Genomic DNA, 57,671 nt, shown 5'->3' on the forward strand with positions numbered 1-57,671 from the left:
CGTGACCGCCTGTTTCGGAACAGGCTGGAAATCGGTCACGTTGATAGCGAAATGAGCGGTCACGCGTTAGCGAAATGGCCGGTCACGATCTACCGAAACGACCGGTCACGGTGGGCCGAAATACGCACGCATCGGCCTGGAGCAGTGGAAGCTGGATTTTATCGAGCGCAAAAAGCTCAAGGACGCGCAATCGCAGTAATGCGCTGAGCTAACAAAAGCCGCTCCAATTGAGCGGTTTTTTCTGCGCGTAACAAGAGCGAATAGGCGCAATAAAAAAGGGGATGGCATCGTTGCCATCCCCTTTTTTATTGCGGGTTGCCGCCTACCCGGCGATCCGCATCAAGCACATGGGCTTAGAAGTGATACTTCACCAGCGCTTGTACTGCGGTCTGATCGAAGCCATCGGTGGAACCGTCGATTGGCTTGATACCGTACTTGTTGTGCCACATGTTCAGTTCTGTGCCGACATACAGTTTGCGACCTTCACCGAACAGCGCCTTGCCCGCATCCCATTTGATCTGGATTGAGGAGCCGACTGATGTCTGGGTGCCGGCATCCTTGGATGGCGCGCGCCAGTCGATGTAGCCGTCGACCACAAAGTCCTGCTCGCCAATGGCAAACGGATAAGCGCCGTTCACAGTCAGCTGGTAGGTGTGGCCGTTGCCCTTGTCCGATGCCTTGAAGTCATGATCGAAGAAGATGTGATTATTGACCTTCACCGCATACAGGTTGGCGTTCAGGTAGGCGAAGCCTGGAGCGTTCCAGGCGGTACCGATGCCGTACAGGTAGTTCTCGGTGCCAGGGCCGCCGTTGCCTTTTTCATAGGTAAAGGCTGCGTATACATCCTTCAGCGGGCCTGCGGACAGGTCCTGGCCGGTCAGCCAGCTGAGGCTGACGCGTGGCGAGAATTCCATGTAATAGAAGCTGTTCTTCTCATCGACATCCAGGTTGCCGAAGGTGCTGCCACGGGCCTGCTTGTTGTCGGCGTCGATGTAGTCGAGGAAGAAGAAGGTATCGCCCCAGGTCCAGCCACTGGCGTTTTCCAGGGTGAAGGTGGTCTGCGAGCGCTGTTCTTCGCCGTTGTTGTTCAGTCGCTGGAAGTTGCTGCCATAGAGGTAGGAGAGGCTGGTGTCTTGCCAGAGGAAGGCACCCTCGGCGAAGGCGTGCTGGCCGGTAAACAGACCGGCTGAGAGGGCGATGCAATGGGGCAGGTGCTTCAGTTTCATCACGTTTTCCTTGTTGTGGACTTACAGGGTTTCTCAGCCCCGTGGCGAACCGCAGGGTCGAACAGGCAAATAGGGTGACGTCTCAACTGGGCCGCTGGGGCGTGTTGAACTCATGCAGGGCGGCGTACAGCGAATTGGGCAGATCGGCCTGGGTTGGCTTTGGCAGCGTGGCTTTCGGGATAAGTTTGATTGTGGCCAGGGGGATAGCGCTGAGCCGTATCCGTGCGCGAACTACCAATGGGACGATCCGCTCGTGGCTGACCGCAGACGGAGCTGGGGTGCGTGGAGTGTGAGGGGTTGTCATGTCTGAGCCTGCCAGTTGTTCTTATATGGTCATGGGCTTACATGAGGCTTCACGGGCCTCTGTCCTGAATGCGACATAAAGTTGTCCGCATAGTCAGGTTGATTGACTATAGCAATTTGTTTACATCGTTAAAAACAATTTATTTAAATATTGTGCACAAAAATGCACCGCCAGTCAGGTTGCTGAGCGTTACGGCAAAACGTGCGTAGGACGTGTGGCTGGGCGTATTGGCGCGGGGAGGGGCGTGCGACAGTTGGCCGAAAGACAAATGCCGCACCCTGAGCGGGTGCGGCATGCGGGTGGATCAGTTGAGCTGTGCGCCCTGGTCGATCCATGAGCCGATCAAGTCGCGCTCTTCCTGGGTCATCTGGGTGATGTTGCCCAGCGGCATGATCTGTGAAGCCACGCTTTGCGCATGAATCTTTGCGGCTTGCGCTTTGATCTGCTCAGGGGTGTCGAGCATGAAGCCGGCCGGTGGCGCGCTGAACATTGGGCTGCTCGGCGTGGCTGAGTGACAGACGCTGCAGCGTTCCTGAATCACGCTGCTGACCTTGGCAAACTCGACAGCTGCTACAGCCGGTGCGGTGGCTGTCGGCTCAGCGGGTGTGCTGGCAGGTTCAGCTGCCTTGGCTACATCCGGATTACCGCTCACGGTAGTGGCCGGAATTTTTGCGTAGGTAATAGCGGCTGCTTTAGGCGCTTCGGTGCTGGCGGCTTTCATACTCGGCCCCGTGACGAACGCCAGGCAGATCATGCCCAGTGCGGCGGCAGGCAGGGTCCAGATGTACTTGCTGCTGTCATGGCGAGTGTTGAAGTAGTGGCGCACCAGTACCGCCAGCATCGCGATGCCCGCCAGGATCAGCCAGTTGTATTGGCTGCCGTAGGTGCTCGGGAAGTGGTTGCTGATCATGATGAACAGCACCGGCAGGGTGAAGTAGTTGTTGTGGCGCGAACGCAGCAGACCTTTGGCCGGCAGAGTCGGGTCCGGCGTGGTGTTGTCTTCGATGGCCTTAACCAGCGCGCGCTGGGCCGGCATGATGGTGAAGAACACGTTGCCGACCATGATGGTGCCGATAATCGCGCCGACATGGATATAGGCCGCACGGCCACTGAAGATCTGGCTGAAGCCATAGGCTGCAGCGATGATCAGCACGAACAGCACGGCGCCAAGCAGGGCCGGGCGCTTGCCCAGCGGCGAATCGCAGAGGAAGTGATACGCCACATAGCCCGCCACCATCGAACCGAAGCCGATGGCAATGGCCATTTCCGGGGCCAGATCAACGCCGGGTTTGACCAGGTACAGGCTTGGGTTTAGGTAGTACACCACCAGCATCAGGGCCACGCCCGACAGCCAGGTGAAATAGGCCTCCCATTTGAACCAGTGCAGGTTATCCGGCATTTTCGGCGGGGCCAGCTTGTATTTTTCCAGGTGGTAGATACCGCCACCGTGAATCGCCCAGAGGTCACCAGACAGGCCTTCGCGGGGATTGCTGCGGTTGAGGTTGTTTTCCAGCCAGACGAAATAGAAGGATGCGCCGATCCAGGCGATGCCGGTGATCATATGGATCCAGCGGATACCCAGGTTCAGCCACTCAGTCAAATGCGCTTCCACAATCAGTACCTCTTTCCCGCAGGCCGACACGCCGGCTGCAGGCTTCTCTTATTGGTGGGGGGCGAGGAGCAGTTGCTCGTCGTCGGTAAAGAAATGCTCATCGCAGTTGTTGCCAGAACCACTGCGATCAACCACCAGGAAGTCATCCCGCTTTTCGATCGTCAGCACCGGGTGGTGCCAAACGCCGCGATGGTAATTAATGCCCTGCCTGCCGTTGCTGCGGAAGGCGCGGACCAACTCTGATTCAGGTGCATCGCCAAGTGGCGCGACCACGATCAGAAAGGGGTTGCCGAGCAGTGGGATAAACGCCTGACTGCCCTGCGGATGACGCTCCAGCATGCGAATGGTCAGCGGCATATCCAGGGCCTCGGCACTGAAAATGCTGATGATCGCCTTATCCTCTGGCTGTGCGGTCTCGACCGTGGCCAGTTTGTGATAACGGCGAGTGGAGCCATTGTTGATCATGAAGAATTCGCTGCCTTCGGTTTCGATAACGTCACCAAAGGGAGCGAAGGCTTCTTTGCTTAGCGGCTCGATGATCAATGTGCGCATGTGGGTCTTCTTGTTCGTTCGTTTATGCCCCTCTCCCAATGGGAGAGGGGTTTATTGGCTTACTTGGCGACTTTGCCGAACAGGCGCAGGCGGCTGATACCACCGTCCGGGAACACGTTCACCCGTACGTGGGTGATCGGGCCCAGCGCTTTGATCTGCTCGCTGAACTCGTGTTCGGCGTGCATCTGCAGTTTCTGGCTCGGCAGCAGGTCGCGCCAGAACAGGCTCTGGGTTTCGATCTGGCTGTCGGTGCCGCCTTTGACGAAGGCGCCCTGGATTGAGCAGCTGTCCGGGTAGTTGCCTTTGAAGTGCAGGGTGTCGACGACGATGTGTTCGATCTCGCCCGGATGGCCGAGGGCGACGATTACCCAGTCGTTACCTGGCGTGCGACGACGTGCGGTTTCCCAGCCGTCGCCCATGTTGATACCACGGCCCGGGTTGAGGATGTTGCTCATGCGGCCGAAGTGTTCGTCCGAGCAGGCCAGGGCGCGACCGCCATTCAGTGCGGCTGCCAGGTCGATCTGCTCGTTGTCGCCAACGTTGCTCCAGTCACGGAACGGTACGCCGTAAACGCGCAGACGAGCGACGCCGCCGTCTGGGTAGATGTTGAAGCGCAGGTGGGTGAAGGCCTGGGCGTTATTGATTTCGTGATAGTGGTGGCTGTTGCCCTGCAACTCGACAGCGCCCAGCACCTCAGTCCACTGGGTGGCGTCGGTTGGGTCACCTTCGGCGACGAAGCAGCCTTCCAGGGATGCCGACGGCGGGAAGTTACCGGTGAAGAAACTGGTGTCGATGTCCACGCCCTTGATCGAGCCCGGCACGCCCAGGCGGATTACCGCGCTGTCGTAACCCTCGAAGCGCTTGCGGCGCGATTCCCAGCCATCCATCCACTTGCCGTTGTCATCGAACACGCCTTCCTTCCATACGGCCGGGGTCGGCTGGAACAGACGGTTGACGTCAGCAAACCAGTCGTCGGTGACCGAGATGGCCTTGGTTCCCAGGCGTGCGTCGGCGAGGTTGACGTATTTCTCAAAGGGTACGGCGTAAGCTTTCATGAAATGTCTGCCTTAGATGATGGCGTTGGGGAGGGCGGTGGGCTTGCGCCTTACAGCTGCTGCAAGCGGAACAGCGCGATCTTGTTGATCTCGGCCAGGGCGCAGGCGAATTCCTGCTCCGGGGAGTTGTGAATCCGCTCCTCGAAGGCCGCCAGGATCTGGTGCCGATTGCTGCCTTTCACCGCCATGATGAAGGGGAAGCCGAACTTGGCTTTGTAGGCATCGTTCAGTTCGGTAAAGCGGGCGAACTCTTCTGCGGTGCATTCATGAATGCCCGCACCAGCCTGCTCCGACGTCGAAGAGGCGGTTAACTCACCACGAACGGCTGCCTTGCCGGCCAGGTCCGGGTGAGCATTGATCAGCGCCAGCTGTGCAGCATGGCTGGCACTGAGCAACAGGTCGGCCATGCGCTGATGCAGGCCGTTGATTTCATTGATGCTGTCGTCCTGGCCCAGGTCAAAAGCCTTTTCGGCGACCCAGGGCGAGTGCTCGTAGATATCAGCGAAGACGTTGACGAAGTCTTCACGGCTCAAACGGGACGGGGTCAGGGTTTGAAAACGGCTCATTTCAAGCTCTCCTTGGATGGCTCTTGCAGCGGATGGGTCGCGTGCCAGTGTTTGGCGATGTCGACGCGGCGGGCGCACCAGACTTTTTCGTGGCTCTGCACGTATTCAAGGAAGCGCGCGAGTGATGCCAGACGCGCCGGACGGCCGAGCAGGCGGCAATGCATGCCAATCGAAAGCATCTTCGGCGCGCCGGCCACGCCTTCGGCGTAAAGCACATCGAAAGCGTCTTTCAGGTATTCGAAGAAATCGTCGCCCTTGTTGAAGCCCTGCACCTGGGTGAAGCGCATGTCGTTGGTGTCCAGCGTGTAAGGGATCACCAGGTGCGGTTTGGCTACGGTGCTGGCCGGGTCCCAGTAGGGCAGGTCGTCGTCGTAGGTGTCGCTGTCATACAGAAAGCCACCTTCTTCACGTACCAGGCGGCGAGTGTTCGGGCCGAGGCGGCCGGTGTACCAGCCCACCGGGCGTTCGCCGGTCAGTTCAGTCAGGATGCGGATGGCTTCAAGCATATGCTCGCGCTCTTCGGCTTCGCTCATGTTCTGGTAGTCGATCCAGCGGTAACCGTGGCTGCAGATCTCGTGGCCTGCGGCGACCATCGCCTTGATCGCATCTGGATGACGCTGCGCAGCCATGGCCACGGCAAAGATGGTCAGCGGGATGTTGTGCTTTTGGAACAGGTTCAGCAAACGCCAGACGCCGGCACGGCTGCCATACTCGTAGAGCGATTCCATGCATAGGTTGCGCTGGCCTTGCAGCGGCTGCGCGGAAACCATCTCGGAGAGAAACGCCTCGGATTCCTTGTCGCCGTGCAGGATGTTGCGCTCGCCACCTTCCTCGTAATTGAGAACAAACGACAGGGCGATGCGCGCATCATTCGGCCAATGCGGGTGGGGCGGGTTGTTGGCGTAACCGATCAGGTCGCGTGGGTAGTCAGCGCTCACTGCAGTCTTCCTTCTTGCTGTTTGTGGCGGTCATTGGGCAAGCATAAATGCGATGCACGACCGTGATGGGCTAATTGTATACAAAGTGCTTTGCATCTTGTAAATCTAAAATTCACTTATTTTGTGAAATTTTGCCTTAACGCTGAATCTGTCCAATGCGTCAGCTGTTGTTGTGCAAAAGCAGTGCTCGCAAGCACTTATGGCCGATTTGCTGCCCGTTTACGGTGCGCATAGCAGGCGTAATGATCGATTTATTGTGTACAGTTTTTTATAAAAGTGTCTTATTTTTTAATTTCAGCATGCTATGCTTCAGCTCAGTCGAGGCTGCTTAGCCTGATAAATCTGCCGAATTCAATAAAAGTAGAGGAGGTGCGGCGTCTACGTAGGCTTATCTGCGCAGGTGCCCATAAGCGATGGGACGATTGACCACACACGTACTGGATGCCGCCCATGGTTGCCCAGGCAGCGAACTGAAAATTGAGTTGTATCGCGTTGAAGGGGCTCAGATGGAGCTGCTCAATAGCGTTGTCACCAACCACGACGGGCGCTGTGATGCGCCGGTGCTGCAGGGTGACGATTACCGTAGCGGGGTTTATCAGCTGCATTTCCATGCTGGCGATTACTACCGCGCTCGCGGCGTCAAATTGCCTGAACAGGCCTTTCTCGATGTTGTGGTGCTGCGCTTCGGCATCGATGCCGGGCAGGAGCATTACCACGTGCCGCTGCTGATTTCCCCTTACAGCTACTCCACCTACCGCGGTAGCTGAACCGAATGCTTGTCACCCTCTGACTCAATTTAAGAGTCCCTAGCCCGTACACACTGCGGGCTTTTTTTGCCTGCGATTTGAGGTGCTGATCGGGGCCGGGTGTTTGGGCTGCGCGAAACCCAAACAATGGGCTTCGCACGCTCAGCAATAACCTAGCGGCTAAGCAGTGAGGCCGCGCCAGCCCCGCCAAACAAGGCCGCGCTGATGCGGTTGAACCACACCTGGCCCTTGCCCGAACGCAGGTAGCGCGCCGCGCCCTGGGCACTGAGGCCGTAGAACAGCTTGCAGGCCAAGTCCAGCAACGCCCAGGTGGCGATCATCACCAGCAGCTGGCCAAGCATGGGCCGCTCGGCGCTGATGAACTGCGGCAAGAAGGCTGCAAAGAACAGGATGTCTTTGGGGTTACTGGCGCCCAGGCCGAAGGCCTTCCAGAACATGGCACGAAAGCTCGGGTTGGCCGGCTGCTCTTCGGCCGTCATAGGCTTGGCGGCTTTGCGCGATTCCTGCCAGCTTTGCCAGGCGAGGTAAAACAGGTACAGCGCGCCGACAATCTTCAGCAAGCTGAACAGCTGTTCCGAGGCCAGCAGCAGTGCGCCAAGGCCAAGGGCTGAAGCGCTCAACAGGCAGATCGAGGCTGACACCCCACCAATAAAGGCCGGGGCCGAACGGCGCAGGCCATAGTTCAGGCTGTTGCTGACCATCAACAGTGATAGCGGCCCGGGGATCAGAATCACCACCAGTGCAGCACTTGCGAATAACAGCCAGGTTTCCAGATTCATTAGTGATTCTCCAGATGCGCAAAAGCCCCGACGCGCGCGCCGGGGCTTGGTTACCAGCCGGCCAACCTTACAGGAAGGCGAACTTGGCGATAAAAATGATGCACAGAACGTACAAGCTCAGCGATACCTTGTCGCGCTGACCGGTCAGCAGTTTCAGTGTCGCGTAGGTCAGGAAGCCCAGGGCAATACCGTTGGCGATAGAGAAGGTCAGCGGCATCATGACCACGGTGACGATCGCCGGGATGGTGTCGGTGTGATCTTTCCAGTCGATATGCGCCATGCCGCTCATCATCAGCATCGCTACATAAATCAGCGCGCCAGCGGTGGCGTAGGCGGGGATCATCCCAGCCAGCGGGGCAAAGAACATCGCGCCGAGAAACAGCACACCAACGGTAATAGCTGTCAGACCGGTACGGCCACCGGCAGCTACACCAGCAGCACTTTCCACATAGCTGGTTACCGGCGGGCAACCGACCATGGCACCAACCACGCTGGAGGTACTGTCAGCCTTGAGGGCCTTGGCTAGGTTCTGGATCTTGCCGTCTTCATCCACCAGGTTGGCACGGTGGGCAACGCCCATCAGGGTACCGGCCGTGTCGAACATGTTGACGAAGAGGAAGGCCAGAATCACGCTGACCATGGCAATGTTGAAGGCCCCGGCAATGTCCATCGCCATAAAGGTCGGCGCCAGGCTTGGCGGCATGGAAACCAGGCCGTTGTATTCAACCAGGCCCACAGCCCAGCCGATGGCAGTCACGCCGAGCATGCTGAACAGGATGGCGCCGAACACATTGCGATGGCTCAGTACGGCAATCAGCAGGAAGCACACGGCCGCCAGGATTGCACTCGGTTCACCGAACGAGCCCATGGTCAGCAACGTGGCTGGGCTGTCGACGACGATGCCTGCGGTTTTCAAACCGATCAGCCCGAGGAACAAGCCCACTCCCGCACCCATTGCAAAGCGTAGGCTCATGGGGATGCTGTTAAGCAGCCACTCGCGGATCTTCGACAGGCTCATGATCATAAAGAGCACGCCGGAGATAAACACCGCGCCCAGGGCAATCTGCCAGCTGTAGCCCATTTCGCCGACCACGGTGTAGGTGAAGAAGGCGTTCAAGCCCATGCCGGGTGCCAAGCCAACAGGCCAGTTGGCATACAGTCCCATCAGGAAGCAGCCCAGGGCTGCACCGATGCACGTGGCAACAAAGGCTGCGCCATGGTCGACGCCGGCCGAAGCCATGATGTTGGGGTTAACGAAGATGATGTAAGCCATGGTGACGAAAGTCGTCAGGCCCGCCAGCAGCTCGGTTTTGATTGTGGTGCGGTGTTCGGTCAGTTTGAAGAAGCGGTCAAGCAGACCGGGTTTGATCAGCTCTTGCATCTGCGTCGCCTGTTGTTCTTGTTTAGCGCTTTCCACAGGGGTACTCCTCATCTCTTGTTGTGTGCCACCCAGAGCCTGTGCTGCGCACTGCTCGACTCTTGAGGTAGGTGGTGTTTTTTTGCCTTGCTGGCGTGCTTAGCTGACCTTTCGGTCAAGAAATAACGCTGAGGCCGATTATGATGTTGTATACAAAAAAAGCAAATAATGTTTCTGGTTAAAAGCTGCTATGTACTCGGCTTTTTTACCTATGCAGTACCTGTCCTGTTTCTGATGTGTTCCGCAGCATTTGTTTCGCCGATCTAACGAGGCCTTTACACCCCTCATGATCAGTGGGGCTTCGGCAATAATCGTGGGCTTCGCGGTGTTGCCGCCGTAATTCACCAGGGCGGTTGCTAAGCAGATTCGCGAACAAGAAAAATGCTGCATATAAGAAATGAATCTGCCGACTGCGCGTTCTTCGGCAGAGAGGTGCGAACAGAAAGCGTGTGCAAATGCACCTTTGCACAAGGGTTATGCCTTGGTAGCGGTGTACGTGCTGGTTACATTGTGTACAATGCAAAGGCTTTTTATTTGTGACTTTTCACTGATTTGCCGCTTGCCAGAGGGTAGGTAGCACACAGTAGAGTTGCATCAGCAACCGCCGAACCTTGATCACGCGAGCCACAATGAACGAACAATTGCAGCCCCTTAAGAAGCAGACGCGCGAAGGCAAAAGCACTCGCAGCGGGACTCAGGACGATGTCGTTTACGCCCATATCTTCGATGCCATTCTTGAGCAGCGTCTGGCTCCTGGCACCAAGCTCAGTGAAGAGGCGCTCGGTGAAATCTTCGGCGTCAGCCGCACCATCATCCGTCGCGCCTTGTCGCGCCTGGCCCATGAAGGCGTAGTGCTGTTGCGGCCTAACCGTGGCGCGGTAGTAGCCAGTCCGGGGGCGGAAGAAGCGCGGCAGATCTTTTATGTGCGCCGCATGATCGAGCGGGCGATTACCGAACTGGCCTGCAAGAACGCCAAGCCGGAACAGATTGCCGCGCTGCGCCAGATGGTGATCGATGAGCGCGACTGTTTCGCCCGTGGTGATCGCGGCATGGGCATTCGCCTGTCGGGTGAGTTCCACCTGAAACTCGCCGAAGCCGCCGGCAACCTGACTTTGCTGGGCTTTCTGCGCAGCCTGATTTCCCAGACCTCGCTGATCATCGCCCTCTACGAAAGCAACAGCCGCACGCATTGCTCGGATGCCGAACACGACCAGGTGATTGATGCCATCGAAGCCGGCAATGTGGAAGTGGCCGTGGACCTGATGATGCGCCACATGGACAGCGTCGACGCCAAGCTCAACCTGGATGGCGAAACCGCTTCCGATGACCTGCATGCGGTGTTCTCGCACCTGCTGCCAGGCAGCAAGAAGAAAGCCGCGAGCCGCTGATTGGGGCAACCGGCCTAAACGAAAAAGCCCGCTCAATGAGCGGGCTTTTTCTTGGTTGGGGTTTTACCGACCTCAATCGCGGCGGTGCACTGACTGGCCGGCAGCGAAGGTTTCCTTCACCGCGCGGTCGTCGCCGAGCATGGTCAGGGCAAAGAGTTTTTCTTCCAGGGTCTTGGCCTGTTGCATGCGGTAGCTGATCAGCGGCGTCGCGTTGTAGTCGAGGACCAGGAAGTCGGCGTCTTTGCCGCTTTCGAAGTTGCCGATCTTGTCGTCCAGGTACAGCGCGTTGGCGCCGCCGAGGGTGGCCAGGTACAGCGACTTGAACGGGTCGAGCTTCTTGCCCTGCAGCTGCATGACCTTGTAGGCCTCATTCAGCGATTGCAGCTGACTAAAGCTCGTGCCGGCACCCACATCGGTGCCCAGGCCGACGCGCACGCCGTGCTGTTCTAGCTTATTCAGATCGAACAGACCGCTGCCGAGGAACAGGTTGGAGGTCGGGCAGAAGGCCACGGCCGAGCCGGTTTCGGCCAGGCGTTTGCATTCGTCGTCGCACAGGTGCACGCCGTGGGCGAATACAGAGCGGGCGCCGATCAGCTTGTAGTGGTCGTACACATCCAGGTAGCCCTTGCGCTCGGGGAACAGCGCCTTGACCCACTCGATTTCCTTGCGGTTCTCGGACAGGTGGGTGTGCATATACAGGTCCGGGTACTCGCCCAGCAGCTTGCCCGCCAGGGTCAGTTGTTCCGGGGTGCTGGTGGGGGCAAAACGTGGGGTCACGGCGTAATGCAGGCGGCCCTTGCCGTGCCAGCGTTCGATCAGCTCCTTGCTGTCGGTATAACCGGATTCCGGGGTGTCGGTCAGGTAATCCGGAGCGTTGCGGTCCATCAGCACCTTACCGGCGATCATGCGCAGGTTCAGCGCTTCGGCAGCTTCGAAGAAGGCGTCTACCGACTGCTTGTGCACTGTGCCGAACACCAGGGCGGTGGTGGTGCCGTTGCGCAGCAGCTCCTTCAGGAAGATACCGGCCACGTCGCTTGCATGGGCCTTGTCGGCAAACTGCTGCTCGGTGGGGAAGGTGTAGGTGTTCAGCCAATCCAGCAGCTGTTCGCCGTAGGAGGCGATCATCCCGGTCTGCGGGTAGTGGATATGGGTGTCGATAAAGCCGGGGGTGATCAGCGCGTCGCGGTATTCGGTGATCTCAACGCCCTTGAGACTGGGCAGCAGATCGGCGGCGTGGCCGACGTTGGCCACCTGGCCGTTCTCGATAAGCAGCAGGCCGTCTTCGAAATACTCATAGGATTGCTCAACGCCTACCACGGCTGGGTCAGCAATGCTGTGCAGGATGGCGGCGCGGTAGGCTTTCACTGGGCTAGTCATGTAACGCTGATCTCAATCTATGGAGTTGGTCGCTCAGGCGCGCGGGCGCCTGGGCAGATAGTCAGGCCTGGCTTCGGCGAGAGGCGGGCAGCAGCTTGGCAACGCTGGGCTGGCCTTTTTTGCTCTCTTGGCCAAAGGCAGCGTTATAGGTGGCGATCACTTCGCCGGCGATGGACACGGCAATTTCTACCGGCAACTTGCCTTTGACCTCAGCCAACCCCATCGGGCAGCGCATGCGCGTTACCACTGCTGGATCGAAGCCGCGATCACGCAGGCGGTGTTCGAATTTGGCGCGTTTGGTCTGCGAGCCGATCAGGCCGTAGTAGGCAAAGTCATTGCGTTTGAGGATTGCGGCGGTCAGCTCCAGGTCGAGCTGATGGTTGTGGGTCATGACGATAAAGTAGCTGCCGGCGGGCATGCGTTCGATCTCGTCGATCACCTCTTCATTGACCACCTTGTCCACGCCTGCGGGGATCTGCTCGGGAAACTCGTTTTCCCGCGAGTCGATCCAGCGCACCTTGCATGGCAGGCTGGCGAGCAGCGGCGCCAGGGCGCGGCCAACGTGGCCGGCGCCAAACACGGCAATCTGTGCCTGGGGCTGGCCCATGGGTTCGAACAGCAGCACAGTGGCACCGCCGCAGCACTGGCCAAGGCTGGCGCCGAGGCTGAAGCGCTCCAGGCGGGTGTCCTGGCTGCGGCTGCTGAGCATTTCGCGGGCCAGCTCCATCGCCTTGAATTCCAGATGACCGCCACCGATGGTCTCGAAGATGCGGTCAGCGGTGACCACCATTTTCGAGCCAGCATTGCGCGGGGTTGAGCCGCGTTCTTCGATGATAGTCACCAGCACGCAGGGTTCACCGCGTTGCTGCAGGTCGGCGAGGGCGCTGATCCAGCTCATTTGCTCAGCCTCCAGGAAGGCGTGGTCTGTCCGGGGCGCGGCAAGCGCCAGTTGCTCGGGGACGGATCCAGTATGGGTACGGGTATCGGTCGGGGTGTCTGGGTTTTTGGCTCGGTGTGTTTTGTCATTGTTGTACACCTGTGTGTGCAGTGCCTGGGTGGGTGACCACCCAGGCGGTTTGGCATTACGCCGGTTCTACCTCTGCAGCGGCGGCCGACTTGGCGGTCTGCTGCAGTTTCTTCATTTGCTCCACACCCCAGAGCACGCGCTCAGGCGTGGCCGGCGCGTCGATCTGCGGCTGTACGCGGTAGTCCGCCAGGCTGGCCACGGCGTCCTTGATCGCACACCACACGGCGATGCCAAGCATGAAGGGTGGTTCACCAACGGCCTTGGAGTGGAACACGGTGTCTTCCGGGTTCTTGCGGTTTTCCACCAGGTTGACGCGCAGGTCCAGTGGCATGTCGGCAATGGCCGGAATCTTGTAGCTGGCCGGACCATTGGTCATCAGCTTGCCTTTGCCGTTCCACACCAGCTCTTCCATGGTCAGCCAACCCATGCCTTGAACGAATGCGCCTTCGACCTGACCGATGTCCAGCGCCGGGTTCAGTGAAGCGCCGACGTCATGCAGGATGTCGGTGCGCAGCATCTTGTACTCGCCCGTCAGGGTGTCGACGATAACCTCGGAGCAGGCGGCGCCGTAGGCGAAGTAGTAGAACGGGCGGCCGGCGGCCTTGTCACGGTCGTAGTAGATCTTCGGCGTGCGATAGAACCCGGTGCTGGAAAGCGATACCTGGCCGAAGTAGGCCTTCTGAATCACTTCCTCGAAGCTCAGGAACAGATCGCGTACGCGCACCTGGCTGTTGCGGAACTCCACATCTTCCGGGGTGACCTTGTATTCGCGAACCAGGAAATCAATCAGACGCTGCTTGAGGGTTTCGGCGGCATTCTGTGCGGCCTTACCGTTCAGGTCGGCACCCGAGGAGGCTGCAGTCGGCGAGGTGTTTGGCACCTTGTCGGTATTGGTGGCGGTGATCTGGATGCGCGAGATATCCACCTGCAGCACTTCGGCGACGATCTGCGCGACCTTGGTATTGAGGCCCTGGCCCATCTCGGTACCGCCATGGTTCAGGTGGATCGAACCGTCGGTGTAGATATGGATCAGCGCGCCGGCCTGGTTGAGGAAAGTGGCGGTAAAGCTGATACCGAATTTCACCGGGGTCAGCGCCAGGCCTTTCTTCAACACTGGGCTCTTGGCATTGAACGCGCGGATTTCTTCGCGGCGCTTGGCGTAGTCACTGCTGGCTTCCAGTTCGGCGGTCATCTCGTGGATAACGTTGTGCTCGACGGTCTGGTGGTAGTGGGTGACGTTGCGCTCGGTCTTGCCGTAGTAGTTGAGCTTGCGTACTTCCAGCGGGTCTTTGCCCAGGCTGCGGGCGACCGCATCCATGATCTCTTCGATGGCGACCATGCCCTGCGGGCCGCCGAAGCCGCGGTAGGCGGTGTTCGACGCGGTGTTGGTCTTGCAGCGGTGGCCATTGATGGTGGCGTTGCCGAGGAAGTAGGCGTTGTCCGAGTGGAACATCGCGCGGTCGACAATCGAGCCAGACAGATCTGGCGAGTAGCCGCAGTTGCCGGCGAGTTCAATCTCGATGCCATGCAGCAGGCCGTTGTCATCGAAGCCCACGTCGTATTCAACGTAGAACGGATGACGTTTGCCGGTGATCTGCATGTCTTCAACGCGCGGCAGGCGCATCTTGGTCGGCCGGCCAGTGAGGTGGGCGATCACCGCACACAGGCACGCCGGGCCTGCGGCCTGGGTTTCCTTGCCGCCGAAACCGCCGCCCATGCGGCGCATGTCGATCACAATCTTGTGCATCGGTACGCCAAGCACTTCGGCCACCAGTTTCTGCACTTCGGTGGCGTTCTGCGTCGAGGTGTAGACGATCATGCCGCCGTCTTCGGTGGGCATTACCGAGGAAATCTGAGTCTCTAGGTAGAAGTGTTCCTGGCCGCCGATATGCAGGCTGCCTTGCAGGCGACGCGGCGCGGTGGCCAATTCGGCGGCGGAATTGCCGATCTTGTGCTGGTGGCTGTCGAGAACGAAATGCTTCTTGCGCAGTGCATCGACCACGTCGAGCACCGGTTCAAGGTCTTCGTACTCGATGATTGCGGCCATGGCCGCCTTACGGGCGGTTTCCAGGCTGTCGGCGCCTACGGCGATCACCACCTGGCCAACGTATTCGACCTTGCCATCCGCCAGCAGCGGGTCACCGGCGACTACTGGACCGATGTCTAACTGGCCGGGTACATCCTTGCTGGTAATCGCAATGGCCACGCCAGGAATGGCGTAACAGGGCGCGGTATCGATGCTGACGATGCGCGCGTGGGCGCGGTCGCTCATGCGGGCATAAACGTGCAGCTGATTCGGAAATTCCAGACGGTCGTCGACGTAGATGGCTTCGCCGGAGACGTGTTTGTCCGCGCTTTCATGTTTGACGCTCTTGCCGACGCCGGTGGTGATGTCGGCACGGAACAGCTCTGCCAGCTCAGCCTGGGTTTTGTGTTGGATGTGGTTAGACATAAGCGGTCACCCGGGTTTCGACTTCGGGAGCTTGCAGCTCGAGGAAGAATTTACGCAGCAGATTCTGTGCAGTGAGCAGGCGGTATTCCTTGCTGGCGCGGAAGTCGCTGAGCGGGGTGAAGTCCTCGGCCAGTGCAGCACAGGCGCGTTCGATCACACCTGGATACCAGGCCGAGCCTTGCAGGGCGGCTTCACAGGCAGCGGCGCGTTTCGGGATGGCCGCCATACCGCCAAAGGCGATACGTGCGCTTTGCACTACGCCATCTTCGACCACCAAGTTGAATGCGGCGCACACGGCGGAGATGTCGTCGTCTAGGCGCTTGGACACCTTGTAGGCGCGGAACGCTTGGCTGGGCTGATGGCGCGGCACGATGATTTTCTCGATAAATTCGGCTTCCTGGCGCGCAGTCACCTTGTAGTCGAGGAAGTAGTCTTCGATCGGCAGGGTGCGGCTGGTGTTGCCTTTGCGCAGCACGATCTGCGCGCCGAGGGCGATCAGCAGCGGCGGGGCGTCGCCAATCGGCGAGGCGTTGCCGATATTGCCGCCCAGGGTGCCCTGGTTGCGGATTTGCAGGGAGGCGAAACGGTGCAACAGCTCGCCGAAGTCCGGGTAATCCTGGGCCAGAGCGGCGTAGCAATCGGAAAGGGCGGTTGCAGCACCGATTTCGATGCTTTCGGCGGTCACTTCGACGCGCTTCATCGCTTCGATATGGCCGACGTAGATCATCACCGGCAGTTCGCGGTGGAACTGGGTGACTTCCAGGGCCAGGTCGGTGCCGCCAGCCAGCAGACGCGCTTCCGGGTTGGCTGCGTAAATATCGGCCAGGTCAGCCACCGTCAGCGGCAACAGGCAGCGTTTGTCGCCACTGTTGAGCTCGGCAGTATCCTGCGGGGCGATGGCTTTCAGTTGCGCAACGGTTTGCGCTTCGGCAGCGTCGAACTGGTCTGGCTGTTTCTGGCAGCAGGCCTGTTCGGCGGCATCGATAATCGGACGGTAGCCGGTGCAGCGGCAGAGGTTGCCGGCCAGGGCTTCCATGGTGTCAGCCTTGTCGAAGCCGCTGCTGTTTTTCTGCAGGGCGAACAGCGACATGACGAAACCCGGGGTGCAGAAGCCGCACTGCGAGCCGTGGCAGTCGACCATGGCCTGTTGCACGCTGTGCAGTTGGCCTTGGTGCTTGAGGTCTTCAACCGTGATCAGCTGTTTGCCGTGCAGGTTGGAAACGAAGGTCAGGCAGGAGTTGAGGGTTCGATAACGCACGCGCTCGCCATCCAGTTCACCGACCACCACGGTGCAGGCACCGCAATCGCCAGAGGCGCAGCCTTCTTTGGTTCCGGATTTGCCGAGATGCTCACGCAGGTAATTGAGCACGGTGACGTTTGGGTCGAGGGCATGCTCAGTACGCAGCTCCCGGTTGAGTAAAAACTGGATCAAGGACGACCTCCAGGCACTTTATTGTTCTCGTATCAGGCTCTGCTGAAACGACTGAGCACAATGGCACAGCGTTTCCACACGGCTTGGCATGAGGCGAATCTAGAATTTTCTGACTTTAGGGTCAACAAATATTTGACTCTTTGGTCAGGCGATTGTCATGCGATTCAGTTATGAGCGCGAAAAGCCCTGCAGCTCGGTTAAACGCTAGCCGTTTTTATGCCAAGCAAGGCGCTGCAGAAACAAAAGTGCAGGACATAAAAAACGCCAAGGGTGTGAGCCCTTGGCGTTTTCTTGTTGCCGTAACTGCGTTTAGGAATGGGTCAGCTGCGAATCAGTCAGTTGGTGCTCTTCACCGGCGTAGTAGGCACGTACGCGCGGGTCCATCACTGCGCGCCACAGCGGTGGAAACAGCGCCAGGACGATCATCCCGGCATAGCCGTTGGGCAATTGCGGACTGTCGTCGAAATGGCGAAGCACCTGATAGCGGCGTTTGGCGTAAGCGTGGTGGTCGGAATGGCGCTGTAGATGGAAGAGAAACAGGTTGGTCAGCAGGAAGTTGCTGTTCCATGAATGCGTCGGATTGGTGCGTTCATAACGGCCATTCTCCAGTTTGCGACGGTGCAGGCCGTAATGCTCCACGTAGTTGACGATTTCCAGCAAGGTGAAGGCGACCACCGACTGCGCGATAAAGAACAGCGCGCCGAGCCAGCCGAAGGCCAGGCTGAAACCGAGCAGAAACAGCGCACTGATCGCATACCAGCCAATCAGCTCATTGCGCCAGTGCAGCGCTGGCAGGTTTTTGCGCTTCAGGCGTTCGGCTTCAAGCTTCCAGGCATTGAGGAAGTTGTGCACATAGGCGTGCGGCAGGAAGGCGTACAGGCTCTGACCGTAGCGCGAAGAGCTGGCATCTTCCGGGGTTGAGACATGCACATGATGACCGCGCACATGCTCGATCTTGAAGCCGCCGTAGCACACGGCGGCCAGCAGCAAACCGCCGGCGTTCTGCTCCAGCTGCGGGTCCTTATGGATAAACTCATGGGCCACGGTAATGCCGATGGCGCCAGTTACCGTGCCGACGGACAGAACCCAGCCGAGCTGGCCAACCCAGCTCCAGGCCTCATGATTGACGAATACCCAGCCGGACCAGCCGAGCATGCCGAGCAAAGCCGGCACGGTGATCAGGCTGAGCAGACGGTAGTAACCTTGCTGCTCCATTTGCGGTACTTGCACCGCTTCGTCGGGGTTAGCAGGGTCACGGCCAATGATGAAATCCAGCAGCGGAATCACCCCAAACACCACCAGCACCACCAGCCAGGGCCAGGCGTTGGCGTATTGGCTATTTAATGACCAGTAATAGCTCAATGGGATGCCCAATACAGGGATCAACCAGAACCAGTAGCCGATGCTTTTAATCACAAGCATCCAGTTGGAGGGCAGGCGTTCGAACATGGTGGCTCCGTACTTATTATTGTTGGAGTGGGGTGATGGTTGGATTGTAGGACAATCCATGTTACTGCCCATCCCCTTGCAGCCCACCTTTTGGTTTGAAAGCAGGGCGCTGGTGGCCTTGGCCCGGTAACACCCTGTGTTACACTCGCGCCGGCGCTCGACCGCTCAGGCCAAGCCTGGTGCGGGTTTAGCGGTCTTAAGCCCCCTCCAATAGGTCAGATAGAGCCTAAGGATCATCATGACGTTCAAGGCACCGGATAGCCTCGCTGAGCAGATCGCCCATCACCTTGCCGAACGCATCATTCGTGGTGAGTTGAAGGCGCGTGAGCGGATTCAGGAACAGAAAGTTACCCAGGCGCTGAATGTCAGCCGGGGTTCGGTGCGTGAAGCGCTGCTGATTCTGGAACGCCGGCACTTGATCGTTATTCCACCGCGCCGTGGCGCGCAGGTGGCTGAACTGACGCCGCATAACGTCAAGAGCCTGTATGCCCTGGTCATGGAGCTGTACATCCTGCTGGGCAAGGCGGTTGCGGATAGCTGGCAGGTCGAGGCGGATCTCGGGCCGTTCCTGGTGATTCAGCAACGTCTGCAGAACAGCCTGCAGCGCGAAGATATCAACGTTTTTGTCGAAAGCAGCTTTGACATCATGCGTGCTGCCTTCCCGTTCTCCAATAATCCCTACCTGCAGGAAACCGTGGAGAACCTGCTGCCGGCCATCAGCCGCACCTATCACCTGGCGCTGGAGCGGCGCAAAGGTGAAATGGGCCAGTTCCTCAATACCTTTGCCGCCTTGCTGCAGGCGATCATCGCCCGTGACCACCAGGCCATCCGCGAGGTATTGCTGGGTTACGGTGAGCACAATTGCCAGCTGGTGCTGGCCGCACTGGCCGACGCTTAAGGAAGGCTGTCTATGCGGCTCAAGTGCATCAAACTGGCCGGTTTCAAGTCATTTGTTGACCCGACCACGGTGACCTTCCCCAGTAATATGGCGGCAGTGGTCGGGCCAAACGGTTGCGGTAAGTCGAACATCATCGACGCCGTGCGCTGGGTGATGGGCGAAAGCTCGGCGAAGAACCTGCGTGGCGAGTCGATGACCGACGTCATCTTCAACGGCTCGAATACCCGCAAGCCGGTGACCCAAGCCTCCATCGAGCTGATCTTCGACAACTCCGACGGCACCCTGACGGGCGAATACGCCGGCTATAACGAAATATCGATCCGCCGCCGGGTTACCCGCGACAGCCAGAACACCTATTTTCTTAACGGCACCAAATGCCGTCGCCGCGACATTACTGACATCTTCCTTGGTACTGGTCTGGGCCCGCGCAGCTATTCGATCATCGAGCAGGGCATGATCAGCAAGCTGATCGAAGCCAAGCCGGAAGACCTGCGTAACTTTATCGAGGAGGCCGCCGGTATCTCCAAGTACAAGGAGCGCCGCCGCGAGACCGAGAACCGCATCCGCCGCACCCATGAAAACCTCGCGCGCCTGACCGACCTGCGGGAAGAGCTGGAACGTCAGCTTGACCGCCTGCACCGCCAGGCCCAGTCCGCGGAGAAGTACCAGGAATACAAGGCCGAGGAGCGTCAGCTCAAAGCCCAGCTCACTGCCTTGCGCTGGCAGGCGCTGAACGAGCAGGTGGGTAGCCGTGAGGCGGTGATCAGCAACCAGGAAGTAAGCTTCGAAGCGCTGGTGGCCGAACAGCGCAATGCCGATGCGAGCATCGAACGCCTGCGCGATGGCCACCATGAGCTGAGCGAGCGTTTCAACTTGGTGCAGGGCCGTTTCTACTCGGTGGGCGGCGATATCGCGCGTATTGAGCAGAGCATCCAGCACGGCCAGCAGCGTTTGCGCCAGTTGCAGGATGACCTTAACGAAGCCGAGCGCGCCCGCCTGGAAACCGAATCGCATCTGGGTCACGACCGTACGCTACTGGCAACTCTGGGCGAAGAGCTGGCCATGCTCGAGCCTGAGCAGGAGCTGACTGCAGCGGCGGCCGAAGAGTCCGCCGCCGGGCTGGAAGAGTCCGAAACAGCCATGCACGGCTGGCAGGAGCAGTGGGACAGCTTCATTCAGCGCAGCGCTGAGCCACGGCGTCAGGCCGAGGTGCAACAATCCCGAATCGCCCAGCTGGAGCAGAGCCTGGAGCGCCTGGCCGAGCGTCAGCGCCGCCTGACCGATGAGCTGCAGCAACTGGCGGCCGACCCGGAAGATGCGGCGATTATCGAATTGAGCGAGCAGATTGCCGCCGGTGAAATCAGCCTGGAAGACCTGCAGCTTGAAGAAGAGCAGCAGGCCGAGCGTCTGCAGCAGCTGCGTAATGACCTGCAGCACAGCGGTCAGGCCCAGCAGCAGGCGCAAGGTGAATTGCAACGTCTGAATGGCCGTTTGGCATCGTTGGAAGCGCTGCAGCAAGCGGCGCTGGACCCAGGTAAAGGTGCTGGCGACTGGCTGCGCGAGCAGCAGCTGAGCGAACGCCCATGTCTGGCCGAGGGCCTGCGGGTTGAAGCCGGCTGGGAACTGGCGGTGGAAACCGTGCTGGGTGCCGACCTGCAGGCCGTGCTGCTGGATGATTTTCAGGGCCTGGATTTTGCCGGGCTAACCCAGGGCGATCTGCGCCTGGCCAGCCCGAGCAAGGGCGGCGCGCGGGTTGCCGGCAGCCTGCTGGACAAGGTTGAAGCTAGCGTCGACCTGGCACCCTGGCTGGGCAAGGTCAAACCGGTGCAAAGTCTGGATGAAGCGCTGGCCGCGCGCTTGAACTTGGCCGAAGGCGAAAGTCTGATCAGCCGTGATGGCTACTGGGTCGGCCGGCATTTTCTGCGCGTGCGCCGCGCCAGCGAAGCGGAAAGCGGCGTACTGGCCCGTGGTCAGGAGATCGAACGGCTGACTTTGGAACGCGATGAGCGCGAAGCCGCGCTGGCCTTGCTGGATGAGCGGTTACTGCATTTGCGCGAAAACCAGCGCGCTCAGGAAGAGCAGCGCGAGCAGCAGCGCCGCCAGGCCCAGGATCTTGCCCGTCGTCTCGGCGAGCTGAAGGCTCAGTTGTCTGCCGGGCAAGCTAAGGTCGAACAACTGATACTGCGCCGTACCCGCCTGGACAGCGAGCTGCTGGAGTTGGGCGAACAGCGCGAAATCGAGCATGAGCAGCTGGGTGAGTCGCGTCTGCAACTGCAGGATGCTCTGGATGCCATGGCGACCGACAACGAGCAGCGCGAAAGTCTGCTGGCCCGCCGCGACAGCCTGCGCGAACGCCTCGACCGCGTGCGTCAGGAAGCCCGTCAGCACAAAGATCACGCCCACCAGCTAGCAGTGCGCCTGGGTTCGTTGAAAGCCCAGCATGACTCCACCCGCCAGGCCCTAGAACGCCTGGAGTTGCAGGCCGAGCGTCTGCACGAGAAGCGCGAGCAGCTCAACCTCAATCTGGAGGAGGGCGAAGCGCCCCTGGAAGAGCTGCGGATGAAGCTCGAAGAGCAACTCGATAAACGCATGGCGGTGGAAGACGAACTCAAGCTGGCGCGCCTGGCCCTGGAAGATGCCGACCGTGAACTGCGCGATGCGGAGAAACGCCGCACCCAGGCTGAGCAGCAGTCGCAGTTGCTGCGTAGCCAGTTGGAACAGCAGCGCATGGACTGGCAATCACTGACCGTGCGGCGTAAGGCGTTGCAGGATCAGTTGCTGGAAGACAACTACGACCTACATGGCGTGCTGGCGACCTTGCCCGCAGAGGCCAGCGAGAAAGCTTGGGAAGAAGAGTTGGAACGCCTGGCCGCGCGTATTCAGCGCTTGGGGCCGATCAACCTGGCGGCGATCGATGAATACCAGCAGCAATCCGAGCGTAAACGCTATCTGGACGCGCAGAACGCCGACCTGGTGGAAGCGCTGGATACCCTGGAGAACGTGATTCGCAAGATCGACAAGGAAACCCGCAACCGCTTCAAGGAAACCTTCGATCAGATTAACGGTGGCCTACAAGCGCTATTCCCGAAAGTATTTGGTGGCGGCAACGCTTATCTGGAACTGACCGGCGAAGATCTGCTTGATACCGGCGTAACCATCATGGCGCGTCCGCCGGGCAAGAAAAATAGCACTATTCATTTGCTCTCTGGTGGGGAAAAGGCGCTGACGGCATTGGCCCTGGTATTTGCCATCTTCAAGCTCAATCCGGCGCCGTTCTGCATGCTCGATGAAGTAGATGCACCGCTGGACGATGCCAACGTCGGGCGCTACGCACGGCTGGTAAAAGAGATGTCGGAAACGGTGCAATTTATTTATATCACCCACAATAAAATCGCCATGGAAATGGCTGATCAGTTGATGGGCGTAACCATGCACGAGCCCGGTTGTTCGCGATTGGTGGCCGTGGATGTGGAGGAAGCGCTGGCCTTGGTTGAATCATGATGGCCAGGGCGGTGTAAAGTTATCTTTCGTCGTGCTAGCTTAATGCGCATTGTTATTAGACGTGGCGTTATAACTCAGGGAAAGGCCTGGCATAACATAGGCTTGGCGTCGCGGAAAAGAATTAGCAAAATGGCCCAGGAAGGCCTTTTTCATCACATTTTTATTAGGGGTTAAGGTATTTCATGGAATTCGGTCTGCGCGAGTGGCTGATTGTCATCGGCATTATTGTGATTGCCGGCATCCTGTTTGATGGCTGGCGGCGGATGCGCGGTGGTAAGGGCAAACTCAAGTTCAAACTTGACCGCAGTTTTGCCAATCTGCCTGATGATGACAGCGATCCCGATCTGCTTAGCCCGCCGCGTGTAATTGACCGCAGCCATGAGCCGGCTTTTGATGAAGAAGACCTGCCGTCGCTAAGCGCCCGTGAACTGAATCGTCGTCGCAGCGGTGAGCCGCAACAGGGCGACCTGAATTTGGGTCAGGATGAGCCAGTACCGACATTGCTCAACCCAGTTGATGATGAGGTGGTAGGTAAACCTGCAAGCCCGGCCAAAGAAAGCACCAAGGAATTGCCGCCGGTTGAGGAAGTACTGGTGATCAACGTGATCGCCCGTGGCGATGAAGGCTTTATGGGGCCGGCATTGCTGCAGAACATTCTGGAAAGTGGCCTGCGCTTTGGCGAGATGGACATCTTCCACCGTCACGAAAGCATGGCGGGTAATGGTGAAGTGTTGTTCTCCATGGCCAACGCACTGAAACCTGGCACCTTTGACCTGGATGATATTGAGGGCTTCAGCACCCGTGCTGTGAGCTTCTTCCTCGGTCTGCCTGGCCCGCGTCACCCCAAACAGGCTTTCGATGTAATGGTTGCCGCAGCGCGCAAACTGGCCCATGAACTCAATGGCGAGTTGAAAGATGACCAGCGCAGCGTAATGACCGCGCAAACTATCGAACATTACCGTCAGCGCATCGTTGAATATGAGCGCAAGCAGCTGACCAATAAGCGCTGAATTAACCAATGAAATAGAAAGAGCAGCCAAGGCTGCTCTTTTCGTTTGAGAGCACACCGCAATGACCGACGCCTCGATTGCCGCCCAACGCATTCTGCAACTGCGTGCTGAACTGGATGGGCATAACTATCGCTATCACGTACTCGATGAGCCGAGTATTCCTGACGCCGAATATGACCGCCTGTTCCATGAGTTGAAAGCCCTGGAAGCGGAACACCCGCAACTGGTAACGGCCGACTCACCAACCCAGCGCGTCGGTAGCCTGGCGCTGTCGGCGTTCGGCGAGGTTAAGCACGAAGTGCCAATGCTCAGTCTGGGCAACGCCTTTGAAGAGGCCGATTTGCTCGACTTTGATCGTCGGGTGCGTGAGGGCCTGGATCTGCCTGCAGGCGATCTGTTTGGTGGCGGCGCCGAGATTGAATACAGCTGTGAGCCTAAGCTTGATGGCCTGGCGGTCAGCCTGTTGTACCGCGACGGCCTGCTGGTGCGTGGCGCTACGCGTGGCGATGGCAGCACGGGCGAGGACATTAGCGTTAACGTGCGCACCATTCGTAATGTGCCATTAAAGCTGCAGGGCGAGGGCTGGCCGTCTGTGCTGGAAGTGCGTGGCGAAGTCTTTATGTCCAAGGCCGGTTTCGAGGCGCTGAATGCACGACAGCTGGAGCAGGGCGGTAAGACTTTCGCTAATCCGCGTAATGCGGCGGCCGGCAGCCTGCGCCAGCTGGATTCGAAAATTACCGCCAGCCGTCCGCTGGAATTCTGCTGCTACGGCATTGGTCAGGTGCAAGGCGAGCTGCCGCAAACGCATATCGGCATCCTTGAGGCCTTGAAGCAATGGGGTATGCCGATCAGTCGCGAGCTGAAACTGGCCAAAGGTGCCGATGAATGTCTTGCGTATTACCGCAGTATTGGTGAGCGACGCGAGTCATTGGCTTATGAAATCGACGGCGTGGTGTTCAAGGTCAACAGCCTGGCCTATCAGCGCGAACTGGGCTTTCGTGCCCGCGAGCCGCGCTGGGCGATTGCCCACAAATTCCCGGCGATGGAAGAGCTGACCGAGTTGCTGGATGTGGAGTTTCAGGTTGGCCGTACCGGTGCGGTTACTCCGGTTGCGCGCCTGAAACCGGTCAAAGTGGCGGGCGTTACGGTGTCTAATGCCACTCTGCACAATATGGATGAGGTGGCGCGCCTGGGGGTGATGATCGGCGATACGGTAATCATCCGCCGAGCCGGTGATGTGATTCCGCAGGTGGTGCAGGTAGTGCCTGAGCGGCGTCCAATGGATGCCAAGCCTGTGCAAATTCCCGAAAGTTGCCCGGTGTGTGGCTCCCATGTTGAGCGCACCCAGTTGGTCAAGCGCAGCAAGGGTAAGGAAACCTTTAGCGAGGGTTCGGTGTACCGCTGTGTCGGTCGTTTGGCATGTGCTGCGCAGCTTAAGCAGGCGATCATCCACTTCGTTTCGCGCCGCGCCATGGATATCGAAGGCCTGGGCGACAAGACCATTGAGCAACTGGTTGATGAGCAGCTGATCGCCTCGCCGGCCGATCTGTACAAGCTGAGCTATGAGCAGATCATCAATCTGGAAGGCTTTGCCGAGGTTTCCAGCAACAAGCTGCTGCAGGCCATCGCCGACAGTAAACAGCCCAGCCTTGCGCGGTTTATCTATGCCCTAGGCATACCCGATGTAGGCGAGGAAACCGCTAAGGTGTTGGCTCGCTCGCTGGCATCTCTGGAGCGCGTGCAGCAGGCCTTGCCGGAAGTGCTGACTTATCTGCCGGATATCGGTCTGGAAGTGGCGCATGAGATCCACAGTTTCTTTGCCGACAGCCATAACCAGCAGGTTATCGCGGACTTGTTGGCCCATGATCAGTGCGGGCTGCAATTGCAGGAGCAAGGCGAGCTTAGTGCCGAGTTCAGTGCCAGCGCTACCCTGGCCGGAATGCTCGACAAACTGAATATCCCGTCCGTAGGCCCCGGTGGTGCACAGAAACTGGCGGATAAGTTTGGCAGCCTTGAGGCCGTACTGGCAGCTGACTGGCTGGATATGCGCCAGACGCTGCCTGAGAAGCAAGCGAAGGCGGTGCGCGAGTTTTTCGAGGTTGCTGCCAATGCAGAGCGCGCGCGCGCCATCGAAGCGCAGCTAAAGGCCTTTGGCATGCACTGGCACTGCGAGAAAAAAGTTATCGAAGGCTTGCCGCTAGCTGGACAGACGTGGGTGCTGACCGGCACGCTGGAAGTGATGAGCCGCGATGTGGCCAAGGAAAAGCTGGAAAGTCTGGGCGCCAAGGTAGCAGGGTCGGTTTCGGCAAAAACCAGTTGTGTGGTGGCTGGGCCTGGTGCCGGTTCGAAGCTGGCAAAGGCCAGTGAGCTGGGTGTTCGGGTGATTGACGAGGCGCAGTTCTTGTCAGCCCTGGCGGGCTACGGCCTCTAAAACGGCGTGGTTTCTGTACTGCCCCCAAACTGGGTTTGGGGGCAGTCGGGCAACTTAGTTACCGGTTACGTTCACGCAGGTTTCGCCGAAGAACGGGTAGAAGCCTTTGGTGTGGTAATCAGCGGTAGCGATGGTGCCGATGTTGCCATTGGCCTTGGCGGCAGCAATCGAAGCGTCGCCTTTGTTGATCAGACCAATGATGGTGGTGGCGCAAGCAGTACCGGTTTTGTTACCGGAAGCGGTGGTGGCGGTGATCGGACCTTTAACGTCGGTGATCAGGCCAACGCTGACTGGCGACAGGCCAGAGGCGCAACCGCTGAGCAGGGTAACCAGGCCGGTAGCCAGAGCAATTTTCTTCAACATGTTGTGATTCCTTTTCGCTTATCCATAAGAAGCTTTACCCATCCAGGTAAAGTGCCCAGGCACCCTAAAACAGGGACGGGGCAATAACAAGCTCGCGTGCTTGTTTTCAAACCGGTTTCAAATTTATGAAATTTTCCGGTGGATTTTCGGCAGCCGTTGTTCTGCGCTCAGCACAATTGAATTGGCGGCCGAGTGAGAATGCTGAGGGGCAGGGGGAGGTTGCCTGGCGCTTCGATCAGACGCCAGGCGAGGTGCGATCAGTCGCCGCGGTATTCGCAGCCGCTGGTGCAGGTTTCGTGGATACGTATACGCGAGAGCTCTGGCAGCAGCGGCTTGAGTTGCTGCCAGATCCACTTGGCCAGCACTTCACTGGTGGGGTTTTCCAGGCCAGGAATGTCATTCAGGTAGTTGTGATCAAGTTGCTCATAGAGTGGCTTGAAGATCGCCTTGATCTCGGAGAAGTCGCGAATCCAGCCGGTATAAGGGTCAACGTCACCTTCGATATACACCGCGACCTTGAAGGAGTGGCCGTGCAGGCGCCCGCATTTGTGCCCTTCGGGGACGTGAGGCAGGCGGTGCGCGGCCTCGAACATAAACTCTTTGAACAATTCCACGGTCTTTCTCTCAGGTGGTACGCGGCTAACAGCGCGTTTAGCAAGGCGCGAATATTACCAGCTCAGCGGCTGTTAACCGAGTAGCACAGGGAATTGGATACAGTTTTATGGTTGATTCCGCTCCAACCTATAGATGCTGACAGCCTCGTAGACCGCCTTGCGCAGGCGATTAATGCCGCCAATCGGACGATGTTCGGGCAGTGCATGCCATGGGTTGAAGGAGAGGTTGTCACAGAACAGGTTCTGCTCGCGGCTATCAAAGTCCTGCGCCGGCACCTTGATGGTGGCGACGGTTTCGAACGGTGAAATGGCTTCGCTCCACTCAACACTGGGGTCTTCGATAGGCATGTAGTACTCGGCGTTCTGTCGCTGCACTTGCAGGGCAAAACAGGCGGGTACGCGGTCCAGCGACAGCTGCTGGTACAGCGCATTGCGCAGGAAATTTGGCAGATCCTGATTCTGTTCAGCTAACTGGTACTCCGGGCAGGCTGCTGGTTGAGGAATAACTCGGTACTTGATGTTGTGCTCACCCAGTTTGAATGGCGCGATGGAGTTGTAGGTGGTCGCCACGGGTGTTTCCGGGGCAGGGGACAGTGTTTTCAGGGCGATGATCAGGTGGCGGATTTCCCAGGTGTTGGGGTTCCAGCTGGGGAAGAATGCCATGACCTTTTTACCGTCGGCCTGGGCAGCGAAATTGCTTTTGTACTCGGCCACATCGCGCACGAAAAAAGCTGGGTGATTGAACATCACAAAGTCCTGCTCGCTGGCATGCTGCGGGCTTTGTGTCAGCTTTTCACCAGGGACATCCAGTAGCTTGATTGCCATGCCGCGGGCATCCCGGGCGCGGTCGAACTGCGGGTAGGCATTGCCGTTGGAGAGGCGCATCCAGGCTTGCCAGGTCTTGCCTGGTTCGCTGAGTACACCGCGTTGCAGGCTGCTATCGATATCGGAACTGATGGTGACTTCGGCTTTCATGCAGCCATGCGCCTTGGCGTGGGCATCGCGCAGCACCCGTGTGTTGTCGCGGTGCTGTTCGACCACGCGGATGGCATCTTCAATAACGCTCTGAGTGAGCGCGGCTTCATCGGGCGGGATTTGCTCTTCTGTAGATACCGGGCCGGAGAACTTCCATCCGTAATAGGCGGCTCCGATGGCCCAGCCGCCTACCCCTATAGCCAATACGAGCACCAGTAATTTGCCCAGTATGCGGCCGAGCCAGAGCCAGAATCGTTTAAACATGGAGTCAATTCCTTTTAATTATTCTCAGTGTGCGATCACAGGCGCGGTGGGGTCAGTTCTGGCAAGGCGGGCCGGGCGTCCACGTTTTGGCGGCCACCGGCTGTAGTTGTTGTTCCAATGCTGGGTTACCCAAAACCTTGAGGTACTCGATCAGCGCCCAACGTTCTTCCGGTTGCAGAGCGCGGCCAATCACCCCGTCTTCACGGCATCCCGCACGGAACTCATGACCGCGATTGCTGTTGCCGGTGACCTGCGTATCGAAATGGAAACCACCGGTGAATTTCTCACTCTGGTAACCAATCTGCTTGGGGTTGAACTCGAAATTGCCTACCCAGAACTCGGTTTGCCGTTCCGACACCGGCGACAACAGCTGGAACAGGGTCGGCACCGAGCCGTTATGCAAGAAGGGCGGTGTGGCCCAAATTCCGTCGAGCGGACGAGCCTTGTATCCACGTTTTTCCTGTACGCCGATAGGGAGGTTGAAACCATCCATATTGCCGCGTTCGGGTTGTGTGATGCCGGCATCCTGATACGCGCGGTTTTCCACATAGGCGGTGACGTAGGCCAGGGCCTTGGCACTGGAGATGCTGCGCATGTCGATGTCATCCAGCTTCGCGCCGTACAGGCGTACATCAAGCTTACTCAGTTCGGCCTTGGTCCAGCCCAGCTTGCTGATATCGAAGCGGTGGTCGGCAATATTGTCAGCTGTAGTGGGGTCAGTGCCGACGATCGATGTCGGGACCACGCGCATCCGCCATTCCGGATCGCGGGCAGGTGCGAAGCTGTCCTGAGGTGTTTTGGGATCAGGGGCATGGCAATACGCGCAGTTCTCGGCAAATAACGCACGGCCGCGACTGGCCAGCGGCAGATCGACCTTGCCAAAAACGTCTTCAGGCCAGGTCGGTGGTCGCAGCTTTTTCAGGGTTTCTTCAAGGGTGAACAGGTCACGCAACCGCACGCTGGAGGCATAGCGTTCGGCTTCGGCCACCGGATGACCATCAGTATTCAGCAAGCGCAGGGTCGCACCGACTCCCAGGGCCTCGCCGACGTTGCGGGCCATGGGCTGCATGGCTGAGCCGTTCCACTGTACCCAGTCGAATTTCCAGATATCCCAGACCTGCGGGTAACTCACTGGCGCATCGGCAACGCGGTAGTTGCTTGGCTCAATGGCATCACCAAATACGCTATTGGCGATACGGCCGAAAGCATCTGTACGACCAAAGCCCTCCTCGGTTGGATACAAACCACGGTGCCAGTCATTAAATGCGGTGCCCAACAAACGGTCGAGCACTACCTTGAAGTCGCGACGCAGCTGCGCCTTGTGACGGGCGTACTCATCTCCCAGTACTTGCTGGGCGAAGCGATTGAATTTCAGGGGGTTGTAGTAGGTGAACGCCATACTCATCCCGAGCGCTTGGCCAAAGCTGCCGCCGCGCACGGTCGGTACCGTGGATGCCAGTGAGTGCAACGCAGCACCACCATCAATACGCACAGCTTGGCCCTGGTAACGCAACTCACCGGTGTGGCAAGCGGCACAGCTGATATCCAAATAATGCTCACCACTCTCCGCATCTGCGTGGCGGGCAAAGCCCACGGGCAGGTTTCCAGGATTCAGCGGCGTAGGTTGTTGCGCGGGATCGACGAGAAAGCCAAAGCGCGCCAGATAGTCGGGGGTGGCGAACTTGCTGGTGCTAAACGGCAGCTCCAGGGCACGGAACCACTCATAGCGCAGGCCTTTTACCTGGGTACCCTGAGGGGTGTAGTAATAGGTTTGGCGTTCATCAGAAGACCACTGATCGAGGTAATGCAGCTTGTTTGGCTGCTGATAAACCGGCAGGTTGGGATTGGCGATGAAGTACAGGGCGATCAGCAACCCTGCGATTAATAATAAAAGAAGCCCATACAGGGCCCGACGGAGGATGCGCATGGAAACTTCCTTGTGGTGTTTTTGTTTGTTGTTTTTATGCCAACTGCAGCCGCAGATGGCAAGCAGCCATTACAGCAAAATCCCGGAAATAGGCTTCTTCTAGGGCCGAAAATCGTTTTACAGTGCGGTGATGACGAAATAACCCACAGGAGTGAATTGATGCATCCATTTGACGCGCCACAGCCGCCTAAATTGGCGTTGATGTTGGGCTATGCCGGGTTGGTGCCTTTTGTTACCGGCGCACTGGGCATCTGGGTGACACCTGAAGGGTGGCGAGAGCTGGTGTTGGCTGCGTTGTTGGATTATGCCGCTGTGATCTTGGCGTTTATGGGGGCGATCCACTGGGGCCTGGCAATGCGTGCGGAAAGTACTGACGAGCAAGCGCAGATGCAGCTGGGGTTATCCGTGGTGCCGCCTTTGCTGGGCTGGCTGGCCATCAGCGGCGGTATGCCAACCAGCTTGGCGTTACCGCTGTGCTTATTAGCGTTCGGTGGGTTGTATGCCGCTGACTTGAGGGCCGTCAAACTGGGCTTGGCACCGCAATGGTACCCACGTCTACGCCGACCGCTGACGTTGGTTGTCTGCCTGAGTTTGCTGCTGGCATGGGCCAGTGTGCTATTGCGTTGAGTTGAGCCAGTCAGCCACGGTGACCAGCGCCTGCTCTCGGCGCTGCGCCCAGTTGCCTTGAATGCATTGCAGTGGCTGTTGATGCTGCCGCAGCCAGTGTTCGCAGTGTTGGTAAAACGTCAACCGTTGAGCCAGCGCTGGCTGGCAGCGCTGGCCATCGTCGACCCAGGGCACATCGACAGGGTTGAGCAGCAGGTGCAGGTGATAGTCACGTTCGAGTAAGGCCTGTTCAATCCAGGCGGGGCAGTCCCCAAACAGCGCGTGGCTCCAGAGCATGTTGCTGAGCAAATGTGTGTCGAGGATGAGCAACTCAGGGCGTTCAGCTCGGGCTTGATCTTCCCAGGCCAATTGACCCTGGGCGATCGCGTTGATGTCGGCATAGCAGGTGTCACGCTGCTCACGCTCGATAAAATGCCGCACGTATTCGCCTACCAACACGCCGCCAAAATTCGCCTGGATATGCTCAGACAGCCAGCTTTTACCGCTGGACTCTGGCCCGGTGAGTACCAGCACCTTCATGCTTGTGCCTTCATGGGTTAACCAGCGCGCGATCACGCCGCCACGTCAACCAACCATTGACCGCTAACAGGGTAAACAGCCCATACAGTGCCGCTGTCGGGTACAGGCCTTGCTGTACAAACAGCGCGACGAAAAGCAGATCAAGAATGACCCACAGTGGCCAGCACTCCACACGTTTCTGCGCCATCCATACCTGCGCGACCAGGCTGAATGCACTCAGCGCTGCATCCTGCCAGGGCGCGGCCGCATCGGTGAATGTGGCCATCAGATACCCGAGCACAAGTGCACCGGCTGCACCTGTTGCTAAGCTGATCATCATGCCTTGCTGGCTCAGTCGGCTGACCTGTACGCCGGTCTGGCTGCTGCCTCCGCGCGTCCAAAGCCACCAGCCATAACCTTGCAAGACGGCATACACACCTTGCAGCAGCATGTTTGAGTACAACTTGCCGTCATAGAAGATCCAGGCGTACATCAGCACCATCAGCAAACCCAGCGGCCAGCACCAGCGGTTTTGCCGCACGGTCAGCCAAACGGCCCACACGCCAAGGGCTGAAGCAATGATTTCCAGAGGCGACATATAACACCGATCAACGAAAACGCAGGGAGGCGATTGTAACGACTGCACTGTGTGCCGTCTTGGTTGCACAGGCCGCTCATTTCGATGAGATGGCTAATTGCTATGGCTTTGCCGATATACTCAGCGTCCCGATGAGGAGGCATTGCGTGTTCAGGTTTGTTTTAACGGTTATCAGCGCTGTGTGCATATGGGCACTTGGCGTGACAACACCGGTCATCGCCGAGAGCGCACACACAGCGGGAAAGGCGCCGGCTTCGGTGGTCTTTCTCAATCCGGGGTTTTCCAATGAGCCTTTCTGGGTCGGTTACAGTGACTTTATGCAAGCTGCTGCCGATGACCTGGGCATGCAGCTGCAGATTATTTACGGTGAGCGAAACCCGTCGCAGCTATTGGAAAAAGCCCGCGAGTTACTGACCCGCGATAACCCACCGGATTACCTGATATTCGTCAACGAGATGTACACCGCGCCGGAGCTGCTCCGGCAGTTTGCCGACAGTCCGATCAAGCTGTTTTCCCTGCACAGTACCCTTACGCCTGAACAGCAACAGCTTATCGGCGCCTCACGCGAAGGCTACCGCAACTGGATTGGCAGCTTGGTGCCCAACGACGAGCAAGCAGGCTATTGGATGGCTAAGGCCTTGATCGCCAAGCTTGAGGGTAAGCCCGGCAGTCTGCTGGCATTTGCTGGTGTGCGATTCACTCCCTCTTCAAGCTTGCGTGAAGACGGCCTGCATCGTGCCTTGCGTGAGCACCCGGAGATCAAATTGCAGCAGATGTTGCAAGGTGAGTGGAAGCGTCAACGCGCCTATGAACAGGCGCAACTGATCCTTCCACGCTACCCGGAGGCAAAGCTGGTGTGGTCGGCTAACGATGAAATGGCGTTTGGTGTGATGCAAGCGGCACAAGAAATCGGCCGGCAACCGGGCAAGGATATTTATCTGTCGGCGCTGAATAACTCAGACGAGGTTTTGCAAGCGCGTATCGACCGCAAACTATGCGTCTTGGTGGCCGGGCATTTCACCCTCGGAGGGTGGGCCATGGTGATGTTGCATGATTACCATGCAGGGCTGGATTTTGCCGAGCGCGGTGGCAAAGACCGAGTCGATCCGCTTTTCAGCTTACTGGACGCCAAACAGGCTGCTCATTTGCAGAAGCGCCTCAAAGTGCCTGGTTTTGGCCTTGATTTTCGCCAGTTCAGTGCCGTCTACCGACCGCAGCTCAAGGATTACCAGTTCTCCATTCAACCGCTGCTGCAATAAGTCAGACGCCTGCCAGGTGCAGCACGAGTTTGACGATGCCGAAGATCACCAGTACGAAGACGGCGGTAAACAGCACGCCGAGAATGATGAAGTGGCTGGGCTTGCCCCTTGAGAAGTCACGGCTACGGTTCTTTCCGCTCTGCACACCGAACGCTGCGCTTAGTACGCTTTGCAGCATCTCCCACAGCGTCAACGGCTTGTTGTCCTCGTCGCTCATGTGTGTCTCCTGCTTTGTCCTGAGTAGCCTTAAACGAATTAGGCTTTATTGACTCGTTCAGTTGACGCGGGGTACTTGAGCAGTTTGGCGGCCGGACGACGAGGACGCTGGAGCAATTCGCCCCCACAGTTAGGACAGGTGCCATTAAGCCTGTTGTCCGCACACGCCCGACAGAACGTGCATTCGAACGAGCAAATCAATGCATCAGTGGAGTCAGCCAGCAAATCTCGGTCGCAGCATTCACAGTTGGGGCGCAATTGCAGCATGGCAAACTCCTCGCAATGATTGATTTGCTGAGCATAAGCGCTAATGCATGGGTGCAGCAAAGCTCAGGCATGAAATGAGTGCAAGGGCCGCAGGGTGGGATTTGAAACGGGGTAAAGAAGGAAGGGAAGGGCTCTGCCAAGAGGGGCCGATTGGCAGCTCAGAGCCCTTATTACAGCAGCCGATTACTCCGGCATGCTCCAGGGCTCCAAGGCGAAACCTTGCTGGCTGAGTTGCTCACGGGACTGCTTGAGCACGTCGGCAAATTGCACTGGGTCGCTGTAGATGGTGCTGGACAGTTGCGTGCGGCCGAGCAGGCGGGTGCTGGTCCGGTCAATCACGCTAAGGCTGAGGTTGCCAGTGCCATCTTGCGGGGCCCAGGCGACGCATTGGAAAGGTTGAAAGGCGCGGTCGGCAATCAGCAGGGCTTCGTTAAAACGCAGCGGTGCGTTCATGGGGTCGGTTTCTCCGAGGTGATCCCAAATACACAAGGGCAAACGGTGAATTCACATTTGCCAGTCATAGTTGTTGATGACCGAAGCTGACCAGTAAGTCACATGCCGGCGAAAAAATGCACGGAATTGTCCGATAAATCACAGTTTTAATCGTGTAAGCCGAGAAGCTGCGCGAGGATGAGGGTGGTTAGGCCTTCTCTTAGCCTTTGCAGGCGGCCAGTAATTGCTGCAGATAATGAGCGATATAGCGCTGAAAGCCTCGATCATCCCAATAGCCCAAGTGGCTCAACGGGGTATGGCGCTTGTACCAGGGCCCCACTGGCATGGCGCGATCTTCAGCGACCACGGCGGCATAGTTGGGCAATGGGCGCAGCGGATAACCCAGCGGGTCAGCAGGTGCGTAGAGATTTAGCCAGCGTGCCTGTTTGGTCACCGCGTCAGTCAGGCAGTGGCCGGGGAAGCGGATCGGCACGACCGGGTCGTAAGCAAAGGTAAACAGGGGGATATTGCAGCCAAAGGTGATCAGCCCGCTCAGGGTTTCCAAGGCCAGAAAGGGATCCAATGGACATTCTTCAGCGGTATTGATGCGCTGCTGATCCCATACGAAATTGGAGAAAATATGCCCGCCCAGTGAGTGCGCCAGCACCACCAGCGGCGTATCGGCATCGACCTTGGCGCGCAAGGCATTGAGGCCACTGCGCAGGCACTGATGGACTTCTTCATAGGTGGTGTCGTAGGCCTGGCTGACTTTGCGATAGCCGCTGGCATCACCCAGAAACAGCGTGACGATGCGGCGTAACCAGCGCCAGCGCACCGGCTGGTCGCGCAGCTTGTCGAGAAAAGCCAGTTGTCGCTTATCCAGCACGCTTGCCCAGTACAACGTCTGAAAAGCCACCTGGTTGGCTTCGGCACCGAGGCGTTGGCGCAGCCCGGCGATCAGGCTGTGGGCGAAAGCGTGCTGGCCTTCGTCGTCACGCAAGTCGGCTTGCGTGCCGATGCCGTGGATAATGGCGACTGCGAGTTTCATCCTGCCCATCCTTGGTCATGCTGCTTTGGGTGTTCGGTCGGCTTCAGTTTTTAGAGTGGCTGCAGACGCTCGCCGAGGCGGCCGCTGTCGACCAGTTCGAGAAACTCGTCGCCAAGCCGCTGGCTTTCGCTCATGGCCGTGCGCCAATAGCGCTCGCGGCCGGCATCATCGCCCAGGTAACGACTGAAGTCCTTACGGTCTGGGAGTTTGCCATGGGGCAAGCGGGCTAGGTAGTCACGTGAGGGGGCCAGCAGCAGAACATCCTGCAGGCGCCCGCCATCACCCCGGCGCCAGGGCATGCCCTTGTCGAACCAGCCGGGAATGACCTTATCGGTGAAGTGCGGGTAGAGCACGATATCGTCGCCGCTGTACGGCAGGTCGAGGTGGTAATCAAGCAGGCCACCATCGCGGTAGGTACCAGGGCCGGCGCCGGGGATATCGCGGACCCCTTGCATGATCATCGGGATGGAGCCGGAGGCCAGCAATGCATGACGCAGATTACCGCTGTCGAGTTGCAGATAACGCGAGGGGAAGTCGCTGAGCGTCTCTAAGGGCGGAGCAAGGCGGGCGTCGTGCAGAATCACCCGCTCGAAGTGCTTGGCCAGTCGCGGACGGCCCAGCAGATTGCTGCCAATCACCGAAGACAGGCCCAGGCCGAGTGCCCCGCGGTGATCGTGCTGGAGCAGGCCATGGCTTTTCACCACGACGATATTCAAACGGTAATGCGGGTTGCTGAGGATGTTGGCGTCGTCGTTGCCGAGCAGTTGATCAAGCATCAGGCTGCAGCTACTCGACACCTGCGCCATGCTCACGCCTTTGGCAAAGCGCTGCGAGGTATACAGCTCGCCGAGGCGACGCAGGCCTGCTGCAGCATCCGGCAAACAGGCGCTGGCGAAACGCCAAGAACCGATGGACGCCCCGATTAGCGAACGCTCGCGCGGAGCGCGCTGCAGCCAGTCGCCGAACAGCGCCAGATCCAGCCCCTGAATCCCTAACGCTTTCGGCCCACCCGCAGCGCCGGGCAGAATGCCGACATCGGCTGGTTGCAAGCCGTGCTCGCGGATACGCGCGAGGGCGCGTTTGCCGGCCTTGATTGTCAAAGCAGGGGACTTGATTAATATCGCACTCATGCTGGCCTCCATCGCGCAAGGCAGCGATTATAGGGCGCTGAATGGCCAGGCCAAGCGACTTCAGCGCGTGAATGATGTGCGCGTGGGTTGAGATAAATCAGTGCTTGCGCCAAGTATTAAGCAAATTCAGCTTGAGTTAAGTCGTGTGCAGTAACTTGGACTCCGTCGAAAGCCAACTCCATTAAGGAATCTGAACATGAAAACACTGACTGCTGTATGTGCCGCTGCTGCTCTGACTTTGACTGCCGGCCTCGTTCAAGCCCGTGACCTGGGCCCGGATGAAGCACTCAAACTGCGTGACGCCGGTACCATTCAGTCCTTCGAAAAACTCAATGCCGCCGCTCTGGCGCTGCATCCAGGCAGCAAGACCGAAGACACCGAGCTGGAAGAAGAGTACGGCCGCTACATCTATCAGGTAGAAGTTCGCGACGCCCAGGGCGTGCAGTGGGATGTCGAACTGGATGCCACTAATGCACAAGTGCTGAAGAACCAACGAGACGATTAATGAACACCACTGCTTGGCTGCCTCGCGCACTCCTGGCCTTCCTGCTGCTGACGCTGACGCTCAGCAGCAGTGCGCGCGACCTGGATCAGGATGAAGCACTCCGTCTGCGCCGCGAGGGGTTGATCATGCCCCTTGAGCAATTGCTGCAGATGGCCTTGCAGCGCCATCCTGGCGCGGTGCTGTTGGAAGTCGAGCTGGAAGAAGAGGACGGCGTACTGGTCTACGAAGTCGAGCTGGTGACTGACGACGGCACTGTGCGCGAACTGGAATTACATGCCAGTACCGGCGAAGTGATCAAGGATGAGGTGGAAGACTGAATGCGCCTGTTGCTGGTTGAAGACCATGTTCCCCTGGCCGATGAGCTGCTGGCCGGTTTGATCCGCCAAGGATATGCGGTGGATTGGTTGGCAGACGGCCGTGATGCGGCTTATCAGGGGGCCACTGAACCCTATGACTTGATCATTCTCGACCTCGGCTTGCCTGGCAAACCGGGGATTGAGGTGTTGCAGGAATGGCGTTCTGGTGGGCTCACCACACCGGTTTTGATCCTTACCGCACGCGGCTCCTGGGCTGAGCGGATTGAAGGGCTCAAGGCGGGCGCCGATGACTACATGAGCAAACCCTTCCATCCAGAAGAGCTGCACCTGCGAATCCAGTCTTTGCTGCGCCGCGCTCATGGTCTGGCTAACCAGCCGCAACTCGAAGCGGCGGGCTTGCAACTGGATGAAGGGCGACAATCGGTACAACGCAACGGCGAAGAAGTGCAGCTGACTGCTGCGGAATTCCGCCTGTTGCGCTATTTCATGCTGCATGCTGGGCAATTGCTGTCCAAGAGCCACCTGGCTGAGCACCTGTATGACGGTGAAAGCGAACGCGACTCGAATGTCATCGAGGTGCACGTTAACCATCTGCGGCGCAAGCTGGGGCGCGAGATCATCGAAACCCGCCGCGGGCAGGGCTATCGATTCAGCGGGGATACTGCTTGAGGTCGATTCAACGGCGTTTGAGCCTTGGCCTGGTCAGCGTATTGCTGATTGTCGGCCTGCTGCTGGCGCAAAGCAGCCTTTGGCTGTTTGACCGCAGCCTACGGGGTTACCTGCAAACAACCTTACAGGATGAAACCCAGACGTTACTGGGCGCGGTCGTGCGTGGGCCCAATGGCTTGCAGCTGGATGAACGTCGCCTCAGTGCCGCCTACAAGCGGCCATACTCCGGCCTGTACTTTCGCATCGACCTGAATGAGCAGAGCTGGCGCTCGCGCTCACTTTGGGACCGAGAGCTGCACACAGTTGAAGCCGAAGGCTTGAAGGACGCACTCGGCGACGGGCCGCAAGGTCAGCAATGGCTGGTCTACCGTGCTGATTATCAGCGTTATGGCCAGTCCATCGTGATCCATGTGGCGCGTGATTACAGGCCGATACTCGATAGTTTCAGCCAAGTGCAGAAAGTTATTCTGGGCTTGGGAGTCAGTGCACTGGTGCTGATTTTGTTGCTGCAACGGCTGATCGTCAGTCGGGCATTGCGCCCGCTGGAACAAGTCCGCAAGCAGCTTTTGCAGTTGCAGCAAGGCCAACGTAGCCAGCTGGATCAGCAGGTGCCGCTTGAGCTGGAACCGCTGGTGGCGCAGATCAACCACCTGCTGGCGCACACCGAAGACACCCTCAAACGGTCGCGCAATGCGTTGGGTAACCTCGGCCATGCATTGAAAACACCGCTTGCGGTGTTGGTCAGTCTGGCGACGCGGGAAGAGCTCAAACAGCTGCCGCAATTGCGCGAAAGCCTGAACAGTCAGTTGCAACAGATCGAGCAGCGCATCGCCCGTGAACTGGGGCGTGCGCGTTTAGCTGGGGAGGCCTTGCCCGGCGCGCATTTTGACTGCGCCAGCGAGCTGCCGGAGCTGTTCTCGACCCTGACAATGATCCACGGCAACCACCTGCAACTGGAGTGGCAGGCCGAGTCTGGTTTGCGCTTACCCTGGGACCGTGAAGACCTGCTGGAACTGCTCGGTAACCTGCTGGACAACGCCTGCAAGTGGGCGGATAGCCAGGTACAGCTGCATATCTGCAAAGTGACAGCGGGCTACCAACTTACGATTGATGATGATGGCCCGGGTATCGACGTCGCGCTGCGGGACGAAGTACTCAGCCGTGGTAGTCGTCTGGATGAACAGGTCGCCGGTCATGGCCTGGGCCTGGGTATCGTGCGCGATATTGTTGATGCGTGGGGCGGAAGTTTGCAGCTGGCAGAGAGCCCGCTGGATGGGTTGCGCGTCACGGTCAGCTTGCCGCTAAAACGCACCTGAGGTCATCAGGTGCGTTCAGTGCAATCTTTACATGCCGTTGGCAAATGCCGGGTTGCTCATATCAATACTGGCGCGAACGGGAAGCAGGGCGTGCGCATACTTGACCAGAATATCCAGCTCGTAATCGATCCGTGCGTGCAGGCGCTGGTCCTCTTCGTGGCTCGGTTCTGGCGTGTTCAGCACCTTCTCGACACTGCGTACGATCAAGTGCTCAGGCAAGTAGCAGAGGCGGCAGTTTTTGTAGCTGGAGGCGCGCAGCTCGCTGATCGGATAAGCCCCACCCACCCCTGATGAAACGCCCACTAACAGGCCTGGCTTGTGCGCCAGCTCAGCTTTGCTGGCGTAGATAAAGAAGTTCTTGATGGCCGGGCAGGCCATGCCATTCCACTCCGGAGAAATGATCACCACGGCATCGGCAGCGGCCAGTTGCTTGCTGTACAGCCCCCAGGGGCCGGCGTCTTCAGCAGGCCACAGCGGCAGCGGGGCGAGGCCCAGGTCGATCACATTGCTTTGCGCATCATCGGTGTAACCCAACTGAATCAGACGCTGGCGCAAAAAGCGGGCAACCTTGCCCGATTGGCTGTTACTGCGGCTGGAGCCGGCCACTAGGGCAATATTGAGCATCGTTCACCTCTCGATTTCTGCGGCATCAATAAAAAACGCAGGCTAACAATGGTTAGCCTGCGTCACAAGGAAGCAGCCGCCAGAGTGGCGGTCCGATCATGCCATCTGCGCTAAACGCGGAATTGGTCCATCAGGCTTTGCTGGTGGTTGGCCAATTTGTTCAGCCCTTGGCTGATTTTTGCTGACTCGTCTGCCTGGGCGGAAATCGATTCAGTGACATCCCGGATCGAAGCGACGTTACGGTTGATTTCTTCGGCCACCGAGCTCTGCTCCTCAGCCGCGCTGGCGATCTGCAGGTTCATGTCGGTGATCACGCTGACCGCTTGGCTGATGCGTTGCAGCACGGCCACTGCCTGCTCAACCTGCTCGACGCTGCCCTGCGCCTGGCGATGGCTGCTGTGCATGGTGCTGACTACTTCCTTGGTGCCGCTTTGCAAGCCTTCAATGACTTGGCGAATTTCCTCCACCGAGTCCTGGGTGCGTTTCGCCAGGTTGCGCACTTCATCCGCCACCACGGCAAAACCACGGCCTGCTTCACCGGCGCGGGCGGCTTCAATCGCAGCGTTCAGGGCCAAAAGGTTGGTCTGTTCCGCGATCGAACGGATCACTTCGAGTACTGAACCGATCTTCTCGCTGCTATTGGCCAGACCTTCGACTTCCTGCATGGCGACGTTCATCTCGTTGGCCAGCAGTTCGATGGTCGAAGTGGTTTTACCGATCACACTCATGCCTTCACGGCTGGCTTGGTCGGCAGTGCGCGCAGCTTCTGCGGCTTGAGCCGCGTTGTGCGCAACATCCTGCGCGGTGGCGCTCATTTCCTGGAACGCTGTAGCCACCTGATCCACCTCACGGTATTGCTGCTGCATCCCATCGCTGGTCTGGCTGGCGATCAGGGCGGACTGATCGGCTGTGCTGCGCGCATCCTGCACGCTGCGTTTAACGTCAGCGATGATGGGTTGCAGTTTGTCGAGGAAACGGTTGAACCAGCTGGCCAGTTCGCCCAGTTCATCCTGCTTGGCGTACTCCAGGCGACGGGTCAGATCGCCTTCGCCGCTGGCGATGTTCTTCAGCATTGCTGCAACACCGAGAATCGGCCGGGTAACCCCAAGCGCCGTTAACCAGATGAGCAGAATCCCTACCACCCCGGCAACCAAACCAAGCCCCAAGGACACTGCAGTGCTGCGCGTGCCCATTTCATCCATTTGCGTTTCAAGACGGGCAGCGGGCGCTAACAAAACCTTCTCAGGCGCCTCCATCAGCACCCCCCACGGCTGCGACTCAGGGATTGGCAGCAGCGGTTGCAGCACTTGCAGTGCACCATCATGGTGCAAGGTTTCCTGGCGATTGCTTGCCACCAGGCTGAGAATTTCGTTGTGTTGATTGGTAAAGGCTTTTTCCAGTTTCCCGCCCAGCAGGGTGCTGTCGCGGCTATGTCCAGCCAGCAAGCCGGCGGGGCTGATGATGCTCACATGACCGGCGCCGTCGAATAAACCTTGATGAGCACTGGTGCTGAGCTCTTGCAGGCTGGCCAAGCTGATATCAACCCCCAATACGCCAATCACCTTGTCGCCTTGGAGCAAGGGGAAGGCGATGCTGGTCATCAGAGTTTTTACCCCGTCAGCCTCATCAATATAGGGATCAAGCAGGCACACCTTTTTTTTCTGCAGTGGGCAGCTGTACCACGCGTTGTAGGGCGCGCCGCTGATTCCCGGGGTGGTGTCATTGAGGCTTTCTTCTGTCATGGCCTCGGAGCTCAGCTCACCGTTATCACCCTGTGACCAATAGACCGAAAAGCGACCTTTGTCATTGCTGCCCAAGTTGCCTTGATCAGCAAAAAGCTCATCCTTGCCATCCAGCGCGTTCGGTTCGAATGCGACATAAATACCCAACAAACTGCGGTTGGCTTCCAGCGCACTGCGCACCTGACGAGTCAGGTCTTCACGCAGGTCAAAGGCATCTAGAAAGCGCTTCTCGGCCTGTTCCCGAATAAACAACACCTGCGTCGCCGCGCCGCGCCCGTATTGATAGGCGTCCATAAAGTAGCGTTGAATCTGCAACGCTTGGGATTCGCCACGTGCGGACATCCGCAGCTGCGCAGACTCCTGCAGCATGGCGGTGCTGGCCTGCTTGACCAGGCTGGCACTGCGTGAGGCCTGAATGACCGAGGCGGATACCAGCACCGCAACAATGGCCAGCAAGCACAGGCCGGCCAATAGGGTGATTTTCAACTGGATGGAAAGTCGGCTGAACAGCATTTTCAGGACCTTTATAGGGCAGTGACTTAGAACGCCTATCGGCGCTTAGGCGCTTTTCTTTAAGTGTCACGTCAAGTAAAGCAGAGCAATTAGCAGGCCAGTGTGAACACTGTAAACCGCAGGGTAATCGAAATCTGCAACGCAGTGTATAGAATAATTTACGGCTGTTTTGACAGGTCAGTCAGCATTAGGCAGAGTACGCGCCCTTCGCCGAGCCGGCGCAGCATCCACAACGGGTCAAACCTTCGTGGACCTATTTAAATCGCGGGAGTAAATCGATGAACGCAGTCGTTGCGGCAGTGGGGATCATGCTGATCCTCAGCTTGTGCCGTGTACACGTGGTAGTGGCTCTGATCGTTGGCGCCTTGGCCGGTGGCCTGCTTGGCGGCCTCGGTGTTGAGGGGTCGTTGGCGGCTTTCAATAAGGGCCTAGGCGGCGGGGCGACAGTGGCGTTGTCCTATGCCTTGCTGGGTGCCTTTGCCGTGGCGATAGCCAAATCCGGTCTGGCCCACGCACTGGCGGACAAGGCCTTGGCGATGGTCAACAAGCAGGACGCCAAAGGCGCCGGTCTGCTCAAGTGGCTGCTGATTGCGCTGCTGTTGGCGGTGGCGATTTCCTCGCAGAACATCCTGCCGATTCATATCGCCTTTATTCCGCTGCTGGTGCCGCCGCTGCTGTATGTATTGAGCAAGCTGCAGCTTGACCGTCGCTTGATCGCCTGTGTGCTGACCTTCGGTCTAATTACCCCGTATATGTTTCTGCCCGTGGGTTTTGGCAGCATCTTTCTGAATGACATCCTGCTGGCCAATGTCGCCAGTGGCGGCGTCGATACCAGCGGCCTGGACGTGACCAAAGCCATGGCGATCCCCGCACTGGGTATGCTGTTTGGCTTGCTGGTGGCGGTGTTCTTCAGCTACCGCAAAAAACGTGTCTACGACCTGAGCAAGATTGAGCAGGCCGAGCGCGTGGATGTTGCCTACAACCCATTGAGCCTGCTAGTGGCGGGTGTGGCGATTGCTGCCGCGTTTGTTGTGCAGCTGTGGCTGGACTCGATGATCATCGGTGCCCTGGTCGGCTTTATCATCTTCTCGGTGTCTGGCGTGGTGCGCTGGAAAGAGGCCGATGGCCTGTTTACCGAAGGTATGAAAATGATGGCAATGATCGGCTTTATCATGATCGCTGCCGCCGGTTTTGCCGAAGTGATGAAGGCGACCGGTGAAGTGAAAAGCCTGGTCGACAGCTCTGCTGAACTGATTGGCCATAACAAGGCGCTGGGTGCGCTGCTGATGTTGCTGGTTGGCCTGCTGGTAACCATGGGCATCGGTTCGTCGTTCTCCACCGTGCCAATCATCGCGGCGATCTTCGTACCGTTGGGTCTGCAACTGGGCTTCAGTCCGCTGGCCATCCTGTGCATCGTCGGCACCGCCGGCGCACTGGGTGATGCCGGCTCGCCAGCCTCCGACTCGACCCTCGGCCCAACCGCCGGGCTTAACGTCGATGGCCAGCACAACCACATCTGGGACAGCGTGGTGCCAACTTTCCTGCACTACAACCTGCCGCTGCTGGTATTCGGTTGGGCAGCAGCTATGGTGATTTAACCGGGGCATTGCTCGCCTGCAGCGTTATTGCTTTAGGCGATTCAACTTTTCAGCGGGGCTACCGATAAATCGATAGCCCCGTTTTTATTTCGCTCCACTGCCAACCAAGGACCTGCCGATGCGCCTAACCTTGAAATCAAAAGTCGTGCTGTTGGCACTGATCCCGGTGGTGCTGTTTGCCCTGGTGCTCAGTGGTGCTGCCGCCAAGGTGTTACAGAACCTGGCCGCTCAGGAAGTCAAAGAAACCCGCGAACGTCTGCTGCAGGAAAGCCGCAACGAGCTGCAGCACTACGTACAGATCGCCCTTGGATCTGTACAAACGCTGTATGACGGTGCTGCGCAAGGCGACATGGCCAGCCGAGAACAGGCAATCGTCATTCTGTCGAAGATCAAGTTCGGCAAGGACGGCTACTTCTTTGGCCACGACTCCAACGTGGTGCGCCTGTTCCGCGGCGATAGTCCGGTAGACGTCGGCAAAAGCCTGGCCGATCGCCGCGACGCCGAATGGCGTATACATCAACCGTGAACTGGTGAATGTCGCCAAGAACAACAGCTACTACGTCAATTACAGTTCGCCGCTACCGACTGATGACTCTGTGCTGGTGCCGAAAATGGCCTACAGCTACTACCTGCCAAAATGGGACATGGCCCTAGGCACGGCAATCAACCTCGACGGCGTCGAAGCGCAGATTGCTCAGGTGCAAGGTGAAATCGACGAGCGTATCAGCACCATCATTACCAGCATCATGGTGATTGCCGCCGTGCTGCTGGTGATATTCGGCATTGTCGGGGTGGTGCTGAGCAACACCTTCCTGCGCCCGCTGCAGCAGATCAAGGACAACCTCGATGACATCGCCGCCGGTGAAGGCGACCTGACGCGTCGCCTACCGATCAATGGCGACGACGAGCTTGGCCAGCTGGCCGGCTCGTTCAACCGGTTTGTCGAAAAAATCCACGGCCTGGTTCGGCAGATCGTCGACATGACCGGCCAGCTGACTGAGTTGGTCGGCCAGGTTTCGGCCCAGACGCAGCGTTCAGAAGAGGCCATGGAGCGTCAGCGCCATGAGACCGATCAGGTGGCTACGGCCATCAATGAAATGTCCGCCGCCGCCCATGAAGTCGCGCAAAGTGCTCAGGGCGCAGCAGAAGCGGCGCAAAAAACTGACACCGAAGGCCAGGCTGCGAAACACGTGGTCGATGGCAGCATCGAGCGCATCCACACCCTGGTGCAGGATATCCGCGACAGCGGCGTGTCGCTCGACACGCTGCAAAAAGACGTGTCGTCGATTGTCAGCGTGCTCGATGTGATTCGCTCCATCGCCGAGCAGACCAACCTGCTGGCCCTCAACGCGGCCATCGAAGCGGCACGTGCAGGTGAAGCTGGGCGAGGCTTTGCTGTAGTGGCCGACGAGGTGCGCGCGCTGGCCAGCCGTACGCAGCAGAGTACCCAGGAAATTCAGGGAATGATCGATCGCCTGCAGAAGGGCACCCAGGATGCAGTGACCGCGATGCGTCGCTCCAGTGATGCTGGAGATGTCACCAGCGAGCAAGCTAACCGCGCCGGCACCTCGCTGGATGCCATCGCGCAATTGATCGCCACCATCAACGCGATGAACGCGCAGATCGCCAGCGCCGCCGAAGAGCAAACCGCTGTGGCCGAAGAGATCAATCGCAGCGTGCACAAGATTGCCGTGGCGGTTGACAGCGTGGCCGACGAAACCCAACAGGGCGCACAGACCGCGCGCAATCTAGCTGGGCTGGGGGAACGCCTGGGCGCATTGGTGCGTCAATTCCGCATCTAGCACCTGAGGTAGGCATATAAAAAGGGAAGCTTGGCTTCCCTTTTTTATTGTCATGAGCAGTGTTCTGTTGGCGCAGGCCGCAGATAACCGCCGCAGCTTAAAACCAGCAGCGCTATATCCAATAAATATGTAGGGCTGTGGTTAGTCAGAGTTTCTTGGACTAGCGTGCATGAATCGCCGGGCCCGCTTGAAATTTGAGCAGCGGCGACACGTTTGGGTGCGCGCAGTTACTGCTGCTTCGGCGCGGTGTATGAGCAGTCTCCAGTGGGTAATGGGCTGATTTCGGGTAACAGCTGGAGGGGATTCGTACAACGGCTCGGGTATGTGGACCCATCGATAACAACAAGATGAGGGACTCACCATGTCTGTAGCGATAACACTTCGGCGCTGTGCCGCGCCGCTGATGGTTTCGGCCCTGGCAATGCCGGTGCAGGCCGAGCAGGGCGATTACAACTTCTGGCAAACCCTGAGTAACCTGGTGGTTGCACCTGCGGCAGATAACAAGGTCACTCCGGCGCAACGGCTAGGGCCGTATCCGCTGCTGGCCAACCCGAGCGGTTTTAACAGCGGCTTCAAACCGGCTAACTACTACGCCTGGCAAACCGTGCAAATGGCCCCGCAAACCGGCGCCGTGTGTGGCAACGGCTCGCCGTACAAATTCTTCGTCAACCGCGTGCCCAATACCCGCAACACCATCATCTACCTGGAGGGCGGCGGGGCCTGCTGGGATTACGCCAGTTGCACCGGTCAAAGCGGCATTCGCGGGGCACGCAACCCCGACGGCATTCCCAATGACTACATGAGCCTGCTCAACCCAGGTGCCAGTCTGGTCAGCCCCTTCGTGGTGCGTCTGCATCCCTGGACGCGCGTGAAAACCCAGAACTGGAACATGGTCTATGTGCCGTATTGCACCGGCGACATCTACTCCGGCGACAAGGTCGCGGTCTATGAAGACCCGCAAAGCCAGCAGGCGCCGCTGATCTGGCACCACAATGGCCTACGCAACATGCGCGCGGTGGTGGGCTGGTTGAAAGACAACCTGCCGCGCCCCACGCAGATGCTGACCACCGGCTGCAGCGCTGGCGGTGCCGGCAGCCTGACCAACTACGCACCAACCCGGCAGGACATCGCACCGACGCGCAGCTTCCTGATCAATGACTCCGGCCCAGTATTCTCGGCCATCAGTGGCGGTGGCAACGAGGCTTATCCGTCCTTGCCGTTGCAGGGCTTTATCCGCAATGCCTGGGGGCTAGATGCTGGGCCGTTGCCGTACCTGCAGTCGCGTTTGCCGGGGCTTAACCTGAACAACCTGGGCACCATTTACCCGGCGTTGTCGAGCAACTTGGCGGCTGATCGCATGGGTCATACGCACTTCTGGAAGGACCTGAATTACTCGTCCTATTCCTATGAGCGTTTCTACCCGGAAATCATCAACGCACCGAACCAGGCCGCCAAGGAGGCACTGATTCACGCCAAGTGGGATGTGGACACCAGCAGGCTGCGTAACGAGCTGGCCAACCTGCCGAATGTCGGCGGTTACTTCCCGCAGTACCGCGCGGTCAATGAAAGCCACTGCACCAGCATCATTGAGTTTGCCAACGCGGATATTCAGGAGCAGAACCTGCAGCTGGATGACTTCGTCAATAACGTGATGAATGGCAGCGGCCCGGTATTGGATGCCTCTGAGCAGAGCGACACCGCCGACCGCAACAAACCCTTCAACCTGCTGTACTACGCACTCGACCAATTGTTGTAATGCTGTCGCCCGACCTGAGCAACCTGCTCAGGTCGGGTTATTGATAGTGTTGTTCGCGCGCTTGCTGCAAGCGTTGGCGCAGGTACTCATCACGACTCAACCCATCGGGGAAGCTGTCCATGCTCAGGACTTCCTCAACGATGCGTTTCTCATCGGTCTTGTAACGACGAAATTCGGCGCTGGGTGTCGCGGCCTTGGCTTCGCGCTCGGCGCTAATTGCCTTGTAGCGGGCGACCAATGCGGCGGCCTGATCTTTCTGCGCTTGTTCATCGCCAGTGGTGAGCTGAATCAGCCCCAGTTGCAGTAACAGCGACTCACTCATGGCCAGTTCACTGCGCTGCTCGTAAGTTTCGATCTGCTCACGCAAAGCCTGCGCCTGGCTTTCACGTTGCGCGGGGGACAGCTCGGCGGCGCCGCTGACAAAGCTGCGGTAAGCCTGATGGAACGCCAGGCGCTGCTCCTGGTTTTTCACGGCGGGGTTTTGCAACAGCTCTTGTAGCTGCGCCTCAGTGGGCATCGGCGTTGCTGGACTAACGCCCGAGAGCACGCTGGTGGAATTGTCGGCCTGAGTGGCCTGCGCAACACCCTGCGGCTCGCTGTGCAGGCGCCAATACAAGGTGCCGAGCACCGCAATCAGCACCAGCCCACCACACACTAGAAGAGGTTTTCCCTGCACCGGCTATCTCCTGAATGACGCCGCACCTTGCGGCGTTTTCAGCTTAGACCAGTCTGCATTCAGCGCTTCTTGCTGACCCAGGCCCAGAGCATTTCACACTGGATCGGCTGGATACCGGCTTCATCGGTCACGGTCACGGCAACCAGCACTTCGCCTTTTTCCTGGGTGTGGATGGCTTGAATCTGCTCGGGTGTCAGGCTGGCCACGGCGCGCAGGCTGCCGGTAGCGCGCTTGAGGTAGTCGACCTTGAGGCTTTTAATCAACGGCAGTTTGTCATCCGGCACGCTCATGCCGACCAGAAAACCCGTAGCGGATTCAGCCAGCAGCGCCATGGCGGCCGCATGCACGCCTTTGATGTGGTTCTGCACTTTGCGCTTATTGGCGATGCTCATCACCGCCTGCTGTTGGGTCAGCGTATGCACGCGTACCTTGGCGGTACCGGCGAACTTCACCTGGGAGCCAAACAGCAGCGACAGCGCCGGGCTTTGCAGAGCGCTGGGCAGTTGCTGGATTTTGCCGACGATACGGCTCAAGCGGTTGCTGGACATGCTGATGCTCTTTGCGCAGAGGGAAGGGCATGAGTCTGTCACAGTGAAATGTGACCGGCCAGGGCTGGCCGGTCACACTATTGCCAGTCGATTAGAGCAAGCGACGGCCGTCTTCGCGGGTGATGATCACCGTAGCCGAGCGAGGACGCTGACCGGGGCCATCGGGCCAGGTGCTGAGCAGGTTGGTCGCCGTTGAGCCTTCGCCCGGGTGCTGGATATTGACGAACAGGGTGCGGAAGTCCGGGGTCGCGGTAATGCCGGTTACTTCGGCGCCGACAGGACCCACCAGGAAACGCTTCAGCTCACCGGTGCGTGGCTCGGCCACCAGCATCTGGTTGTTGCCGAATGGACCACTGCTTAATTGGCTGCCGCTCATGTCGGTCTGAATCCATAGCCGGCCTTCCTCGTCGAACCACAGCCCGTCGGGGCTGGACAGGCGATTATCTGCCGTCAGTGGTTTACCGTTCGGGCCGATGCTGTCGGTCTCCGGTCCGGCCAGCATAAATAGGCTCCAGTCAAACTGACGGCCTGCGTAATCCTTGCTCAGCTCACGCCAGCGGATGATATGGCCGAACGCGTTAGCGGGGCGCGGATTGGCAGCATCGGCGCTGGTCCGGGCACTGTTGTTGGTCAAGGTGAAGTACACCTCGCCGTTGTCCGGGTTGACCGCGCCCCATTCCGGGCGATCCATCTTGGTGGCACCCACTACGTCAGCCGCCAGACGGGTATCGATCAACACTTCACCCTGGTCGGCAAAACTCACCCCGGCGGTTTTGCAGGCTTGCTGGAATTTCTTGTCGTAGATATCCAGCGCCAGCCATTCACCCTTGCCGCTGGCGTCGAAGCGCGCGACATGCAGTGTGCCTTCGTCGAGCAAGCGGCCATTGCTGCGCCCTGGGCGGTATTTGTCGCGGCTGACGTATTTGTAGATGTACTCGTTCTGTGAATCGTCGCCGGAGTAGCACACTACAGGGCGGCCTGATTTCACCGGGGCGAACACCAGGCCTTCGTGGGCAAAGCGACCGAGCGCCGTGCGCTTGATGGGCACAGACTCCGGCGCAAATGGATCAATTTCGACAATCCAGCCAAAGTGGTTGGGTTCGTTGCGATAGTCCGCGCTGGCGGTGGTAGTGGTACGCGTGGCATCGAAGCGCTCGAACTCATCACCCTTGAGGTGATCCCAGCCGTAGCGGCTGCTGCTGCGCAGGCCATAGCGGCTCAGCTCGCGCGGCAACTCAGTATCGCGGCTGGCAAAGTAGCCGGCCCAGTTCTCTTCGCAGGTCAGGTAGGTGCCCCATGGGGTAAAACCGTGTGAGCAATTGTTCAAAGTGCCGCGCGTTGCCGTGCCTTTTGGGCTGTAACGGGTTTTCAATAGCGCATGGCCGCGCGCCGGGCCGCTGATCTGCATGGGCGTAGCGCCGGTGATTCGGCGGTTTCTGGCGCTCGGCAATACCGCCCACTCGCCATTCAGGCCGCGGCGTACTTCCACTACGGAAACGCCGTGGGCGTTGATTTCCTTGCGCACTTCTTCGGCGCTGCTGCGTTTGCCGGCCACCAGGGTCGGGCCATTGGGGTGCAGCAGGGGTGCATCGATGTATTCGTGGTTGAGTACCAGTAGGCCGTGATCGCTTTTCTTGCCGCCGCGCTGTGCGTCAATCGGGAAGAAATGCATGCCGTCATGGTGCATGCCCAGTTGCTCGGCCTGATCCTGGGCACTGTTGCTGCCGTCACTCAGGTAAGCCGGGTAATTACCGGTGATTGGCGTACCCCAAGGGATAAAGGGGGTGGCGCGGTAACCAGTTGGTACGCTGATGCTGTCTAAACGGTTGGTCGCAATAGCCGTGAAGGGCAGCTTGCTGCGCGGTCTAAAGTGCAGTTTTTCCAGGCCTTTGGCGGCTGGCTCTGCTGCCACCGCGGCGCCGGGCATAACACTGCCGAGAAACGCCAGGGTGCCGAGCGCTGCACCGGCTGCCAGCACCTGTCGACGGCCGACGCCGTCGATCAGCTGATTGATATGCGGGTTGTTGGATGCGTTGCTGGGCAATTCATCGCCATTGCCGAACAGCACTGAGTTGTCATTATCGTGGCTCATGCAGGCTCCTTGGATTAATCGACGGGTGTCTGACGCTATCCAAGGAAATTGACGTAAACATGACAGCGGTTGTGCGAAAGCGCACAAAACCGGAAAAGGACAAATTGCAGGCAAAAAAATGGCCGGGAGCCATTTTTTAACGTCGCACAGCAACGGCCAGAAGGGTGGCCGCCATGGATGGCAGGCAAAAAAAATCCCAGCATTTCTGCTGGGATTTTCTTAACACCCTCAACCTTGATCGTGGCCTCGGTTGAGTGAGCCGGTTCTTAGCTGAACTGGTTCATGGTGTTGTCTTTGCCGCCGGCTTTCAGGGCCGCTTCACCAGCGAAGTACTCTTTATGAGCGTCGCCGATGTCGGAACCGGACATGTTCTGGTGCTTAACGCAGGCGATACCTTGACGGATTTCCTGACGCTGAACACCTTTCACGTAGGCCAGCATGCCTTGGTCTGCGAAGTAACCTTTGGCCAGGTTGTCGGTGGACAGCGCGGCGGTGTGGTAGGTCGGCAGAGTGATCAGGTGGTGGAAGATGCCGGCGTTGGCCGAACCATCGCGCTGGAAGGTACGGATCTTCTCGTCAGCAACCTGAGCCAGTTCGGTTTCGTCGTACTCGACGCTCATCAGCTTGGCGCGGTCGTAGGCGGAAACATCCTTGCCTTCGGCTACGAATGCATCGTAAGCCTGCTGACGGAAGTTCAGGGTCCAGTTGAACGATGGGCTGTTGTTGTAAACCAGCTTGGCGTTCGGGATGACCTTACGGATTTCATCAACCATGCCTTTGATCTGGCCGACGTGTGGCTTCTCGGTTTCGATCCACAGCATGTCAGCGCCGTTCTGCAGCGAGGTGATGCTGTCCAGTACGCAGCGCGCTTCACCAGTACCAGCACGGAACTGGAACAGGTTGGATGGCAGACGCTTAGGACGCAGCAGCTTGCCTTCACGGTTCAGAACGACGTCGCCGTTCTTCAGGTCGGCAGGGGAGACTTCTTCGCAATCCAGGAAGGAGTTGTACTGGTCGCCCAGGTCGCCCGGCTGATTGGTAACAGCGATCTGCTTGGTCAGGCCAGCACCCAGGGAGTCGGTACGCGCAACGATCACGCCGTTGTCGATGCCCAGCTCAAGGAATGCGTAGCGAACAGCGTTGATCTTGGCCAGGAAGTCGGCGTGAGGAACGGTCACTTTACCGTCCTGGTGGCCGCACTGCTTCTCGTCGGAAACCTGGTTTTCGATCTGGATGCAGCAAGCACCCGCTTCGATCATCTTCTTAGCCAGCAGGTAGGTGGCTTCTGGGTTACCGAAGCCAGCGTCGATGTCGGCGATGATTGGTACGACGTGAGTTTCGTAGCCGTCGATCTGAGCCTGGATTTCATCTGCTTTGACTTTGTCGCCAGCAGCGCGGGCAGCATCCAGAGCGCTGAACAGCAGGTCCAGTTCACGGGCATCAGCCTGGCGCAGGAAGGTGTAGAGCTCTTCGATCAGGCCGGAAACCGAGGTTTTCTCGTGCATGGACTGATCCGGCAGCGGACCGAAATCCGAACGCAGAGCAGCAACCATCCAGCCCGACAGGTAGAGGTAGCGCTTGTTGGTAGTCTTCAGGTGCTTCTTGATCGAAATCAGCTTCTGCTGACCGATGAAACCATGCCAGCAGCCCAGGGACTGGGTGTAGACGGAGGAGTCAGCATCGTACTCAGCCATGTCTTTGCGCATGATGTCGGCAGTGTACTGAGCGATTTCCAGACCGGTTTTGAAACGGTTCTGGGCGCGCATGCGGGCCACGGACTCAGGGTCAATAGCGCTCCAGCTGCTGCCTGCGGCGGCTTTAAGGGCGGCTACGGCTTTGATGTCGTTTTGATAAGCTGACATGGTCAATCCTTCAAAGTATGTGTTTGGTTGAGCACCGACTTCCCCACTGAACACCTGTGTTGCTGGAGGTTGTTGTAGCCAACTGCAGAACGCCGAGACATCGACTTGAGACGGAATTGATCCGGGAGGAGGGTGACGAGCTAAACAGTTCGCGGCTTCAGCTGTTACAAATGAGCGGGTCATTTGGTGTTTATCGGACGTGAGCCCGTAAACCATTCAACTTGCTGCGCACTGTGGCTAAACGCTTCCCCGTCCCTCAGGACAACTTCGTTCCAGTCGCAATCTCATCGAACGGCCTTGTGGGCTTTACAACGCAAATCGGCTCGGACGGTAAGTTGGAGCGCGATTCGGAGGGCCTTTAAGCACCTCTGATTAGCGGGAGCGGGGCCATCATGCCTCTGCCAAAAGTGTTCGTCAATTATTTTGTAGTGCTTTTCGTATGACTACTACATAAATCCAAAAACGACTGACAAGTCAGCTTTTACGGCTCTATCCGGCGGCTTGCGGGGTTGGCCAATGGCTGCGAGGTATTTGCTTTGCGGCAGCGGCGAAGATCAACCGATGAGCGGTTATCGGCACTGGGCCAGGGCGGCCCAGTAAGAGGGGGCTGCGAGGTTTAGTTCACCACGTCGACTTTGACACGCATGCTCATGTCTTCGCGGCCCTGGGTCGAGCGATGTCGCATAAAGTCGCCTTGCTCGCCCTGGCTCTGCTCACTAACGCCGCCAATGCTGATCCACTCGCCTACGCGGCCACTGACCCGCGTATCGGTACTTTGCACATCGATAGCGCCTGGCTGCGACTGGCTGAGGCGGTCACGGTTGCTGCTGATGTTGATGTGCACCAACTCGCCGCTGAGGCTGGCAGTGACGTAAAACCCACGGGTTACATTGCGGTACTGGGTGTTGCTGTAAGGCTGGCCGTAGGCATCACGGCCTCGGGTGGTCAGGGGTACGCTCTGGCCAACCTGAATTAAAGCAGGATAGCCCTCGGTGGCCTGTACCTGCTGAGTGCCACCGCTACGGCTGTCGGTGCTGCGGCGAATGATGCGCACCTGATCGCGACCATTGATTTCACCCTGGCCGATCTGCACCTCGGCATCGCCCGCGCTGATCGTGCCGTCGGCGCGGTAGCCGCGATCAGACTGGAAGCCTGATTCATTGGTGTCGACGCTGATCAGCAGGCGCCGTGGCTCGGTATCGAGTTGCTGCAGCAGGGCGCGCACTTCGGCAATCTTCGCCGGTTCAGCATTGACGATCAGCTGGTTACCATAGGCGTTGACCTTGCCCTCATGGCCGAGCACCGATTGCACCACGCTGAGTACCTCATCAGCCGTGCGGAAATTCAGCGGAATCACTTCGGTAGCGGCGCTTAGGGACAGGCTACAACTCAACAGCGCGGCGGCGAGCAGGGCGCGAACCTTCATAGCAGAAAACTCCGTAAATCAGCGTCGGTGATGCTGGTGTCCCAGGCTTGATCAAATTGTGCACGGCGCTGGCGATTGCGGCCGGGGTCTTGGTACAGGGCATAGCCGCTGGCCTGGCCAATTTCTGGCAAGAGCAGCAAGCCGCGATCATCGGCCAACAGAAACGCCGGCTCCTCACTAGGGTAGTCCGGGTGCAGCTTGCGGATCTGCAGGTTGCTCGATAGCCGGCGCGAAAGGCTGAGCAGGCGGTGGCCTTCCTTGACTGCACGGCTGGGGTCGCGCAGCAGAATGCGCAGTTGGTTGCGCGGGCTGGCAAGAAGAAAACGCGTGCAGGCGTCTTGCACACTGCTGTGGTGATAGAGCCAAGGCTCAAGGTCGTGACTGTAGATGCACAGGCTGCGCTGTGCTTGCTGCAACAGCGCGAGGGCATGAGCGCGGGCCTGTTCGGGCTGGCTGAAGCGCTCCAGCGTTGCATGCGCGCCGAGGCTAAACGGCGCCGGCTCCGCCCGTGGGCTGTCCGGGCTGGGGCTGCGCGGATTGTGCACAGCAAAACGCCCCGGTGACTGAAACTCGATGGCGGGAAGCTCTATGGGCTCCAGCGGCTCGGCAGGGGCACTCGGGGCGTTTTCGTCGTTCATCTTGGCCTCTAGGCGCTATGACGCACCATGTCCACGTGGGGGATGCCGGCGTCGAGGTATTCCCCGCTGACGATGGCAAACCCGAGCTTTTCATAGAAGGCAGTGGCGTGCACCTGGGCGCTGAGCATTTGTTGCGTCAGGCCGCGTTTTTCCGCTTCAGCGATCACCGCCTGGATCAGCGCGACACCGACGTTCAGACCGCGCCAGTCCTTGAGCACCGACACCCGGCCGATATGGCCATCGGGCAACAGGCGTGCAGTACCGATCGGGTAGTCGCCTTCCAGGGCCAGAAAATGCACGGCATCAGCGTCTTCGGCATCCCATTCGAGCTCCGGCGGCACCGCTTGTTCCGCGATAAACACGGTTTCGCGAATGCGCCGCAGATCAGCATTGTCCTTCTGCCAGTCGGCCAGACGAACGTGTATCTCACTCATCAGCAAACTCCAGGCTGCCTTGTTTGACCAGTTCAACCAACAGGTTACGCCCTTCGTCATCGGCGAGCCACGCACCGAGGTTTTCGATATGCAGGGCATCGGCGGAACAGACCAGTTTCAGCAGCTCACGCAGGCCGGCCGAAAGCAGACGGCTCTGGCCACTGGCGAACAGCACCAGATCTTCACCGACTTCCGACCAGGCCATGCGTGCGCTGGGGTTGCGGATCAGGATCGCGCCATTTTCCAGACCGGCGAGGAAGCCTTCTTCGTCAATCTCGATGCCAGCAATCAGCTCCGGGTACTTGGGTTCGGTCATAAATTGGCCGAACCAGGTCATCAGCAGCCGCTCATCGCTCATGTGTTCGGTGAGTAGGGCCTTGAGGCGATCCAGGGCGTCGCGCTGGATCTGCGTAGGGTCGCTGGTCGGCTGCGCGTCAGCGTCGCTGTAGCGCTCTTCGTCAGGCAGAAACTGGCCGAGAAAATCGGTGAAATGGGTGAGAACTTCAGCGGCGCTTGGCGCACGGAAGCCTACGGAATACGTCATACAGTCATCCTCAGCGGTACCACAGTGGGCCAGAAGCGGCGGCAGATAGAGCATGTCGCCGGGTTCCAGAACCCATTCTTCAGTTTTAACGAATTCGGCGAGGATCTTCAGATCCGCATGTTGCAGCATTGGGCTGTCGGAATCGCACACCTGACCGACCTGCCAGCGGCGCTTGCCGTAACCCTGCAGGAGGAACACATCGTAGTTGTCGAAATGCGGGCCAACGCCACCACCAGGTACGGCGAAGCTGACCATTACGTCATCGATGCGCCACTTGGGCAGAAATTTGAACTCTTCCAGCAGTTCGGCTACTTCAGGGACGAACTGGTCGACCGCCTGCACCAGCAGGGTCCAGTCGCGCTCGGGCAGATCGGCAAAGGCGTCTTCTGCGAACGGGCCGCGGCGCAGCTCCCAAGGGCGCTCGCCATGTTCGATGACCAGGCGCGATTCGACTTCTTCTTCCAGCGCCAGGCCGGCCAGCTCGTCGGGGGAAATCGGGCTCTCAAAACCGGGGATGGCCTGGCGTACCAGCAGGGGTTTCTTCTGCCAGTAGTCACGCATGAACTCGCGAGCAGTAAGGCCACCCAACAGTTGCAGCGGAGTATCAGGATTCATCGCTAAGCCCTTGAAGTCAGTAAATACCCATAAATAAAAACGCCCGGCGCAGCCGGGCGTCTGGGAGGCTGTTGCCGGTTAGATGCGCTTGGCCTGAGCGACCGCGTTGCCGATGTAGCTGGCAGGGGTCAGGAGCTTGAGCTCGGCTTTGGCTTCTGCTGGCATGTCCAGGCCATCGATAAAGGTCTGCAGCGCTTCGGGGCTGATGCCCTTGCCGCGAGTCAGTTCCTTGAGCTTCTCGTAGGGGTTTTCGATGGCGTAACGGCGCATCACGGTCTGGATCGGCTCGGCGAGCACTTCCCAGCAAGCGTCTAGGTCGGCTGCGATGCGTGCTTCGTTCAGTTCCAGCTTGCCGATGCCCTTGAGGCTGGCTTCGTAAGCAATAACGCTGTGAGCGAAGCCGACACCGAGGTTACGCAGCACGGTGGAGTCGGTCAGGTCACGCTGCCAGCGCGAGATCGGCAGCTTGCTGGCCAGGTGTTGGAACAGCGCGTTGGCGATACCCAGGTTGCCTTCGGAGTTTTCGAAGTCGATCGGGTTGACCTTGTGCGGCATGGTCGAGGAGCCGATTTCGCCGGCGATGGTGCGCTGCTTGAAATAGCCCAGAGAGATATAGCCCCAGATATCGCGGTCGAAGTCGATCAGGATGGTATTGAAGCGGGCAATCGCATCGAACAGCTCGGCGATGTAGTCGTGCGGCTCGATCTGTGTGGTGTAGGGGTTGAACTGCAGCCCCAGATCACCTTCGATGAACTGGCGAGCGTTGGCTTCCCAGTCGATCTGCGGGTAAGCCGAGAGGTGGGCGTTGTAGTTGCCCACGGCGCCATTGATCTTACCCAGCAGCGGCACGGCTGCGACCTGAGCGATTTGGCGCTCCAGGCGGTAGACCACGTTAGCCAGTTCCTTGCCAAGGGTAGTCGGCGACGCTGGCTGACCGTGGGTGCGCGAGAGCATCGGCACGTCGGCGAATTTGATCGCCAGTTCGCGGATGGCTTCGGCAGTCTGGCGCATCAGTGGAAGCAGCACGTCGTCACGACCGGCGCGCAGCATCAGCGCGTGGGACAGGTTGTTGATGTCCTCGCTGGTGCAGGCGAAGTGGATGAACTCGCTGACCTTGTCCAGCTCAGGCAGCTTGGCCGCTTGCTCCTTGAGCAGGTATTCCACGGCTTTGACGTCGTGGTTGGTGGTGCGCTCGATTTCTTTGACGCGCTCGGCATGCTCGACGGCGAAGTTGTCCGCCAGCTCATTGAGCACGGCGTTGGCTTCGGCGGAGAAGGGCGCGACTTCGGTGACGCCTTCATGGGCGGCCAGGCGCTGCAACCAGCGGACCTCAACCAGTACGCGGAAACGGATCAGACCGTATTCGCTGAAGATCGGGCGCAGTGCGCTGGTTTTGCCGGCGTAGCGGCCATCGACGGGGGAAACCGCGGTGAGCGAGGAAAGCTGCATAGGAGGCGTTCTCGGACAATCGGGCATTGAAAAGGGCGCGTATCATACATGAAATTGACAGCTGAATCGCGATTGTCTGCGACCGTTCAGCCGCGTTTACTTCGAGAAATCGACAGCAGGCTGGCGCTGAAAATCAACGCCGCACC

51 protein-coding genes and 1 pseudogene (1 of these 52 running past the window's edge) are annotated in these 57,671 nt (G+C 58.7%); 16 read left to right on the forward strand and 36 right to left on the reverse strand.

The genetic code is table 11. The features are described from left to right. Positions 1-207: hypothetical protein (locus HBN63_RS21705; RefSeq protein WP_223181881.1), on the forward strand; the 207-nt coding region annotated here is incomplete at its 5' end. A gap of 146 nt (positions 208-353) precedes the next feature. On the opposite strand, the gene HBN63_RS14435 is transcribed toward HBN63_RS21705, so the two are convergent. The 6 genes from HBN63_RS14435 to puuE form a co-directional block, all read right to left on the reverse strand. After that, complete coding sequence (locus tag HBN63_RS14435; RefSeq protein WP_170049911.1) at positions 354-1,226, reverse strand: outer membrane protein OmpK; 873 nt, start codon at positions 1,224-1,226, stop codon at positions 354-356. Between the two features lie 608 nt (positions 1,227-1,834). Continuing rightward, positions 1,835-3,142: a urate hydroxylase PuuD gene (locus HBN63_RS14440; RefSeq protein ID WP_170049912.1), complete on the reverse strand. Its 1,308-nt coding sequence runs from the start codon at positions 3,140-3,142 to the stop codon at positions 1,835-1,837. A 48-nt stretch (positions 3,143-3,190) separates the two neighbouring features. Beyond that, positions 3,191-3,694, reverse strand: coding sequence for an ureidoglycolate lyase (locus HBN63_RS14445; protein WP_170049913.1), 504 nt, complete (start codon positions 3,692-3,694; stop codon positions 3,191-3,193). A gap of 59 nt (positions 3,695-3,753) precedes the next feature. After that, positions 3,754-4,749: an allantoicase gene (gene alc / locus HBN63_RS14450; protein ID WP_170049914.1), complete on the reverse strand. Its 996-nt coding sequence runs from the start codon at positions 4,747-4,749 to the stop codon at positions 3,754-3,756. A 50-nt stretch (positions 4,750-4,799) separates the two neighbouring features. Continuing rightward, the gene (uraD, locus tag HBN63_RS14455; protein ID WP_170049915.1) at positions 4,800-5,315 is read right to left on the reverse strand and encodes a 2-oxo-4-hydroxy-4-carboxy-5-ureidoimidazoline decarboxylase; all 516 of its coding nucleotides are present in this window, start codon (positions 5,313-5,315) and stop codon (positions 4,800-4,802) included. Next, a complete protein-coding gene (gene puuE, locus HBN63_RS14460; RefSeq protein WP_170049916.1) occupies positions 5,312-6,253 on the reverse strand; it encodes an allantoinase PuuE in 942 nt (313 codons plus the stop codon). Before puuE ends, uraD begins: the two co-directional genes overlap by 4 nt. A 413-nt stretch (positions 6,254-6,666) precedes the next feature. Between puuE and uraH the strand changes: the two genes are divergently transcribed. After that, positions 6,667-7,020, forward strand: coding sequence for a hydroxyisourate hydrolase (gene uraH, locus HBN63_RS14465; RefSeq protein WP_090253575.1), 354 nt, complete (start codon positions 6,667-6,669; stop codon positions 7,018-7,020). 152 nt (positions 7,021-7,172) lie between these two features. Here uraH and HBN63_RS14470 read toward each other — a convergent pair whose 3' ends face one another. Further along, a complete protein-coding gene (locus HBN63_RS14470; protein WP_170049917.1) occupies positions 7,173-7,799 on the reverse strand; it encodes a LysE family translocator in 627 nt (208 codons plus the stop codon). A 67-nt stretch (positions 7,800-7,866) separates the two neighbouring features. Beyond that, positions 7,867-9,180: an NCS2 family permease gene (locus HBN63_RS14475; RefSeq protein ID WP_170049989.1), complete on the reverse strand. Its 1,314-nt coding sequence runs from the start codon at positions 9,178-9,180 to the stop codon at positions 7,867-7,869. Positions 9,181-9,845: 665 nt separating this feature from the next. On the opposite strand from HBN63_RS14475, the gene HBN63_RS14480 reads away from it, so the two are divergent. Further along, complete coding sequence (locus HBN63_RS14480) at positions 9,846-10,604, forward strand: GntR family transcriptional regulator (RefSeq protein ID WP_090253579.1); 759 nt, start codon at positions 9,846-9,848, stop codon at positions 10,602-10,604. 72 nt (positions 10,605-10,676) lie between these two features. Here the strand turns inward: HBN63_RS14480 and guaD are convergent, their stop codons facing one another. From guaD to HBN63_RS14505, 5 genes are all read right to left on the reverse strand, one after another. Beyond that, on the reverse strand, positions 10,677-11,981 hold the full coding sequence (gene guaD / locus HBN63_RS14485) for a guanine deaminase (protein ID WP_170049918.1): 1,305 nt from the start codon (positions 11,979-11,981) through the stop codon (positions 10,677-10,679). 61 nt (positions 11,982-12,042) lie between these two features. Continuing rightward, positions 12,043-12,879: a xanthine dehydrogenase accessory protein XdhC gene (xdhC, locus tag HBN63_RS14490; RefSeq protein ID WP_170049919.1), complete on the reverse strand. Its 837-nt coding sequence runs from the start codon at positions 12,877-12,879 to the stop codon at positions 12,043-12,045. 184 nt (positions 12,880-13,063) lie between these two features. Further along, positions 13,064-15,460: a xanthine dehydrogenase molybdopterin binding subunit gene (gene xdhB, locus HBN63_RS14495; protein ID WP_170049920.1), complete on the reverse strand. Its 2,397-nt coding sequence runs from the start codon at positions 15,458-15,460 to the stop codon at positions 13,064-13,066. Continuing rightward, on the reverse strand, positions 15,453-16,892 hold the full coding sequence (xdhA, locus tag HBN63_RS14500) for a xanthine dehydrogenase small subunit (protein ID WP_170049921.1): 1,440 nt from the start codon (positions 16,890-16,892) through the stop codon (positions 15,453-15,455). Before xdhA ends, xdhB begins: the two co-directional genes overlap by 8 nt. Before the next feature lie 309 nt (positions 16,893-17,201). After that, positions 17,202-18,341, reverse strand: a complete 1,140-nt coding sequence (locus tag HBN63_RS14505; protein ID WP_170049922.1) for an alkane 1-monooxygenase — start codon at positions 18,339-18,341, stop codon at positions 17,202-17,204. Between the two features lie 238 nt (positions 18,342-18,579). On the opposite strand from HBN63_RS14505, the gene HBN63_RS14510 reads away from it, so the two are divergent. From HBN63_RS14510 to ligA, 4 genes are all read left to right on the forward strand, one after another. Beyond that, the gene (locus HBN63_RS14510; protein ID WP_170049923.1) at positions 18,580-19,239 is read left to right on the forward strand and encodes a GntR family transcriptional regulator; all 660 of its coding nucleotides are present in this window, start codon (positions 18,580-18,582) and stop codon (positions 19,237-19,239) included. Positions 19,240-19,251: 12 nt separating this feature from the next. Then, complete coding sequence (gene smc, locus HBN63_RS14515) at positions 19,252-22,740, forward strand: chromosome segregation protein SMC (protein WP_170049924.1); 3,489 nt, start codon at positions 19,252-19,254, stop codon at positions 22,738-22,740. 182 nt (positions 22,741-22,922) lie between these two features. Continuing rightward, entirely contained in the window at positions 22,923-23,750 is an 828-nt protein-coding gene (gene zipA, locus HBN63_RS14520; RefSeq protein WP_090253595.1) for a cell division protein ZipA, read from the forward strand. 61 nt (positions 23,751-23,811) lie between these two features. Continuing rightward, on the forward strand, positions 23,812-26,181 hold the full coding sequence (ligA, locus tag HBN63_RS14525; RefSeq protein ID WP_170049925.1) for an NAD-dependent DNA ligase LigA: 2,370 nt from the start codon (positions 23,812-23,814) through the stop codon (positions 26,179-26,181). 54 nt (positions 26,182-26,235) lie between these two features. Here ligA and HBN63_RS14530 read toward each other — a convergent pair whose 3' ends face one another. From HBN63_RS14530 to HBN63_RS14545, 4 genes are all read right to left on the reverse strand, one after another. Further along, positions 26,236-26,544, reverse strand: a complete 309-nt coding sequence (locus HBN63_RS14530; RefSeq protein WP_170049926.1) for a TRL-like family protein — start codon at positions 26,542-26,544, stop codon at positions 26,236-26,238. Between the two features lie 257 nt (positions 26,545-26,801). Then, positions 26,802-27,158, reverse strand: coding sequence for a 6-carboxytetrahydropterin synthase QueD (gene queD / locus HBN63_RS14535; protein WP_090253601.1), 357 nt, complete (start codon positions 27,156-27,158; stop codon positions 26,802-26,804). Positions 27,159-27,263: 105 nt separating this feature from the next. Then, positions 27,264-28,397 (reverse strand): catalase family protein, encoded by a 1,134-nt coding sequence (locus HBN63_RS14540; RefSeq protein WP_170049927.1) that lies wholly within the window; start codon positions 28,395-28,397, stop codon positions 27,264-27,266. Between the two features lie 52 nt (positions 28,398-28,449). Next, positions 28,450-30,324: a di-heme-cytochrome C peroxidase gene (locus HBN63_RS14545; RefSeq protein ID WP_170049928.1), complete on the reverse strand. Its 1,875-nt coding sequence runs from the start codon at positions 30,322-30,324 to the stop codon at positions 28,450-28,452. A 159-nt stretch (positions 30,325-30,483) separates the two neighbouring features. On the opposite strand from HBN63_RS14545, the gene HBN63_RS14550 reads away from it, so the two are divergent. Next, entirely contained in the window at positions 30,484-30,951 is a 468-nt protein-coding gene (locus HBN63_RS14550) for a DUF3429 domain-containing protein (protein WP_170049929.1), read from the forward strand. Here the strand turns inward: HBN63_RS14550 and HBN63_RS14555 are convergent. Together HBN63_RS14555 and pnuC are read right to left on the reverse strand one after the other, a co-directional pair. Next, complete coding sequence (locus HBN63_RS14555) at positions 30,940-31,470, reverse strand: AAA family ATPase (protein ID WP_170049930.1); 531 nt, start codon at positions 31,468-31,470, stop codon at positions 30,940-30,942. The genes HBN63_RS14550 and HBN63_RS14555 overlap by 12 nt on opposite strands. A 10-nt stretch (positions 31,471-31,480) precedes the next feature. Further along, positions 31,481-32,047, reverse strand: coding sequence for a nicotinamide riboside transporter PnuC (pnuC, locus tag HBN63_RS14560; protein WP_160087016.1), 567 nt, complete (start codon positions 32,045-32,047; stop codon positions 31,481-31,483). Positions 32,048-32,247: 200 nt separating this feature from the next. Between pnuC and HBN63_RS14565 the strand changes: the two genes are divergently transcribed. Continuing rightward, positions 32,248-33,306 (forward strand): ABC transporter substrate-binding protein, encoded by a 1,059-nt coding sequence (locus tag HBN63_RS14565; protein WP_345940490.1) that lies wholly within the window; start codon positions 32,248-32,250, stop codon positions 33,304-33,306. Between the two features lies 1 nt (position 33,307). Here the strand turns inward: HBN63_RS14565 and HBN63_RS14570 are convergent, their stop codons facing one another. From HBN63_RS14570 to HBN63_RS14590, 5 genes are all read right to left on the reverse strand, one after another. Then, the gene (locus tag HBN63_RS14570; protein WP_090253615.1) at positions 33,308-33,523 is read right to left on the reverse strand and encodes a DUF2970 domain-containing protein; all 216 of its coding nucleotides are present in this window, start codon (positions 33,521-33,523) and stop codon (positions 33,308-33,310) included. A gap of 38 nt (positions 33,524-33,561) precedes the next feature. Then, positions 33,562-33,789 carry a DUF1272 domain-containing protein gene (locus HBN63_RS14575; RefSeq protein ID WP_090253617.1) on the reverse strand — a complete coding sequence of 76 codons (228 nt, stop codon included), beginning with the start codon at positions 33,787-33,789 and terminating at the stop codon, positions 33,562-33,564. Between the two features lie 183 nt (positions 33,790-33,972). Next, positions 33,973-34,242 (reverse strand): hypothetical protein, encoded by a 270-nt coding sequence (locus HBN63_RS14580; protein WP_090253619.1) that lies wholly within the window; start codon positions 34,240-34,242, stop codon positions 33,973-33,975. Positions 34,243-34,441: 199 nt separating this feature from the next. After that, on the reverse strand, positions 34,442-35,269 hold the full coding sequence (locus HBN63_RS14585) for a hypothetical protein (protein ID WP_170049932.1): 828 nt from the start codon (positions 35,267-35,269) through the stop codon (positions 34,442-34,444). Positions 35,270-35,319: 50 nt separating this feature from the next. After that, entirely contained in the window at positions 35,320-36,399 is a 1,080-nt protein-coding gene (locus HBN63_RS14590) for a patatin-like phospholipase family protein (protein WP_170049933.1), read from the reverse strand. 196 nt (positions 36,400-36,595) lie between these two features. Here HBN63_RS14590 and HBN63_RS14595 point away from each other — a divergent pair, with 196 nt between their 5' ends. From HBN63_RS14595 to HBN63_RS14610, 4 genes are read left to right on the forward strand one after another with little or no spacing between them, the layout of a single operon-like run. After that, positions 36,596-36,904 carry a PepSY domain-containing protein gene (locus tag HBN63_RS14595; protein WP_160087008.1) on the forward strand — a complete coding sequence of 103 codons (309 nt, stop codon included), beginning with the start codon at positions 36,596-36,598 and terminating at the stop codon, positions 36,902-36,904. Beyond that, positions 36,904-37,221, forward strand: a complete 318-nt coding sequence (locus tag HBN63_RS14600; RefSeq protein WP_170049934.1) for a PepSY domain-containing protein — start codon at positions 36,904-36,906, stop codon at positions 37,219-37,221. The genes HBN63_RS14595 and HBN63_RS14600 overlap by 1 nt, the downstream gene beginning before the upstream one ends. Then, positions 37,222-37,890, forward strand: coding sequence for a response regulator transcription factor (locus tag HBN63_RS14605; protein WP_090253630.1), 669 nt, complete (start codon positions 37,222-37,224; stop codon positions 37,888-37,890). Continuing rightward, the gene (locus tag HBN63_RS14610; RefSeq protein WP_170049935.1) at positions 37,887-39,206 is read left to right on the forward strand and encodes a sensor histidine kinase; all 1,320 of its coding nucleotides are present in this window, start codon (positions 37,887-37,889) and stop codon (positions 39,204-39,206) included. The genes HBN63_RS14605 and HBN63_RS14610 overlap by 4 nt, the downstream gene beginning before the upstream one ends. A 27-nt stretch (positions 39,207-39,233) precedes the next feature. On the opposite strand, the gene HBN63_RS14615 is transcribed toward HBN63_RS14610, so the two are convergent. Both HBN63_RS14615 and HBN63_RS14620 read right to left on the reverse strand, forming a co-directional pair. Further along, entirely contained in the window at positions 39,234-39,830 is a 597-nt protein-coding gene (locus HBN63_RS14615) for an NAD(P)H-dependent oxidoreductase (RefSeq protein ID WP_170049936.1), read from the reverse strand. Between the two features lie 110 nt (positions 39,831-39,940). Further along, positions 39,941-42,085, reverse strand: a complete 2,145-nt coding sequence (locus tag HBN63_RS14620) for a methyl-accepting chemotaxis protein (RefSeq protein ID WP_170049937.1) — start codon at positions 42,083-42,085, stop codon at positions 39,941-39,943. A 278-nt stretch (positions 42,086-42,363) separates the two neighbouring features. Here HBN63_RS14620 and HBN63_RS14625 point away from each other — a divergent pair, with 278 nt between their 5' ends. From HBN63_RS14625 to HBN63_RS14635, 3 genes and pseudogenes are all read left to right on the forward strand, one after another. Further along, positions 42,364-43,683, forward strand: coding sequence for a Na+/H+ antiporter NhaC family protein (locus HBN63_RS14625; protein ID WP_170049938.1), 1,320 nt, complete (start codon positions 42,364-42,366; stop codon positions 43,681-43,683). A gap of 118 nt (positions 43,684-43,801) precedes the next feature. Next, positions 43,802-45,485, forward strand: a pseudogene (locus HBN63_RS14630) (methyl-accepting chemotaxis protein). Between the two features lie 361 nt (positions 45,486-45,846). Then, the gene (locus HBN63_RS14635; RefSeq protein ID WP_170049939.1) at positions 45,847-47,241 is read left to right on the forward strand and encodes a pectin acetylesterase-family hydrolase; all 1,395 of its coding nucleotides are present in this window, start codon (positions 45,847-45,849) and stop codon (positions 47,239-47,241) included. Positions 47,242-47,278: 37 nt separating this feature from the next. Here the strand turns inward: HBN63_RS14635 and HBN63_RS14640 are convergent, their stop codons facing one another. The 10 genes from HBN63_RS14640 to HBN63_RS14685 form a co-directional block, all read right to left on the reverse strand. Continuing rightward, positions 47,279-47,917 (reverse strand): hypothetical protein, encoded by a 639-nt coding sequence (locus tag HBN63_RS14640; protein WP_170049940.1) that lies wholly within the window; start codon positions 47,915-47,917, stop codon positions 47,279-47,281. Positions 47,918-47,976: 59 nt separating this feature from the next. Then, positions 47,977-48,465 carry a DUF4442 domain-containing protein gene (locus tag HBN63_RS14645; RefSeq protein WP_170049941.1) on the reverse strand — a complete coding sequence of 163 codons (489 nt, stop codon included), beginning with the start codon at positions 48,463-48,465 and terminating at the stop codon, positions 47,977-47,979. Between the two features lie 91 nt (positions 48,466-48,556). Next, a complete protein-coding gene (locus HBN63_RS14650; RefSeq protein ID WP_170049942.1) occupies positions 48,557-50,557 on the reverse strand; it encodes a PhoX family phosphatase in 2,001 nt (666 codons plus the stop codon). 266 nt (positions 50,558-50,823) lie between these two features. Next, positions 50,824-52,419, reverse strand: coding sequence for an isocitrate lyase (locus HBN63_RS14655; RefSeq protein ID WP_170049943.1), 1,596 nt, complete (start codon positions 52,417-52,419; stop codon positions 50,824-50,826). A 616-nt stretch (positions 52,420-53,035) separates the two neighbouring features. Continuing rightward, positions 53,036-53,845: a secretin N-terminal domain-containing protein gene (locus HBN63_RS14660; protein ID WP_170049944.1), complete on the reverse strand. Its 810-nt coding sequence runs from the start codon at positions 53,843-53,845 to the stop codon at positions 53,036-53,038. Beyond that, the gene (locus HBN63_RS14665; protein WP_170049945.1) at positions 53,842-54,483 is read right to left on the reverse strand and encodes a histone acetyltransferase HPA2; all 642 of its coding nucleotides are present in this window, start codon (positions 54,481-54,483) and stop codon (positions 53,842-53,844) included. Before HBN63_RS14665 ends, HBN63_RS14660 begins: the two co-directional genes overlap by 4 nt. Before the next feature lie 8 nt (positions 54,484-54,491). Continuing rightward, complete coding sequence (locus HBN63_RS14670; protein WP_170049946.1) at positions 54,492-54,917, reverse strand: GNAT family N-acetyltransferase; 426 nt, start codon at positions 54,915-54,917, stop codon at positions 54,492-54,494. Next, the gene (locus tag HBN63_RS14675; RefSeq protein ID WP_170049947.1) at positions 54,910-56,076 is read right to left on the reverse strand and encodes a cupin domain-containing protein; all 1,167 of its coding nucleotides are present in this window, start codon (positions 56,074-56,076) and stop codon (positions 54,910-54,912) included. Before HBN63_RS14675 ends, HBN63_RS14670 begins: the two co-directional genes overlap by 8 nt. Before the next feature lie 78 nt (positions 56,077-56,154). After that, positions 56,155-57,525 carry an adenylosuccinate lyase gene (gene purB / locus HBN63_RS14680; RefSeq protein ID WP_170049948.1) on the reverse strand — a complete coding sequence of 457 codons (1,371 nt, stop codon included), beginning with the start codon at positions 57,523-57,525 and terminating at the stop codon, positions 56,155-56,157. Positions 57,526-57,611: 86 nt separating this feature from the next. Further along, a protein-coding gene (locus tag HBN63_RS14685) for a DMT family transporter (protein WP_170049949.1) crosses the window boundary here: on the reverse strand, positions 57,612-57,671 show its final stretch. The gene runs 801 nt beyond the window's last position; only the last 60 of its 861 coding nucleotides appear in the window; its start codon lies beyond the right edge, outside the window; the stop codon is at positions 57,612-57,614.

This window comes from Pseudomonas sp. WS 5011 (genome assembly GCF_012985775.1).
Lineage (GTDB): Bacteria > Pseudomonadota > Gammaproteobacteria > Pseudomonadales > Pseudomonadaceae > Aquipseudomonas > Aquipseudomonas peli.

Excerpts from the sequence above, each read along its gene's own strand:
- HBN63_RS14600 (WP_170049934.1), top strand. The coding sequence starts at position 36,904 with ATGAACACCACTGCTTGGCTGCCTCGCGCACTCCTGGCCTTCCTGCTG.
- uraD (WP_170049915.1), bottom strand. The coding sequence starts at position 5,315 with ATGAGCCGTTTTCAAACCCTGACCCCGTCCCGTTTGAGCCGTGAAGAC.
- HBN63_RS14660 (WP_170049944.1), bottom strand. The coding sequence starts at position 53,845 with ATGAAGGTTCGCGCCCTGCTCGCCGCCGCGCTGTTGAGTTGTAGCCTG.
- HBN63_RS14670 (WP_170049946.1), bottom strand. The coding sequence starts at position 54,917 with ATGAGTGAGATACACGTTCGTCTGGCCGACTGGCAGAAGGACAATGCT.
- HBN63_RS14570 (WP_090253615.1), bottom strand. The coding sequence starts at position 33,523 with ATGAGCGACGAGGACAACAAGCCGTTGACGCTGTGGGAGATGCTGCAA.
- purB (WP_170049948.1), bottom strand. The coding sequence starts at position 57,525 with ATGCAGCTTTCCTCGCTCACCGCGGTTTCCCCCGTCGATGGCCGCTAC.
- HBN63_RS14645 (WP_170049941.1), bottom strand. The coding sequence starts at position 48,465 with ATGTCCAGCAACCGCTTGAGCCGTATCGTCGGCAAAATCCAGCAACTG.
- HBN63_RS14510 (WP_170049923.1), top strand. The coding sequence starts at position 18,580 with ATGACGTTCAAGGCACCGGATAGCCTCGCTGAGCAGATCGCCCATCAC.
- HBN63_RS14620 (WP_170049937.1), bottom strand. The coding sequence starts at position 42,085 with ATGCTGTTCAGCCGACTTTCCATCCAGTTGAAAATCACCCTATTGGCC.
- HBN63_RS14650 (WP_170049942.1), bottom strand. The coding sequence starts at position 50,557 with ATGAGCCACGATAATGACAACTCAGTGCTGTTCGGCAATGGCGATGAA.
- HBN63_RS14590 (WP_170049933.1), bottom strand. The coding sequence starts at position 36,399 with ATGAGTGCGATATTAATCAAGTCCCCTGCTTTGACAATCAAGGCCGGC.
- HBN63_RS14575 (WP_090253617.1), bottom strand. The coding sequence starts at position 33,789 with ATGCTGCAATTGCGCCCCAACTGTGAATGCTGCGACCGAGATTTGCTG.
- alc (WP_170049914.1), bottom strand. The coding sequence starts at position 4,749 with ATGAAAGCTTACGCCGTACCCTTTGAGAAATACGTCAACCTCGCCGAC.
- HBN63_RS14445 (WP_170049913.1), bottom strand. The coding sequence starts at position 3,694 with ATGCGCACATTGATCATCGAGCCGCTAAGCAAAGAAGCCTTCGCTCCC.
- HBN63_RS14615 (WP_170049936.1), bottom strand. The coding sequence starts at position 39,830 with ATGCTCAATATTGCCCTAGTGGCCGGCTCCAGCCGCAGTAACAGCCAA.
- HBN63_RS14605 (WP_090253630.1), top strand. The coding sequence starts at position 37,222 with ATGCGCCTGTTGCTGGTTGAAGACCATGTTCCCCTGGCCGATGAGCTG.
- HBN63_RS14530 (WP_170049926.1), bottom strand. The coding sequence starts at position 26,544 with ATGTTGAAGAAAATTGCTCTGGCTACCGGCCTGGTTACCCTGCTCAGC.
- HBN63_RS14655 (WP_170049943.1), bottom strand. The coding sequence starts at position 52,419 with ATGTCAGCTTATCAAAACGACATCAAAGCCGTAGCCGCCCTTAAAGCC.
- HBN63_RS14545 (WP_170049928.1), bottom strand. The coding sequence starts at position 30,324 with ATGCGCATCCTCCGTCGGGCCCTGTATGGGCTTCTTTTATTATTAATC.
- HBN63_RS14475 (WP_170049989.1), bottom strand. The coding sequence starts at position 9,180 with ATGCAAGAGCTGATCAAACCCGGTCTGCTTGACCGCTTCTTCAAACTG.
- xdhB (WP_170049920.1), bottom strand. The coding sequence starts at position 15,460 with ATGTCTAACCACATCCAACACAAAACCCAGGCTGAGCTGGCAGAGCTG.
- HBN63_RS14580 (WP_090253619.1), bottom strand. The coding sequence starts at position 34,242 with ATGAACGCACCGCTGCGTTTTAACGAAGCCCTGCTGATTGCCGACCGC.
- ligA (WP_170049925.1), top strand. The coding sequence starts at position 23,812 with ATGACCGACGCCTCGATTGCCGCCCAACGCATTCTGCAACTGCGTGCT.
- zipA (WP_090253595.1), top strand. The coding sequence starts at position 22,923 with ATGGAATTCGGTCTGCGCGAGTGGCTGATTGTCATCGGCATTATTGTG.
- HBN63_RS14540 (WP_170049927.1), bottom strand. The coding sequence starts at position 28,397 with ATGTTTAAACGATTCTGGCTCTGGCTCGGCCGCATACTGGGCAAATTA.
- HBN63_RS14435 (WP_170049911.1), bottom strand. The coding sequence starts at position 1,226 with ATGAAACTGAAGCACCTGCCCCATTGCATCGCCCTCTCAGCCGGTCTG.
- HBN63_RS14675 (WP_170049947.1), bottom strand. The coding sequence starts at position 56,076 with ATGAATCCTGATACTCCGCTGCAACTGTTGGGTGGCCTTACTGCTCGC.
- HBN63_RS14480 (WP_090253579.1), top strand. The coding sequence starts at position 9,846 with ATGAACGAACAATTGCAGCCCCTTAAGAAGCAGACGCGCGAAGGCAAA.
- HBN63_RS14555 (WP_170049930.1), bottom strand. The coding sequence starts at position 31,470 with ATGAAGGTGCTGGTACTCACCGGGCCAGAGTCCAGCGGTAAAAGCTGG.
- smc (WP_170049924.1), top strand. The coding sequence starts at position 19,252 with ATGCGGCTCAAGTGCATCAAACTGGCCGGTTTCAAGTCATTTGTTGAC.
- HBN63_RS14585 (WP_170049932.1), bottom strand. The coding sequence starts at position 35,269 with ATGAAACTCGCAGTCGCCATTATCCACGGCATCGGCACGCAAGCCGAC.
- HBN63_RS14665 (WP_170049945.1), bottom strand. The coding sequence starts at position 54,483 with ATGAACGACGAAAACGCCCCGAGTGCCCCTGCCGAGCCGCTGGAGCCC.
- xdhC (WP_170049919.1), bottom strand. The coding sequence starts at position 12,879 with ATGAGCTGGATCAGCGCCCTCGCCGACCTGCAGCAACGCGGTGAACCC.
- uraH (WP_090253575.1), top strand. The coding sequence starts at position 6,667 with ATGGGACGATTGACCACACACGTACTGGATGCCGCCCATGGTTGCCCA.
- HBN63_RS14505 (WP_170049922.1), bottom strand. The coding sequence starts at position 18,341 with ATGTTCGAACGCCTGCCCTCCAACTGGATGCTTGTGATTAAAAGCATC.
- HBN63_RS14595 (WP_160087008.1), top strand. The coding sequence starts at position 36,596 with ATGAAAACACTGACTGCTGTATGTGCCGCTGCTGCTCTGACTTTGACT.
- HBN63_RS14635 (WP_170049939.1), top strand. The coding sequence starts at position 45,847 with ATGTCTGTAGCGATAACACTTCGGCGCTGTGCCGCGCCGCTGATGGTT.
- HBN63_RS14625 (WP_170049938.1), top strand. The coding sequence starts at position 42,364 with ATGAACGCAGTCGTTGCGGCAGTGGGGATCATGCTGATCCTCAGCTTG.
- HBN63_RS14550 (WP_170049929.1), top strand. The coding sequence starts at position 30,484 with ATGCATCCATTTGACGCGCCACAGCCGCCTAAATTGGCGTTGATGTTG.
- HBN63_RS14470 (WP_170049917.1), bottom strand. The coding sequence starts at position 7,799 with ATGAATCTGGAAACCTGGCTGTTATTCGCAAGTGCTGCACTGGTGGTG.
- pnuC (WP_160087016.1), bottom strand. The coding sequence starts at position 32,047 with ATGTCGCCTCTGGAAATCATTGCTTCAGCCCTTGGCGTGTGGGCCGTT.
- guaD (WP_170049918.1), bottom strand. The coding sequence starts at position 11,981 with ATGACTAGCCCAGTGAAAGCCTACCGCGCCGCCATCCTGCACAGCATT.